Origin of the sequence: Erythrobacter sp. WG (assembly GCF_026586795.1) — a bacterium.
In the GTDB taxonomy this organism is placed as follows: domain Bacteria; phylum Pseudomonadota; class Alphaproteobacteria; order Sphingomonadales; family Sphingomonadaceae; genus Erythrobacter.
The window spans coordinates 1-55434 of record NZ_JAPFGY010000004.1; the positions used below are offsets into that span (position 1 = coordinate 1).

Annotated in this window: 54 protein-coding genes and 1 other RNA gene (1 of these 55 only partly in view); 23 read left to right on the plus strand and 32 right to left on the minus strand. The window is 68.4% G+C overall.

Going from position 1 to position 55434, the window contains the following annotated elements; translation table 11 throughout:
• A partial coding sequence (locus OPU67_RS02890; protein WP_267617441.1) for a TPM domain-containing protein occupies positions 1-754 on the minus strand: 754 nt, incomplete at its 3' end.
• Position 755: 1 nt separating this feature from the next.
• A complete protein-coding gene (locus OPU67_RS02895; protein WP_267617442.1) occupies positions 756-1382 on the minus strand; it encodes a LemA family protein in 627 nt (208 codons plus the stop codon).
• A 176-nt stretch (positions 1383-1558) separates the two neighbouring features.
• On the opposite strand from OPU67_RS02895, the gene mscL reads away from it, so the two are divergent.
• The 3 genes from mscL (at position 1559) to OPU67_RS02910 (ending at position 3067) form a co-directional block, all read left to right on the plus strand.
• On the plus strand, positions 1559-1981 hold the full coding sequence (gene mscL / locus OPU67_RS02900; protein ID WP_267617443.1) for a large conductance mechanosensitive channel protein MscL: 423 nt from the start codon (positions 1559-1561) through the stop codon (positions 1979-1981).
• A 171-nt stretch (positions 1982-2152) separates the two neighbouring features.
• Positions 2153-2511, plus strand: a transfer-messenger RNA (tmRNA) gene (ssrA, locus tag OPU67_RS02905).
• A 91-nt stretch (positions 2512-2602) separates the two neighbouring features.
• A complete protein-coding gene (locus tag OPU67_RS02910; protein ID WP_267617444.1) occupies positions 2603-3067 on the plus strand; it encodes a GNAT family N-acetyltransferase in 465 nt (154 codons plus the stop codon).
• A gap of 4 nt (positions 3068-3071) precedes the next feature.
• Here OPU67_RS02910 and OPU67_RS02915 read toward each other — a convergent pair whose 3' ends face one another.
• The 4 genes from OPU67_RS02915 to OPU67_RS02930 all read right to left on the minus strand — a co-directional run bounded on the left by OPU67_RS02915 (position 3072) and on the right by OPU67_RS02930 (position 6952).
• Positions 3072-3320, minus strand: a complete 249-nt coding sequence (locus tag OPU67_RS02915) for a hypothetical protein (RefSeq protein ID WP_267617445.1) — start codon at positions 3318-3320, stop codon at positions 3072-3074.
• Positions 3321-3409: 89 nt separating this feature from the next.
• The gene (locus OPU67_RS02920; protein WP_267617447.1) at positions 3410-4657 is read right to left on the minus strand and encodes an N-succinylarginine dihydrolase; all 1248 of its coding nucleotides are present in this window, start codon (positions 4655-4657) and stop codon (positions 3410-3412) included.
• A gap of 85 nt (positions 4658-4742) precedes the next feature.
• Positions 4743-5759: an arginine N-succinyltransferase gene (locus OPU67_RS02925; RefSeq protein WP_267617449.1), complete on the minus strand. Its 1017-nt coding sequence runs from the start codon at positions 5757-5759 to the stop codon at positions 4743-4745.
• Positions 5756-6952, minus strand: coding sequence for a hydrolase (locus OPU67_RS02930; protein ID WP_267617450.1), 1197 nt, complete (start codon positions 6950-6952; stop codon positions 5756-5758). The genes OPU67_RS02925 and OPU67_RS02930 overlap by 4 nt, the downstream gene beginning before the upstream one ends.
• 116 nt (positions 6953-7068) lie before the next feature.
• Between OPU67_RS02930 and OPU67_RS02935 the strand changes: the two genes are divergently transcribed.
• Positions 7069-9168 carry a malate synthase G gene (locus OPU67_RS02935; RefSeq protein ID WP_267617451.1) on the plus strand — a complete coding sequence of 700 codons (2100 nt, stop codon included), beginning with the start codon at positions 7069-7071 and terminating at the stop codon, positions 9166-9168.
• Here OPU67_RS02935 and OPU67_RS02940 read toward each other — a convergent pair.
• From OPU67_RS02940 to OPU67_RS02960, 5 genes are all read right to left on the minus strand, one after another.
• On the minus strand, positions 9165-9662 hold the full coding sequence (locus tag OPU67_RS02940) for a YdeI/OmpD-associated family protein (RefSeq protein ID WP_267617452.1): 498 nt from the start codon (positions 9660-9662) through the stop codon (positions 9165-9167). The two genes, OPU67_RS02935 and OPU67_RS02940, sit on opposite strands and share 4 nt — an antisense overlap.
• A gap of 2 nt (positions 9663-9664) precedes the next feature.
• Positions 9665-10492: a 16S rRNA (adenine(1518)-N(6)/adenine(1519)-N(6))-dimethyltransferase RsmA gene (rsmA, locus tag OPU67_RS02945; RefSeq protein WP_267617453.1), complete on the minus strand. Its 828-nt coding sequence runs from the start codon at positions 10490-10492 to the stop codon at positions 9665-9667.
• An 80-nt stretch (positions 10493-10572) separates the two neighbouring features.
• Positions 10573-11577 (minus strand): 4-hydroxythreonine-4-phosphate dehydrogenase PdxA, encoded by a 1005-nt coding sequence (gene pdxA, locus OPU67_RS02950; protein WP_267617647.1) that lies wholly within the window; start codon positions 11575-11577, stop codon positions 10573-10575.
• 5 nt (positions 11578-11582) lie between these two features.
• Positions 11583-12950 (minus strand): peptidylprolyl isomerase, encoded by a 1368-nt coding sequence (locus OPU67_RS02955; protein WP_267617454.1) that lies wholly within the window; start codon positions 12948-12950, stop codon positions 11583-11585.
• 219 nt (positions 12951-13169) lie between these two features.
• Complete coding sequence (locus tag OPU67_RS02960; RefSeq protein ID WP_420708946.1) at positions 13170-15446, minus strand: LPS-assembly protein LptD; 2277 nt, start codon at positions 15444-15446, stop codon at positions 13170-13172.
• A gap of 124 nt (positions 15447-15570) precedes the next feature.
• On the opposite strand from OPU67_RS02960, the gene OPU67_RS02965 reads away from it, so the two are divergent.
• The 5 genes from OPU67_RS02965 (at position 15571) to ndk (ending at position 18737) form a co-directional block, all read left to right on the plus strand.
• Positions 15571-17034, plus strand: a complete 1464-nt coding sequence (locus OPU67_RS02965; protein ID WP_267617457.1) for a leucyl aminopeptidase — start codon at positions 15571-15573, stop codon at positions 17032-17034.
• Between the two features lie 41 nt (positions 17035-17075).
• Complete coding sequence (locus OPU67_RS02970; RefSeq protein WP_267617459.1) at positions 17076-17216, plus strand: DUF2256 domain-containing protein; 141 nt, start codon at positions 17076-17078, stop codon at positions 17214-17216.
• 5 nt (positions 17217-17221) lie between these two features.
• Positions 17222-17656 (plus strand): DNA polymerase III subunit chi, encoded by a 435-nt coding sequence (locus OPU67_RS02975; protein ID WP_267617461.1) that lies wholly within the window; start codon positions 17222-17224, stop codon positions 17654-17656.
• Positions 17657-17721: 65 nt separating this feature from the next.
• Positions 17722-18216 carry a hypothetical protein gene (locus OPU67_RS02980; RefSeq protein WP_267617462.1) on the plus strand — a complete coding sequence of 165 codons (495 nt, stop codon included), beginning with the start codon at positions 17722-17724 and terminating at the stop codon, positions 18214-18216.
• Positions 18217-18314: 98 nt separating this feature from the next.
• Positions 18315-18737 (plus strand): nucleoside-diphosphate kinase, encoded by a 423-nt coding sequence (gene ndk, locus OPU67_RS02985; protein WP_267617464.1) that lies wholly within the window; start codon positions 18315-18317, stop codon positions 18735-18737.
• A 145-nt stretch (positions 18738-18882) separates the two neighbouring features.
• Here ndk and OPU67_RS02990 read toward each other — a convergent pair whose 3' ends face one another.
• The 3 genes from OPU67_RS02990 to purM all read right to left on the minus strand — a co-directional run bounded on the left by OPU67_RS02990 (position 18883) and on the right by purM (position 22262).
• A complete protein-coding gene (locus OPU67_RS02990; protein ID WP_267617465.1) occupies positions 18883-20088 on the minus strand; it encodes a sulfotransferase family protein in 1206 nt (401 codons plus the stop codon).
• Positions 20088-21053: a phosphoribosylglycinamide formyltransferase gene (gene purN / locus OPU67_RS02995; RefSeq protein ID WP_267617466.1), complete on the minus strand. Its 966-nt coding sequence runs from the start codon at positions 21051-21053 to the stop codon at positions 20088-20090. The genes OPU67_RS02990 and purN overlap by 1 nt, the downstream gene beginning before the upstream one ends.
• 87 nt (positions 21054-21140) lie before the next feature.
• Complete coding sequence (gene purM / locus OPU67_RS03000; protein WP_267617467.1) at positions 21141-22262, minus strand: phosphoribosylformylglycinamidine cyclo-ligase; 1122 nt, start codon at positions 22260-22262, stop codon at positions 21141-21143.
• 68 nt (positions 22263-22330) lie between these two features.
• Between purM and OPU67_RS03005 the strand changes: the two genes are divergently transcribed.
• The 4 genes from OPU67_RS03005 to OPU67_RS03020 are packed head-to-tail and all read left to right on the plus strand — an operon-like array spanning position 22331 to position 25464.
• Positions 22331-23620 (plus strand): heavy-metal-associated domain-containing protein, encoded by a 1290-nt coding sequence (locus tag OPU67_RS03005; protein WP_267617468.1) that lies wholly within the window; start codon positions 22331-22333, stop codon positions 23618-23620.
• Between the two features lie 17 nt (positions 23621-23637).
• Positions 23638-24285, plus strand: a complete 648-nt coding sequence (locus OPU67_RS03010; protein ID WP_267617469.1) for an HdaA/DnaA family protein — start codon at positions 23638-23640, stop codon at positions 24283-24285.
• A gap of 46 nt (positions 24286-24331) precedes the next feature.
• Positions 24332-25090 (plus strand): serine O-acetyltransferase EpsC, encoded by a 759-nt coding sequence (gene epsC, locus OPU67_RS03015; protein WP_267617470.1) that lies wholly within the window; start codon positions 24332-24334, stop codon positions 25088-25090.
• 8 nt (positions 25091-25098) lie between these two features.
• On the plus strand, positions 25099-25464 hold the full coding sequence (locus tag OPU67_RS03020; RefSeq protein ID WP_267617471.1) for a DUF2794 domain-containing protein: 366 nt from the start codon (positions 25099-25101) through the stop codon (positions 25462-25464).
• A gap of 118 nt (positions 25465-25582) precedes the next feature.
• On the opposite strand, the gene OPU67_RS03025 is transcribed toward OPU67_RS03020, so the two are convergent.
• From OPU67_RS03025 to OPU67_RS03035, 3 genes are all read right to left on the minus strand, one after another.
• Positions 25583-26509 (minus strand): hypothetical protein, encoded by a 927-nt coding sequence (locus OPU67_RS03025; protein WP_267617472.1) that lies wholly within the window; start codon positions 26507-26509, stop codon positions 25583-25585.
• Positions 26510-26900: 391 nt separating this feature from the next.
• A complete protein-coding gene (locus tag OPU67_RS03030) occupies positions 26901-27830 on the minus strand; it encodes an SDR family NAD(P)-dependent oxidoreductase (protein WP_267617473.1) in 930 nt (309 codons plus the stop codon).
• A gap of 127 nt (positions 27831-27957) precedes the next feature.
• On the minus strand, positions 27958-28653 hold the full coding sequence (locus OPU67_RS03035; RefSeq protein ID WP_267617474.1) for an HAD-IA family hydrolase: 696 nt from the start codon (positions 28651-28653) through the stop codon (positions 27958-27960).
• A 91-nt stretch (positions 28654-28744) separates the two neighbouring features.
• On the opposite strand from OPU67_RS03035, the gene glmU reads away from it, so the two are divergent.
• Genes glmU through OPU67_RS03055 form a run of 4 tightly spaced genes read left to right on the plus strand, consistent with a single transcriptional unit; the run spans position 28745 to position 31624 of the window.
• On the plus strand, positions 28745-30118 hold the full coding sequence (gene glmU / locus OPU67_RS03040) for a bifunctional UDP-N-acetylglucosamine diphosphorylase/glucosamine-1-phosphate N-acetyltransferase GlmU (RefSeq protein ID WP_267617475.1): 1374 nt from the start codon (positions 28745-28747) through the stop codon (positions 30116-30118).
• Between the two features lie 20 nt (positions 30119-30138).
• Complete coding sequence (locus OPU67_RS03045; protein WP_267617476.1) at positions 30139-30702, plus strand: hypothetical protein; 564 nt, start codon at positions 30139-30141, stop codon at positions 30700-30702.
• Positions 30699-30971, plus strand: a complete 273-nt coding sequence (locus tag OPU67_RS03050) for an HNH endonuclease (RefSeq protein ID WP_267617477.1) — start codon at positions 30699-30701, stop codon at positions 30969-30971. The genes OPU67_RS03045 and OPU67_RS03050 overlap by 4 nt, the downstream gene beginning before the upstream one ends.
• 53 nt (positions 30972-31024) lie before the next feature.
• Positions 31025-31624, plus strand: a complete 600-nt coding sequence (locus OPU67_RS03055) for an SOUL family heme-binding protein (RefSeq protein ID WP_267617478.1) — start codon at positions 31025-31027, stop codon at positions 31622-31624.
• A 1-nt stretch (position 31625) separates the two neighbouring features.
• On the opposite strand, the gene OPU67_RS03060 is transcribed toward OPU67_RS03055, so the two are convergent.
• From OPU67_RS03060 to OPU67_RS03100, 9 genes are all read right to left on the minus strand, one after another.
• Positions 31626-31871 carry a DUF1153 domain-containing protein gene (locus OPU67_RS03060; protein WP_267617479.1) on the minus strand — a complete coding sequence of 82 codons (246 nt, stop codon included), beginning with the start codon at positions 31869-31871 and terminating at the stop codon, positions 31626-31628.
• A gap of 209 nt (positions 31872-32080) precedes the next feature.
• Entirely contained in the window at positions 32081-34183 is a 2103-nt protein-coding gene (locus OPU67_RS03065) for a prolyl oligopeptidase family serine peptidase (RefSeq protein WP_267617480.1), read from the minus strand.
• Positions 34184-34346: 163 nt separating this feature from the next.
• Positions 34347-34604 carry an ATP synthase F1 subunit epsilon gene (locus tag OPU67_RS03070; RefSeq protein WP_267617481.1) on the minus strand — a complete coding sequence of 86 codons (258 nt, stop codon included), beginning with the start codon at positions 34602-34604 and terminating at the stop codon, positions 34347-34349.
• Between the two features lie 143 nt (positions 34605-34747).
• Positions 34748-36202 (minus strand): F0F1 ATP synthase subunit beta, encoded by a 1455-nt coding sequence (gene atpD / locus OPU67_RS03075; protein ID WP_267617482.1) that lies wholly within the window; start codon positions 36200-36202, stop codon positions 34748-34750.
• Positions 36203-36220: 18 nt separating this feature from the next.
• Positions 36221-36541 carry a hypothetical protein gene (locus OPU67_RS03080; protein WP_267617484.1) on the minus strand — a complete coding sequence of 107 codons (321 nt, stop codon included), beginning with the start codon at positions 36539-36541 and terminating at the stop codon, positions 36221-36223.
• Positions 36542-36564: 23 nt separating this feature from the next.
• Positions 36565-37434, minus strand: a complete 870-nt coding sequence (locus OPU67_RS03085; RefSeq protein ID WP_267617485.1) for a F0F1 ATP synthase subunit gamma — start codon at positions 37432-37434, stop codon at positions 36565-36567.
• A 12-nt stretch (positions 37435-37446) separates the two neighbouring features.
• The gene (gene atpA, locus OPU67_RS03090; protein ID WP_267617487.1) at positions 37447-38976 is read right to left on the minus strand and encodes a F0F1 ATP synthase subunit alpha; all 1530 of its coding nucleotides are present in this window, start codon (positions 38974-38976) and stop codon (positions 37447-37449) included.
• Positions 38977-38988: 12 nt separating this feature from the next.
• Entirely contained in the window at positions 38989-39543 is a 555-nt protein-coding gene (locus OPU67_RS03095; protein WP_267617488.1) for a F0F1 ATP synthase subunit delta, read from the minus strand.
• 243 nt (positions 39544-39786) lie between these two features.
• Positions 39787-41337 carry a trypsin-like peptidase domain-containing protein gene (locus tag OPU67_RS03100; RefSeq protein WP_267617490.1) on the minus strand — a complete coding sequence of 517 codons (1551 nt, stop codon included), beginning with the start codon at positions 41335-41337 and terminating at the stop codon, positions 39787-39789.
• 111 nt (positions 41338-41448) lie between these two features.
• On the opposite strand from OPU67_RS03100, the gene OPU67_RS03105 reads away from it, so the two are divergent.
• Both OPU67_RS03105 and OPU67_RS03110 read left to right on the plus strand, forming a co-directional pair.
• Complete coding sequence (locus OPU67_RS03105; protein WP_267617492.1) at positions 41449-41940, plus strand: DUF1203 domain-containing protein; 492 nt, start codon at positions 41449-41451, stop codon at positions 41938-41940.
• Positions 41927-42988 carry a bifunctional transcriptional activator/DNA repair enzyme AdaA gene (locus OPU67_RS03110; protein ID WP_420708947.1) on the plus strand — a complete coding sequence of 354 codons (1062 nt, stop codon included), beginning with the start codon at positions 41927-41929 and terminating at the stop codon, positions 42986-42988. The genes OPU67_RS03105 and OPU67_RS03110 overlap by 14 nt, the downstream gene beginning before the upstream one ends.
• A 129-nt stretch (positions 42989-43117) precedes the next feature.
• On the opposite strand, the gene OPU67_RS03115 is transcribed toward OPU67_RS03110, so the two are convergent.
• On the minus strand, positions 43118-43753 hold the full coding sequence (locus OPU67_RS03115) for a glutathione S-transferase family protein (RefSeq protein ID WP_267617494.1): 636 nt from the start codon (positions 43751-43753) through the stop codon (positions 43118-43120).
• Between the two features lie 98 nt (positions 43754-43851).
• On the opposite strand from OPU67_RS03115, the gene OPU67_RS03120 reads away from it, so the two are divergent.
• On the plus strand, positions 43852-44766 hold the full coding sequence (locus tag OPU67_RS03120; protein ID WP_267617496.1) for a CPBP family intramembrane glutamic endopeptidase: 915 nt from the start codon (positions 43852-43854) through the stop codon (positions 44764-44766).
• Here the strand turns inward: OPU67_RS03120 and OPU67_RS03125 are convergent.
• The 4 genes from OPU67_RS03125 to OPU67_RS03140 form a co-directional block, all read right to left on the minus strand.
• The gene (locus OPU67_RS03125) at positions 44754-46319 is read right to left on the minus strand and encodes a cryptochrome/photolyase family protein (RefSeq protein ID WP_267617497.1); all 1566 of its coding nucleotides are present in this window, start codon (positions 46317-46319) and stop codon (positions 44754-44756) included. The genes OPU67_RS03120 and OPU67_RS03125 overlap by 13 nt on opposite strands.
• A 44-nt stretch (positions 46320-46363) precedes the next feature.
• Complete coding sequence (locus tag OPU67_RS03130) at positions 46364-47881, minus strand: tetratricopeptide repeat protein (protein ID WP_267617498.1); 1518 nt, start codon at positions 47879-47881, stop codon at positions 46364-46366.
• Positions 47882-47958: 77 nt separating this feature from the next.
• Positions 47959-49464, minus strand: a complete 1506-nt coding sequence (locus OPU67_RS03135; protein WP_267617500.1) for a hypothetical protein — start codon at positions 49462-49464, stop codon at positions 47959-47961.
• A gap of 40 nt (positions 49465-49504) precedes the next feature.
• Entirely contained in the window at positions 49505-51673 is a 2169-nt protein-coding gene (locus tag OPU67_RS03140; RefSeq protein WP_267617501.1) for a primosomal protein N', read from the minus strand.
• 55 nt (positions 51674-51728) lie between these two features.
• On the opposite strand from OPU67_RS03140, the gene OPU67_RS03145 reads away from it, so the two are divergent.
• A complete protein-coding gene (locus OPU67_RS03145) occupies positions 51729-52427 on the plus strand; it encodes a DUF4197 domain-containing protein (RefSeq protein WP_267617502.1) in 699 nt (232 codons plus the stop codon).
• A 4-nt stretch (positions 52428-52431) separates the two neighbouring features.
• On the opposite strand, the gene OPU67_RS03150 is transcribed toward OPU67_RS03145, so the two are convergent.
• On the minus strand, positions 52432-53064 hold the full coding sequence (locus OPU67_RS03150) for a DUF2490 domain-containing protein (RefSeq protein WP_267617504.1): 633 nt from the start codon (positions 53062-53064) through the stop codon (positions 52432-52434).
• Positions 53065-53150: 86 nt separating this feature from the next.
• Between OPU67_RS03150 and fsa the strand changes: the two genes are divergently transcribed.
• Both fsa and cobT read left to right on the plus strand, forming a co-directional pair.
• Positions 53151-53804 (plus strand): fructose-6-phosphate aldolase, encoded by a 654-nt coding sequence (gene fsa, locus OPU67_RS03155; protein ID WP_267617505.1) that lies wholly within the window; start codon positions 53151-53153, stop codon positions 53802-53804.
• A gap of 5 nt (positions 53805-53809) precedes the next feature.
• On the plus strand, positions 53810-55434 hold the 5' portion of the coding sequence (cobT, locus tag OPU67_RS03160; protein WP_267617506.1) for a cobaltochelatase subunit CobT. 217 nt of this gene lie beyond the right edge of the window; only the first 1625 of its 1842 coding nucleotides appear in the window; it begins with the start codon at positions 53810-53812; its stop codon lies beyond the right edge, outside the window.

The window sequence follows — 55434 nt, forward strand, 5'->3', positions numbered from 1 at the left end:
CCACCGCGCTGCCGACCTCCCACAGGATGATGTCGCGCGCGGTGTCGCCAAGGTCGCGGTTGCCCCACGGGCCGTTGCCGCGCGATCGGTATTTGCGTCGCCGCCCGCGCCCGGACAGGATCGGCAGGATGAAGAAGACGACGAGGACACCAAGCCAGATCAGCATCCCGACCGGGAAGCCCCCGTCGCTGCGGCTGCGCTGCGCGTCGGCGGCCTGCGCGGCTTCCTCGATCGCGGCGGCATCGGCCGGGCTCTTGGCGAGGTGGGCGAGGATCGCGGTGACCCCGTCGGTCACGCCCGCATCGAAATTGCCTTCCTTGAAGCGCGGGGCGATCACGTCGTTGATGACGCGGCCCGCCATGATCCCGCCGAAATAGCCGTGGAGACCGTAGCCGACCTCGATCCGCATCTTGCGCTCGGAAGGGGCGATCAGCAGCAGCAGGCCCATGTCGCGGTTGGCGCCGCCGATCCCCCACTTGTCGGTGAACAGCGTGGTCGCGTAGCTCTCGATCGAGGCCCCGCCGAGGCTCGGCACGGTGGCGACGATGATCGCGCGGCCGGTTTCCTTGTTGTAGGCGCGCAATTGCTGGTCGAGCTGCGCCTTCGTGCCGGCCGACAGGATGTTCGCCCCGTCATAGACCGGCCCGTCGGGGCGGGGGGGATAGTCCTGCGCCTGCGCAGCGACGGCGAGCCCGAACAGGCCCGCCGCCAGCAGCAGGACAAGATGGCGCAGGAAGCGGAGCGTGCGGATCACCTCAGTTGGCGGCCGGGGTGGCCGCGCCGGTGATCTGGCTCATGTCGACCTTGGGATTGGCCTTGGCCGCCTCGTCCGCCTCGAAATATTCGAGCGCCTTGGCACCGTGGATCACGTTCGCGCCGATGCTCGAAGGGAAGGTGCGGATCTCGGTGTTGTAGTCCCGCGCGAGGTCGTTGTAGCGCACGCGCTCGGTGTTGATCTGGTTGTTGGCCTCGTCGATCGCCACCATCAGGTCGGCAAAGCGCGGCTGGCTGGCGAGCTGCGGATAGTTCTCCACCACGGTGCGCAGCTGCCCGAGCGCCTGGGTGAGCTGGTTCTGCGCCTGGTTGAACTTCTGGAATTCTTCGGGGTTCGACAGGTCATCGGTGGTGATGTTGATCGAGGTGGCGCGGGCGCGCGCGTCGATCACGCCCTGGAGGATGTCCTTCTCGGAAATCGCGGCGCCCTGCACCACGGCGACGAGGTTGGGGATCTTGTCCGAGCGGTTCTGGAGCGCGCTCTCGACATTGCCCCACTGCGCCTTGGCGGCTTCCTCTTTGGTGGGCACGGAGTTGATCCCGCAGGCGGCAAGGCTCAGCGCGGCGACGGCGGCAAAGGCGCCGCGCAGCATGGTGGAAAGGCGCATTCTCTTATCCCTCCTGTGGCCGCGGACAGGGTGCGTCCGGCGGCGAGCGTTCTGTATTGCGCATATAGCACACCCCGAACCCCTTTCAAGCGGTGGACGTGGGGCTTCCGGGGGCTTGGCAAGCTGTGGGCGGCGGTGCCACAACAAGGTAAACGGCACAAGCAAAGGGGATAATCATGCTGTCGGATTTCAGGGCCTTCATCGCGCGCGGCAATGTCATCGATCTCGCGGTCGGGGTGATCATCGGGGCGGCGTTCGGGGCGATCGTCAAGTCGCTGACCGACGAGATCATCATGCCGATCGTCGGCGCGCTGGTCGGCAACATCGATTTCTCGGACCGCTATATCGTGCTGTCGGGCATGGTCGTGGAAGGCACCCCGCTCGCGGCCGCGCGGCAGGCCGGGGCCAACGTGCTGGGGATCGGGGCTTTCGTCTCGGTCGTGATCAACTTCCTGATCCTGTCCTTCATCATCTTCCTGATGGTGCGTTACGTGAGCAAGCTCACCAGCCGCCTCGCGAAGGAGGAGGAGGCGGCGGCGCCCGCCGGGCCGACCGAGATCGAGCTGCTGACCGAGATCCGCGACGCGCTGAAGAAGTAGCAGGGCGGGGGCGGCGGCAGAAGGGCGGGCGCGCCAGCCCCGGTTTGGCTCGGCTTCGACCGCTCTTCGGGGGCGTATAGCCGGGCCCAGACCCCCTCCAGCCCCCCTCTAGGCCCCCTCCAGCCTCCGCTTGCAGGGCGTGTTTCACGTGAAACATCAGGTCGCGGCGCGGCCCTTCACATTCGGGATCGCAAGCCCTATATCGGGCCTCGCCGGTTTCGGCCGGCTATGGCGATAAATTGCTGCGTGCAATAGATGCAACGGACCCGGGGGCAGTACCCGGCGGCTCCACCAGAAGCAGCGGCCTCCCGACGGGGCGCCGCATCTCCTGACGGGGCCGAACCAGGATCGACGTGTGTTGAAAAGCGTGGTTTTCGCCCGGGCTGAGTAACCCGTTAAAGGCTCAAAACCCATAAGTGCCAACGACAACGAAGCACTTGCTCTCGCCGCGTAATGTGACGGCCTAACGGCCTGAATTTACTAAGCTCAGAGCACGGTTCGGACCGAACCGGGTAACAGAATCGGAAACCGGGCGCCCGGGGGAGCGTAGCAACAGAATCCCCCACCCGATTTTCGCGACCGGCCGGTAACCTTGCGCCGTGTCCGTGCGAAAAGCCCTCCATGACCAAGCCTATCATTCGCTCGCTCGACCGGGCCGATCTCGCCCGCGTTGCCCATCTCGTTGACGCCAATGCCATGTTCCCCTCCGCAATGCTGGAGGACATGACCGCCGGATATTTTGCCGGCGATCCCTCGCAGCGCTGGATCGTCGCCGCCGATGGAGCGCCTGAGGGCGTTGCCTACACCGTGCCGGAGCCGCTCACCGAAGGCACCTGGAACACGCTGCTGATCTGCGTCGATCCCGAAGCGCACGGAAGGGGCATCGGCACCGCCCTGATGCGGCACATCGAGGCGGAGCTCGCCGCCGAGGGGGCACGCATCCTGCTGGTCGAGACCTCGGGCACGCCCGACTTCCTGCGCACCCGCGGCTTTTACGATATGCTCGGACACGACCGGGAGGCGCGGATTCGCGACTACTACTCGGTGGGTGACGACAAGGTGATCTTCCGCAAGGCTTTGACCTGATGCGCTAATCCGCGCGGACGCCCGTCCTGAGCAGTTCGACCTCTCGCTCCAGCTTCAGGCAATCGAGGATCTTCGCGCCGGCCAGAAACACAGCGCCGGTCGTGGCAAGAAACAGCAGCTTGCCGCCGAAACCCGGATAGTCGTGCAGGTAGATCATCCCGCGCATCGTCGAGCCCAGCGCAAGGGCGTAGATGATCATGAACGCCTCGATCCGCGTCTTGATCACGAACAGCCTTCCAAGCTTACGCAACATGACCTCTCCGAACGTCTCGCGACCGACCCGCATGAGTCGTTTTACCTGGTAGTAACCTTACGCCCGGCGGCGGCGGCTTGCCAAATGCGTTAACCAAGCTGTGCCAGATCGAGCGCCCCGAGCAGGGCGAGCCGTGCGGCAATCACGCTGGCCGCAAGATTTTCCGATGCAAGATCAGCGGGATCGATCTGCTCGGGCCAGTGTGCCGCGATGACACGCTCGAGAAGGTCGGCCTTGGCCTCGTCGAGGAGAAAGCGCGGATCGACCGTGGCGGGATCGCACACCACGCGCAGGCGCAGGCAAGCGGGACCGCCGCCGTTTGCCATCGACTGGCGCACGTCGACCGGGATGACATGGCGGATCGGGCCGTTCCCGGCGAGCATCGCCTCCACCCAGGCCCATACGCTTGGCGATTCGCGGCATTCCTCGGGCACGATCAGCGCCATCTCGCCCGAGGGCAGAGTAAGAAGCTGCGCGTTGAACAGGTAGGTGCGGATCGCCTCCTCGAGGCTGACCGCCGAGGAGGGCACTTCGACCACCTCGAGCGCGGGAAAGGCGGCGCGGATCGCCTCGTAGGCGCCCTGCTGGTCGGCGAAGGCCATGTCGTGAGTGAACAGCACCCGGCCATTGGCGACCGAGACCACGTCATTGTGGAAAGCCCCCGCCGCGATCGCCTCGGGGTTCTGCTCGATGAACAGGGTCCGCTCCGGAGCGAGGCCGTGGGCACGGGCGACGAGGCGGCTTGCCTGCTCGTGCTGGCGCGCGGGGAAGCGGCCTCCGGTGCGGCCGTAGACGAACACTTCGACGCCGGGTGCGTCATGCGCCTCGCACAGCCGCATGTGGTTGGCCGCGCCCTCGTCGCCGAAGGTGGGGGGCACCGCGTCGTGGACCGCGAAATGGCGCTTGTCCCCGAAGGCGATCTCCAGCTGGCGCTTCGTGTCGGGCCATTCCTGCGCGCGGTGGAGCATGGTGACGAGGTTCGCAGGGGTCAGGTGACAGCGCCCGTCCGCCGTGTCGGGGGCGGGCGAGACCGTGGCGGCATTCGCGGTCCACATCGACGAGGCCGACCACGGCGCGGCGCGCAGCTGCGGCGGTTCGGTGCCGTCGAGCGCCAGAGCCTCGGCCAGCGCAAGGTTGGGGCGGGGCAGCGGCAGGAGGAAGCCCTGCACGTCCAGCCGCGCAAGGTTGCCGCGCATCTTCGCCACGCCCTGCAAGGCCGCCGCGCGCGGATAGGAGGGATCGCCCGCATGGCCCTGGCTGGCGATATTGCCGAGGCTGAGGCCAGCATAGTTGTGCGAGGGGCCGACGATCCCGTCGAAGTTGATCTCGGTGAGCACGCCTTAAGCTCCGTTCGGTTCGAGCGAAGTCGAGAACCCGTGGCTGGCCGTGTCTCGACTTCGCTCGACACGAACGGGTGTGTTTCTACCGCGCCACACTCCACACCGCGTCACCCTCGCACACGTCGAGGAGGTCGGCGCTGGCATTGTCGATCGCGATACCGCCTTCGCCGTCGAGCACCCGCGCGCCGAAGCACGCCCGGAAGTTGCCGAGCCGCCCGGTGGCGAGGATCGCGCGCTCGCCCTCACCGACGTCGAGGCCGGTGACCCGCGCCTTGCAGGCGTCCCTGACGCTCGCGACGTTCTCGGTCCGGGCGATCATGGTCGGGCCGCCGTCGAAGATGTCGACATAGCCTTCGTAGCGGAAACCTTCCCCCTCGAGCATCCGCATCGCCGCGCGGCCCGTGGGGTGGGGGACGCCGATGACGCTGCGCGCATCCTCGTTGAGCATCGCGATGTAGACCGGGTGCTTGGGCATCAGGTCGGCGATGAACTGGTTGCCGTGGATCGCGTTGAAATAATCCGCATCCTGAAAGCTCATCCCGAAGAAGCGCCCCGCAACCCCCTCCCAGAAGGGCGATCCGCCGCGCTCGTCGATGATGCCGCGCAACTCGGCCAGGATCCGCTCGGCAAAGCGCGCACGGTGCATGGCGATGAACACGTAACGCGAGCGGGCGAGCAGAAGGCCGAGGCCCCCGGCGCGTTCGCCCGGATGGAGGAACAGTCCGCCGACCTCGCTCGACCCTTCGAGATCGGTGACGAGGCTGAGGAGCTCGGCCCTGACCGTCCGGTCAAGTTCCTGCGAATACTGGGTCAGCGTGTTGAGGCGGTAGGAATAGAACGGCCAGCGCTGGCCCACCTGGCTCATCAGCTGGCAGGTGCCGCGCACCGCGCCGGTGCGGGCGTTCTCGAGCACCAGCACGAAGAGCTCGTCGCCTACCGCATCCTCCTCGCGCGCGAAGGCGGCCTCGGCGCGTTCCAGCTTGGTGCGCAGCGCCGCGCGGTCGGGCGGCAGGTTGGTGAACCCGCCCCCGGTGAGCTTGGCCATCTCGTAGAGCGCCTCGAGGTCGGCAGGCCGGGCGGCGCGCAGGCGGAAGGTCAATTCAGGGCTCCCTCGGCAAGGCGGGTGATGACGCGGGCCGAGAGCGCAGCGCGCTCGGCGAGGCTGGGGACGATGAGGTATTCGTCCGGCGAGTGGATCGCCCCGCCGCGCACCCCCATGGTGTCGACCACCGGCACGCCGCAGGCCGCGATGTTGTTGCCGTCGCACACGCCGCCGGTCGATTGCCAGCGGATGACTTGCCCGAGCTCCGCGCCGCATTCGCGCACCAGATCGAAGAGGCGCTGCGCCTGCGCGTCGACCGCCTTGGGCGGCCGGGTGAGACCGCCGTGGCGGTGGAGCGCGACGTCGTGGGCGGCTGCGATATCCTCGAGAAGGCCGGCCAGCGCCTGCTCGAAGGCGGCGCCGGCCGCGATGGTCTTGGGCCGGATGTTGAAGCGCAGCAAAGCGTGATCGGGCACGACGTTGTTGGCCGATCCGCCCTCGAGCCTGGCGGGGTTGATGGTGATCTCGGGAGTCTCGAGGGCCTTCAGCCGCAGGATCAGGTCGGCCGCGGCGACCACGGCGTTGCGCCCTTCGTGCGGGTTCCTCCCGGCGTGGGCGCTCTTGCCGGTGAGGGTGATCGAATAGTTGCCCGTGCCGCCGCGCTCGTGCGCCAGCGTGCCGTCGGGCAGGGCGGCGGGCTCGTAGGTGAGGGCGGCGATCTTGCCCTGCGCCAGCTCTGCGATCAGCGCCGCGCTGGCGAGCGAGCCCGTCTCCTCGTCCGAATTGATGAGCACGTCGTAGCCGAGCGCGTCCGCCTTGCCGGTCGTCTCGAAGGCGATCAGCGCGTGGAGCATCACCGCGATGCCGCCCTTCATGTCCGCGACGCCAGGCCCGTTCAGCGTCTCGCCGTCCAGCCACGTCTGGTGCTGGAAGGGGTGATCGGCGGGGAAGACCGTGTCCATGTGGCCGGTCAGCAGGATGCGCCGATTGGCCTGCGGCCGCACCCGGAGCACGAGGTGCTTGCCATGCGGCTTGTCGAAGGCCGATCCGTCGGCAGCGATGGCGGTGACGGGGGCCGGCTCGACCAGTTCGACCTTGCCGGGCAGCACCGCGAAAGCCTCCGCAAGGCGCGCCGCCTGCTCGGCGAGCCCGGCGAGATTGGCGGTGCCGGTGTTGACCCTGCTCCACGCCTGGACCTGCGCCAGCATCGCGCTGGCGTCGATCGCGCCGATGATCCCCTTGCCCGTCATGGTCCCGCTCTAGCCGCCCAATCGCGCCAGTCCAACCCGTTGCAATCGCTCTTCCCCTGCGCCATAGGCGTCGCCGTCCTCTCCTCCCCAGGTTCACGCCCCAAGAGGACCCAAGCATGACTGACATGACGACCCGCACCGGCCTCGCGATTGCGTCCGGCCTCGCGACTTTCCTCGAGACCGAGGTGCTCGCCCCTCTCGGCCGCGACGCGGGCGCCTTCTGGGATGGCTTTGCCGCACTGCTGACCGAATTTGCCCCCCGCAACCGTGCGCTGCTGGCAAAACGCGAGTCGCTCCAGGCGCAGATCGACGCCTGGCATACGGAGCGCGCGGGCAAGCCCCACGATCCGGCAGCCTACAAGGCGTTCCTCACCGAGATCGGCTACCTCGTTCCCGAGCCCGGCGACTTCCAGATCGGCACGCAGAACGTCGATCCCGAGATCGCGACCATGGCCGGCCCGCAGCTGGTGGTGCCGATCCTCAACGCCCGATTCCTCCTCAACGCCGCCAACGCCCGCTGGGGGAGCCTTTACGATGCCTTCTACGGCACCGACGCGCTCGATGCGCCGCCTCCTACGCCCGGCGGCTACGACGAGGCGAGGGGCGCGGCGGTCATCGCCCGGGTGCGGGGTTTTCTTGACGAAACACTCCCGCTGGCAGGCGGGAAGAGCTGGCATCAACTTGCCGCACGCGAGGACATCCAACTTGCCGACCCGGAGCAGCTTGTTGGACATACCGACAAGGGTATTCTGTTCAAGAACAATGGCTTGCACATCGAAGTGGTGTTCGATGCGAGCACCCCGGTGGGCGCGAGCGACACAGCCGGCATTGCCGACGTCGTGATCGAGGCCGCGCTCACCACCATCGCGGACTGCGAGGATTCGGTCGCCGCGGTCGATGCCGAGGACAAGCTCCTTGCCTACACCAACTGGCTCGGCATCATCCGCGGCGATCTTCAGGAGAGCTTCGAGAAGGGCGGCCGGACGCTCACCCGCACGCTGGCGGGCGACAAGACCTACACCGATACCAAGGGCGCGCAGCACACCCTCAAGGGCCGCAGCCTGATGTTCGTGCGCAACGTCGGCCATCTCATGACCAACCCGGCGATCCGCCTGTCCGACGGCGGCGAGATCCCCGAGGGAGTCATGGATGCGGTGTTCACCAGCGCGATCAGCACGCTCGATGTCGAGGGCCACGGGCGCTTCGGCAACTCGCGCTGCGGCTCGATCTACATCGTCAAGCCCAAGATGCACGGGCCGGAAGAATGCGCCTTCACCAACGACCTGTTCGACGCGGTCGAGGACCTGCTCGGCCTGCCCCGCCACACCATCAAGGTCGGCGTGATGGACGAGGAGCGGCGCACCTCGGCGAACCTCGCCGCCTGCATTCACGCGGTGCGTGACCGGATCGTCTTCATCAACACCGGCTTCCTCGATCGGACCGGGGACGAGATCCACACCTCGATGCGCGCAGGCCCCATGCTCAGGAAGGGCGCGATGAAGGGCTCAGCGTGGCTCAAGGCCTACGAGGCGAGGAACGTGGCGATCGGCCTTGCGCACGGCCTGTCGGGCAAGGCGCAGATCGGCAAGGGCATGTGGGCCGCGCCCGACCTGATGGGCCAGATGATGGTCGAGAAGATCGGCCATCTTAAGGCGGGGGCGAACACCGCCTGGGTTCCGTCCCCCACGGCCGCGACGCTCCATGCGCTCCACTACCACCAGATCGACGTGTTCGACGTGCAGAAGCACTTGTCCGAGCCCGCCGGGCTCGACGACCTGCTGGCGATCCCGCTCGCCGAGGGCGCGAACTGGTCGGAGGAGGAAATCAGCGAGGAGCTCGACAACAATTGCCAGGGTCTGCTCGGCTACGTGGTGCGCTGGATCGACCAGGGGGTGGGGTGCTCCAAGGTGCCCGACATCAACGACGTGGGGTTGATGGAGGACCGGGCCACGCTGCGCATTTCCTCGCAGCATATCGCAAACTGGCTGCTGCACGGGGTCATAACTGAGGCGCAGGTGATGGATTCGCTGCGGCGGATGGCCGCCAAGGTCGACGCACAGAACGCGGGCGATCCACTCTACGTGCCGCTCACCGGCAACGAGGATGGTGCGGCGTTCAGCGCGGCGAAGGACCTGATCTTCAAGGGGGTGGAGCAGCCCTCGGGCTACACCGAGCCGCTGCTGCACGCCTGGCGCCTGCGCAGAAAAGCGGCTTAGCGCAGCGGATTGCCCTTGAGGTCGATCTCGCCGCGCAGCACGGCGAAGACCTGCGCGATGCGCTTGTCCTGCGTCTCGGCGCGCTTGGCCGCGGCGACCATGTAGGCGAGCGCGCGCTGCTTTCCGGGGGTGGCGTCCTCCCACAGCGCGCGCATCGCGGCATCGCGGGCAAGGGCGTCCGACAGCCGTTCGGGCACCTCGACCGCATCCTGATCGGCGATCCGGAAGCGCAACTCGACCTCGTCGCCGAGCCGCTTGCCGATCGCGGCGAGAAGCTTTTTCGAGAGCAGGATGTAATGCTCGCCCTTGACCGGGGTCAGCGCCGCCTCGATGGGGTGGTCGTCGACCTCGCCGGTGATGCGCAGCTTGGGATATTCGCCGAGCGGCAGGTCGGCCTTGACCTCGTCCGGCACGAACACGACCGTGTAGCGATAGCGCTCCGAGCCCACGTCGTGGTGGACCACTTGCGCCGTGAAGCTGTGGGGGAAATACATCGTCACGACAGCGCCTTTGCAAGCGCGACGAACTCCGCCACGCTGACCGTCTCGGCGCGGCGGGTCTCGTCGATGCCGAGGCTGCCAAGCGCCTCGAGCGCGCCGGGCACGCCCTTGAGGCTCTGGCGCAGCATCTTGCGGCGTTGACCGAAGGCGGCCTCGGTGAGGCGTTCCAGCATCCGGGCGGAAACCCCCTCGGGCATGGCGGCGGGGGTCACGTGGACGATCGCGCTCATCACCTTGGGCGGCGGGGTGAAGGCGCTGCGGTGGACCTTCATCGCAAGCCTTGCCTGGGCCCGCCACTGGGCCAGCACGGCGAGGCGGCCATAGGCATCATCCCCTGCCGAAGCGACAATCCTTTCAGCCACTTCGCGCTGAAACATGAGAGTGAGTGAGAGCCATGGCGGCGGCCAGCTCTCCCCGCCGAGCCAGCGCACGAAGAGTGCGGTGCCCACGTTGTAGGGCAGGTTCGAGAGGACGTGGAACGGCTCCCCCTGCATCAGATCGGCATGGTCGAGCTTCAGGGCATCGCCTTCGATGACAGTCAGTTGCCCGGGGAAGCTCTCGCCAAGTTCAGCAAGCGCGGGCAGGCAGCGGCGGTCCATCTCGATCGCCGTGACCCTGGCGCCCGCCCGCAGCAGCGCGCGGGTCAGCCCGCCGGGGCCGGGGCCGACCTCCAGCACCTGCTGGCCAGCGAGGCTCCCGGGAAGCGCGGCGATGCGGTCCAGCAATTGCTCGTCGAGGAGAAAATTCTGCCCCAGCGCCTTGGAGGCGGCAAGGTTGTGGCGGGCGATGACCTCGCGGAGGGGGGGGAGGCTGGGTGCGTTCACCGATCCCCCTTATCCGTTCGTGTCGAGCGAAGTCGAGACACCTCGCAGGGCCTCTCGACGTCGCCCGAGGCGAACGGAGGTCAGGATATGCCCCGCGCCTGCGCCATCCCCGCCGCCAGCCGGATCGCCGCGGCCATCGCGCCGGGGTCGGCCAGCCCCTTGCCCGCGATGTCGAAGGCGGTGCCGTGATCGGGCGAGGTGCGGATGATGGGCAGGCCGAGGGTGACGTTGACGCCCTCGTCGAAGTCGAGCGCCTTGATCGGGATGAGCGCCTGATCGTGATACATGCACAGCGCCGCATCGTAACCGTGGCGGGCGCGCGGGGTGAACAGCGCGTCGCCGGGAACGGGGCCGACTGCGGCGATCCCCTCGGCTTGCAAGGCGGCGACGGCGGGGGCGATGATCCGCGCATCCTCGTCGCCGAACTGGCCATTCTCGCCCGCGTGCGGGTTCAGCGCAGCGATCGCAAGTCTCGGCGCCACGATGTTGAAATCGCGCCGTAACCCTTCGGCCACGATGCGCGCCTTGTGGGTGATCAGCTCGGCCGAGATCAGCCCCGGGACCTCCGCCAGCGCGACATGGACCGTCAGCGGCACGGTGCGCAGCGACGGGCCGGCGAGCATCATCACCGCGTCGCGATAGGGCCGCCCGCAGGCGTCGGCGAGGAACTCGGTCTGGCCGGGGTAGTTCCAGCCGATGTCCGCGAGCGCGCTCTTGGCGATCGGCGCGGTCACCAGTCCTGCAGCGAGCCCGGAGAGCGCGAACCTCACCCCCCACTGGAGCGAGGCCAGGGCGAGGCGAGCGCCGGCTTGCGAGGGGCAACCGGGGGTCGGGAGCCCGTCCAGACCGGCGAGGACCGGCAGGCCTGCAGCAGATGCGAAAACCGCTTCGGCGGGCTCCGCGATCGGGACGATCGGACAATCGATCCCGAGCCGCTCGACGCAGGCGCGCAGCAATGCCGGACCGCCGACCACGAAGGCCTGCGGGGCGCGGCCTTCCGCCCGAAGCCGCGCCCATGCGCCGAGGATCGCCTCCGGGCCGATCCCTGCCGGATCGCCAAGCGTGATCGCGAGGGGCGCAGGCAGGCGCGTCAATTGTACTCGATATAGGCGTCGTTGCGCAGGTCGCGCAGCAGGCGCTGGGCGCGCTTGTTGACGCGCTCCTGCTCGATCTGGTCCATCACCGCCGCGAAAGTCGGGGCGCCGGCATCCTGGGGATCGTCACGCCCGCACAGCATCAGCACGCGCACGCCTTCCTGAACGCCGCCGAAGGGCGGGGTCGTCTGCCCGATCTGGAGGCTCAAGAGGATGTTGCGCAGCTGTTCGGGGAGGGTGGCGGCCTTGATCTGGTCGTTCGAGACCACCTCCGCGCCGATCTTCGCCGCACCGGCATCGACATCGCCGCAACCCTTGAGACCATCGACGAAGCGCGCGAACTCTTCGACCTTCGCCTCGGCCTGCGCCTGGGTGACGCCGGCGGGGAAGGTGATCGCGATCTGTTTCAGGCTGAGCATCGCCTCGCCCGGATCAGCCATCAGCACCTGGCGCTTGTTGATGAGGTAGAGGATCGAGAAACCGCCGGGAATCTCGATCGGGCCCTGCAGCATCCCGGGCTGCATGGCGCGCGCCGCGGTGGCGAGCTGCGGGGGGAGCTGGCCCAGGCGCACCCAGCCGAGATCGCCGCCGACCACCGCGGTCGAGGCTTCGGAATATTGCCGCGCATAGGCCACGAAGCTGCCGCCCTGTTGCAGCTGCTCCATGATCTTCTGCGCATTGGCGAGCACCTGCGCGCGGTTCTCGGTGGTGGCGGAGAGGAAGATCTCGCCGAGCCGGTATTCGTCGGTGCCCTTGGCCTCGTTCATGCGCTTCAACACGTCGTTGACCTCTTCGGCCGAGACGTTGACGAAGGGGATGACCTTGCGGCGCAGCACGTTCTCCCAGGCGACCTCGCCCTCGATCTGGCGCTTCAGCGATTCCTTGGAGGAACCGACCGAGGCGAGATAGGCGTCCATCTTCTTGGGATCGCCGCCAAAGTTCTGCGCGGCGAGCTGCTGGTAGGTCTGCTCGACCTCCTCGGGCTTGACCGGCAGCTTTTCGGCTTCGGCGGCCTGGATCTTGAGCGTCTCGTCGATCAGATTGCGCAGCACCTGCACCCGCAGGCGCAGCAGCTCGTCGCCCGAGGGCTTGGCTTCGGAGGCCGCGGTGACCAGCGCCACGCGCTGGTCGATGTCGCTGCCGGTGATGACGAAGCCGTTGACGATCGCGGTCGCGGTGCGCCGGTCAGGGTCGGCCCGGGTGATGAAAGTGGGGTCTTCGGGCAGGCCGAAGGGATTTTCGGCGGTCGGCACGGCCACCGTCTGCGCCTGCGCCGCGATCGGCGCGATCACGAGCCCGGCGGTCCCGGCCACCGCCAGCACGGTCCCGGTGCGGGCGAGGAGCGCCCTCGTCAACAGCTTCACATTCACTCTTCGTGTCCCGCCTTCATGCATTGAGGAAGAGCGCGATACGCCGCGCCTTCCGAGTGGCCGTTGCCGTTTGCCGGCTGAATGGAAGCTGAGTTCCCCGATCCCGCGAGGTTGCCCAGCGCTTCCGCAAGCCGAGCCCTTTAACCCCATTTGCCCGCCCTGCCAATCGAGCGGGCGCATTTGCCGGGTGATCGGCGCGGCCGGAGCCAGGCGTCAGCGGAACCCGAGGTTTCTGAGGGCGAAGAACACCTGGAACGCGTTGCCGCGCCGCGCGTCGCCTGCATCGATGAAGTCGCGCCGCCAGGTCGCGCCGAATTCGATGCAGTCGTCGGCATAGGCCACCCCGAACCGGGTGCGGATCGGCTGGAAGCCGTCGGGCTGGAAGATCGGGTCCTCCTCGGAACTGGTGAGGTTGAACACCCCCGATCCGAACACCGACCAGCGCCGCCCGATCGCGACCCGCCCCGCGGCGCGCAATTCCTCGCGGTCGCGCAGGTCCTCGACCGTGGCAATGTCGCGGTTCAAGCGCAAGTAGCCGAGTTCCAGATAGGTCTGCCGGGTGCCGATCGTCGCGTCGATCTCGTTGCGGCGGACCGCGAGGTTGTCCTTGTCGAGGCGGAAGCGGTGGGTGAGGCTGACGATGTTGCGGTAACGGATTTCGGTGCGGCCGACGAAATCGGTGACCTTCTCGTCGAGCCCGGTGCCTTCGGGGAACAGGCCGGGGCGGGGGCGTTCCAGCCGGAAGGACTGGCCGACGGTGGTCTTGATCCGCCAGCCGGGCCGCTGAAGCTGCCAGTCCACGCCCCAGGTGATGCGGCTGCCGTCCTCCACCCGGTCGTATCCGGGAAAGCGGTTCAGCGCGAAGAGGTTCGAATCCTCCAGATCGATCGCGCGCGCGTCCTCGTTGGGGACGGCGAGGTTGCGGATGCGCGGGGACGCGACGAATTGCAGGCGCGGCTTGAACACCTGCGTGCCGCCGAAGGCCTGGCCGGCGAAAGGCCACTCGACATCGAAGGCCGCGGTCGCGATGCCGCGTGCGGTCCAGCCTTCCGTGCCGCGATAGGTGGGGGTGGCGGTGGCGAGAATGTTCTCGGTGTTGTAGACATCGCCCCTTACCAAAGCGGTCAGCGTGACGAGCTGGCCCATCGGCGTCACCCGCTTGAGGTCCCACTGCGCGCCGGCAAAGGCGCGGCGGGTGTCCTGCCCGTCGCGGCGCAGCAACGCGAGGCTGTTGGCCTGCACCATCAGATCGCCGCCCAGCACCTTGTCGCCGATCTTCTGGCGGTAATCGATCGCGGGCAGGGCGAGCGGCACCTGCCCCTGGTCGGCGGCGAGGCGCAGGGTCTGGGTCGCCCAGCCGGCGAGCGAGAAATAGGATCGGTCGGTGATCCGCTCGAGATTGACGGTCGAGCGCAGCCGGTCGTCGCGGCTGATGTCGTAGCGCCTTAGGAAGGTGCGGTCGCTGGCAAGGCGCACCGATCCGGTGAAGCTCCAGTCGGGCGAGAACTGGAAGCGGCCGTTGGCATCGAGATAGCCGCGCGGATCGCTGCGCACGGTCTGGCCGCCGATGAAATCGGTCGCGCGGTCGGAAAAGGTGACGTAGCCGGTCGCCTGGTAGGCGCCCTTCTCAGTGAGGTGCCGCCACTTCGCGCTCGCCATCGGGGCGGCGTTGGAGAAGACGTAGGCGCCCAGCTGCAGGTCGGCATTGTCGCGCAGGCGCCAGTAATATTCGCCCGACAGCTCGAGCCCGTTGACCTGGGTAAAGCGCACGTCGGGGACCAGGAAGCCGCTCTCGGCGCCGCCGTCGGTGCGGATCGAGAGGCCGGGCAGCGGGATGAGGCGCGCGCCGAATAGCTCGAGCATCCCGCCCTCGAAGCGGACCCGGCTCTCGGCCTTCTCGTAGATCACCCGGCGTGCGGTCACGCGCCAGGTCGGCTCGCGCGGGCAGCCCTCGGCATCGACCACCGGGCAGGCGGAATAGGCGGCCTCGACGAGCACCGCGTTGCCATCGTCGCTGCGCTCGGCCGAGCGGGCGGCGAGCCGACCCCCGGCGCGCAGCGCGATCAGGAGCTCGCTCATCGCCCCGGTGTCGAACGCTTCGGTGAGTTCGACCTGATCGGTGAACAGCTGGTTGCCGACCTCGTCGACCATGCGGATGTTGCCGGTGGCGATGATCTGCCCGGTCTTGCGGTCCCACGTCACCTCGTCGGCGCGCACCGACCGGTCCTCGCTGCGCAGGATCACTTGCCCGCGCGCGGTGACGGTCTGGGTCTCGTCGTTGTAGCCGATCTCGCTCGCCTCGAAATCGATGCGGCGCGGGGCCTCGTCCTGCGCGGCGGGCGGCTGGTCCGGGGCATCCTGCGCGGCGAGCGGCGCGGCGATGCCGAACAGCGCGAGCGCGAGCGCGAGACGCGAGGCAGGGACCGGCGCCGGGAGGCGCAGGCACGGGTCCGCGACGCTGCGCGTGTCCACTGAAGAGCCTCCCGACATGGCCTTGCCTATTGCACCGCTCGGGCCTAATCGCAATCGCCATTGCGCCCCCCGCCGGCGCGGCTTGTCGACGCTGGCGCGCGCCCTGTCAGCCGCACACCCCGGCCGTTCTTTCGGAGTCCCCATGCAGATCCATTTCGCTGCCACCCCGCCGTCCGACGTCCGCCTCCACGCGCGGCCCGTGAACCAGGGGCAGGCGCTGGCCGGTCTCGATCCGGTGATCACCGAGGGTGCGGCGGTCTCGAAGTTTACCGGGCGCACGGCGCAGCTGTTCGAGGGCTTCGCGATAGCCGATGGCGGTGCGGTCAGGCGCATCGCGCTGGTCGGCCTCGGCGAGGCGGGCGCGGCCGAGCGCCGCGCGAATTGCGAGAAGGCCGGCGCGGCGATCACCGCCAAGTATCTCGTTTCCGGCGAAAGCGCGCTGGTGCTCGATCTCGGCCATGCCGCGCTGTCGGCGGACGAGGCGGCGGCGGTGCTGCTCGGCCTCAGGCTGCGCGGCTGGCGGCACGACAAGTACCGCACGCGCCTTGCGGCCGACAAGAAGCCCTCGCTCGCCACCGTCCACGTCATCGGCGCGCCGGCCGGGACCGAGGCGGCCTGGGGGCGCGAGGAAGCGGTCGCGCGCGGCGTGGAGTTCACCCGCGCGCTTGTCGCCGAGCCCGCGAACACGCTGTACCCCGCAACCTTCGTCACCGCCTGCGAGGAGGCTTTCGCGGGCACGGGCGCCGAGGTATCCGTGCTCAGCGAGGCGGAGATGGCAAAGCTCGGCATGGGCGCGCTGCTCGGCGTCGGGCAGGGCTCGGAGCGGGAATCCAAGCTCCTTGCGATCCGCTGGAACGGCGGCGCGCCGGGCGAGGCGCCGACGGTGTTCGTCGGCAAGGGCGTCACCTTCGACACCGGCGGCATCTCGCTGAAGCCGGGGCCGGGCATGGAGGACATGAAGTGGGATATGGGCGGCGCGGGCGCCGTCGCCGGCGCGATGCTCGCGCTGGTGGGCCGCAAGGCCAAGGCGAATATCGTCGGCGTCATGGGCCTCGTCGAGAACATGCCCGACGGCAAGGCGCAGCGCCCCGGCGATGTCGTCACCACCATGAGCGGGCAGACCGTCGAGGTGCTCAACACCGATGCCGAAGGCCGCCTGGTGCTGTGCGATGCGCTGCACTGGGCGCAGGAGCAGTATGCCCCCGCGCGGATCGTCGATCTCGCCACGCTGACCGGCGCGATGATCATCTCGCTCGGCACCGAGCACGGCGGGATGTTCGCCAATGACGACACGCTCGCCGAGCAGCTGACGGCGGCGGGCAAGACTTCGGGCGACCGCCTGTGGCGGATGCCGCTCGGCCCGGAATACGACAAGCTGATCGATTCGCCGATCGCCGACATGAAGAACATCGGCCCGCGCGAAGGCGGCTCGATCACCGCCGCGCAGTTCCTGCAGCGCTTCATCAAGGAGGGCACCCCCTGGGCGCACCTCGACATCGCTGGCATGGTCTGGTCGACCAAGCCCGGCGCGACCTGGGACAAGGGCGCGACCGGCTACGGCGTGCGCCTCATCGATCAGTTCGTGCGCGATGCGCTTGAAGGTTGATCCGCGTTTGCGGCCTCAAGGTGCGAAGGGATAGGCCGGAAATGCCAAAAATGCGCAAAAAGGCGGACCTGCCCACGAAAACCTGCCTTGCCTGCGGGCTGCCCTTCACGTGGCGCAAGAAGTGGGAGCGGGATTGGGACAATGTGAAGTATTGTTCCGACCGCTGCCGCCGGGCTAGGTGAACCTCATGAAGTTGGACTTCTGGCAGGTCACCGACGATCCGGTCGAAAAGGTCGTCACACTGATCGCCAAGCGCGCGTGCGGACAGGGCGAGCGGGTGCTGGTCGTCTCCGCCGACGCGCAGCAGCGCGCCGCCGTCTCCGCCGCGCTGTGGCAGGCGGGGGCGGAAAGCTTCCTCGCCAATGGTGAAGCCGATGCGCCGGGGGCGGAGCGCCAGCCGATCCTCCTCGCCGCCGAACCGCTTGCCGCCAACGGCGCACGCCACCTGATCCTCGCCGACGGAACCTTCCGCGAGGCCGAGGGCTTTGCGCGGGTGTTCCTGCTATTCCCCCCCGATCTCGCCCCGGCCGCACGCGCCGCGTGGCGCGCGCAGGACGGGCGCGAGGGGGTGGAGCGGGCCTATTACGCGCAGGAACAGGGGCGCTGGGTCAAGAAGGGCTGACCGCTTGCCGCACGCGCCGCGATCGGTGATGATGGGCGCGGCATCACGATTGGGGCACACGGGCGATGCGCTGGGGGATTGGGGCAATCGCGGGGCTGATGCTGGCCGGCTGCGGCAGCGGCACCGGCGGCGATGCCGCGGCCGAGCGCCCGCTCGCCGAGCACACCATCGACCCTGAAACCGGCGAGACCCGCATCACCATCCCCCGCGCCGAGGGCACCGCCACCTTGCGCGCCGGGCCGCGGGTGCCGGTGGTCCTGCCGGACGGTCTTGCGCTCCCGGATGGCGCGACAATCCGCGATCACGCCCGGTTCGAGCGTGCGGGGGGCGAAGGCATTCTCGTCACCTTCGAGACCGATGTGCCCGCTGCCGACGTCGTCGCCCGGCTGCGCGATCAGGCGGTCGCGGCCGGCTTTGCGGTCACGCTCGAGAACGCGGCGAGCGGCACCCTGCTGCTGATCGGCGCACGGCCGCGCGACGGCGCGCGTCTGGCGATCAGCGCGACCGAGGGCGCACCGACCAAAGCCCAGCTGGTGTTCACCGCCTTCCCGCCCGGCTGACCCGCCCGCTCGCGCGCGCTTGCCATTTCGCACTGCAGCATCTAGGGGGCGCGCCAAGTTCTCCCCCAACATAAAAAGACGTTCACAGGAGCATTCCCATGGCGGTCACCCGCACCTTCTCGATCATCAAGCCCGATGCCACCCGCCGCAATCTGACCGGTGCGGTCACCAAGATGCTGGAAGAGGCCGGCCTGCGCGTCGTCGCCTCCAAGCGCATCCACATGACCCGCGAGCAGGCCGAAGGCTTCTACGCGGTCCATAAGGAGCGCCCGTTCTTCGGTGAACTGGTCGAATTCATGATGAGCGAGCCGGTGGTGGTGCAGGTTCTGGAAGGCGAAGACGCTGTCGCCCGCAACCGCGACATCATGGGCGCGACCAACCCCGCCGACGCCGCGCCGGGCACGATCCGCAAGGAACTCGCGCTTTCGATCGGCGAGAACACCGTCCACGGTTCGGACTCGGAAGAAAACGCCGCGATCGAGATCGCCTACTTCTTCAAGGACGAAGAGATCGTCGGCTGAGGTTTTCCGACCTGGCGACACGCAAAGGGCCGTCCCGATGGGGCGGCCCTTTTCGTTTGAACCCCGATTTCCGTTCGTGTCGAGCGTAGTCGAGACACCTGCATCGTGGCCTCTCGACTTCGCTCGAGGCGAACGGGGCCAAGGGCTAATCCGCCCCGGCGAACCGCGCGAGCTGCTCGGCGTGGGCGTGGTGGTGCCCGCCCTCGCTTGCGGCCATCACCTTGCGCATCGCCGCCAGCGCTTCGGGGGTGAGAGGGAGGCCGAGCTCGGCATAGACCCGCGCGATGGCGCTCTCCCAATCATCGTTCAGCGCATCGAAGCGCGCGCGCGCCACCGGCCCGTGCCAATCTGCCAGCACCTCGGCCATGCGGCCATCGCGCAGCGCGATCTTGTGCCGCCAGCGCGCCGCGATCGCATCGAGACAGCAGCTGTCAGACTGGATCGCCATCTGGTTCGCCGCGAGGCTGACGGCGCTCTTGAGCACCGCCGCTTGGTCCCGTTCGGCGATGACAAGCCGGGCTTGCGGGAACAGCGCGAGGATCGTCGCGAGGTCCTCGGAAAAGGCAGGCACCTTCATCACCCGCGGCTTGCCTGCGATCCCCCGGTGCGCGGCGTCGGTCTGGAGGATGCGCCGGAACTCGCGGTAGACGGGCGCAGGGTCACGCGCCTCGCTCCACGCCGAATAGGCGGGGATATGCCACTGGCTCTCGTAGATCGAATGGTGGAGCGCGGCGGAAATCCACGCCAGCTCCTCTTCCACCTTGGCGGGGGCCATCGGGTGGATCGATTGCATCCACGGGTTGAGCAGGCCGAGCATCGCCAGCTCCACCGCCGCCTTGACCCGGTTCATCCCGAAGCGCGCCGGGACGGGATGGTAGGCATCGCAATAGCGGGTGTGCGAATGCGCCGGGTCGGCGGCGAGCAGGGTGTGGATGCGGGTGGTGCCGCTGCGCATATGCCCGATGACGATGATCGGCGGGGCGAGCGGTGTGTCGAGCAGCTCGGGCCGCTCCAGCCACAGTGCCCCGAAGGCAAGGCGGTTCTTCACCACCCGCGCCAGCTGTCCCCACGCCATTGCGCGGCCCAGCGGGTTGAGATCGGCCTCGGCCTCGATTGCCGCGATCATCCGGGCGAGCCGCTCGCGGAAATCGGCGACGTCTTGCGCAGAGCGCCCGCCATGCTCTGCCGCCTCGGCGCGCGCGCCATGCGCCTTGGCGGCGAAGGCCCACAGTTCCTCGGGGTCGAGCACGGGCGGGGGGAGCCACCCGCGCTCCCACGCCTTGCCGAGGAAGTCGTTCGCCTTCTCGGCGAGCGGGCCTCGGGCGAGCAGGTGATCGCGGACCGGCGGCATCAGAACGCGTCCGCCGCGTCCATCAGACGCGTGAGGCGCTTGGGCGCGACGTTGCGCCAGCTGCGCTGGAGCCATTGAGCGACCTCGTCCCAGTCCACCCCCGGACGGTTGAGGATTATCCCCACCCACCCGCTCGCCCCGTAATAGGCGGGCTTGTAGTAGATATCGGGCTGGCTCTCGACGAGGTTCAAGAGCTCGTCCATCGATCCCGTGCGCACGAGGCAAGCGATGTGGGGCGTGCCGTGGTGCTGATCGGCGAAGTAGGCGAAGAACTTGCCCGCCTTCTCGCCGCCGACGCGAAAGCCCGGGCTGCCGTGGCTCTCGCGCTCGTCGGTCTCTGGCAACGCCAAGGCGAGGGCGCGCACCCGTTGGAGCAGCGCCGCCGGATCGCGCCAGCGCCCGACATAATCGGCCACCGCGCGCGGGTAGAGCTGGTGCTCGGCAAACTTGACGCGGTTCGCGAGGCTCTCGGGCGTGTCGCCCGGCACGATCGGCACGGCGAGCTGCGCCAGCACCTCGCCCGCGTCGAGTTCGGGCGTGACGAGGTGGACCGAGGTGCCCGCGTGGCTGTCTCCCGCTTCAAGCGCGCGGGCGTGGGTGTCGAGCCCCTTGTAGAGCGGCAGCAGCGAGGGGTGGATGTTGAGCATCCGGCCCGCCCAGCGCTCCACGAAGCCGTCCGAAAGGATGCGCATATAGCCGGCAAGGACGATATATTCGGCGCCCGCTGCTATCACGGCGGCCTCCATCGCGGCATCATGCGCCTCGCGGGTGAGCCCCTTGTGGGACTGCGCGAAGGTGGCAATCCCCTCGGCTGCGGCAAGTGCGAGGCCGGGCGCGTCCGGATCGTTGCTGGCGACGAGCGCCACATCGTAGGGGCATCCCTCAATGCGGCTCGCATAGACAAGCGCGGCCATGTTGGTCCCCGCGCCCGAAATGAAGACGGCGATGCGGGCCTTGTCGGTCACAGACCACCTCCGTTTGCCTCGAGCGAAGTCGAGAGGCCCGCTGCAATGTATCTCGACTGCGCTCGACACGCGCGGGGAGGGCGGAATTCAGCCAAGATGCGTCGCACTCCAGTCCGCCTTGGCCGACCACGTCTCGATCGAGCCGCGCACCGTGCAGCCCTTCTCGCCGCTCGCGATGCGGCCGACGATGACGACGGTCTCGCCCGCCGCTTCGAGCCGCGCGGTGACCTCGGCGACATTCCCCTCGCTCACGGCCAGCACCATGCCGACCCCGCAGTTGAAGGTGCGTGCCATTTCCTCGGGCTCGATGTTCCCCTGCGCCTGAAGGAAGGCCATCAGCCGCGGCTGGGGCCACAGGTCGGCATCGACATGGGCGTGGGCGCCGTCCGGCAGGATCCGCGGGATGTTTTCCAGAAGCCCGCCGCCGGTGATGTGGGCGAGGGCATTGACCAGCCCCGCACGGATCAGCGGCAGGAGGCTCGCGACATAGATGCGGGTCGGCGCGATCAGGGCGTCGATCAGGAGCACGTCCTGATCGAACAGGGCGGGGCGATTGAGCTTCCAGCCCTTGTCCGCCGCCAGACGCCTCACCAGCGAATAGCCGTTGGAATGGACACCGCTCGATGCGAGGCCCAGCAGCACGTCACCGGGCGCAACCTTGTCGCCCGTCAACTGCTCGCCGCGCTCCACCGCGCCGACGCAGAAGCCCGCGAGGTCGTAGTCCCCGGCAGCATACATCCCCGGCATCTCCGCCGTCTCGCCCCCGATCAGCGCGCAGCCTGCCATTGTGCAGCCTTCCGCGATCCCGGCGATGACCCGCTCGGCGACGCCGTTCTCCAGCTTGCCGGTGGCGAAATAATCAAGGAAAAACAGAGGCTCCGCGCCCTGCACGATGAGGTCGTTGACGCACATCGCGACCAGATCGATGCCGACGGTGTCGTGCCGGTCATGCTCGATTGCAAGCTTCAGCTTGGTGCCCACGCCGTCATTGGCGGCGACCAGCAGCGGATCGGTGTAGCCCGCCGCGCGCGGGTCGAAGAACCCGCCGAAGCCGCCCAACTCGCTCGTCGCGCCGGGCCGCGCGGTGGCTTTCGCCAAGGGCGCGATGGCCTTGACCAGCGCATTGCCCGCCGCGATCGACACCCCGGCGTCCGCATAGGTGTAGCCGGTGCCCTTGGCCGGGCCGCTCTCGTTTGTCCCCGAAGTCATGCACGCCGCCATAGCTGTTCGCGCTTGGAATTCCACCTGCCTTTGGGCAAAGGACGAGGCCTGTCCCCATGAGCGCTTCGCTTTCTCCTCCGGGCCCCGCTGCCGCACCCGTCAATCCGCTCCGCCGCTGGATCGGCTCGGCGGCGCTGGCGCTCGCGCTGATGGGCGGCGGCTATGCCGTGCTCGCGCAGATCGCGGGCGACCGCGGCATCGCGCCGACCGCAGCAAGCTCGGACATTGAGGTCAAGGGCGTCAAGGTCGACGTGCAGGGCAAGAGCGCCGAGGACGCGCGCGCCAACGGCTGGCGCGAGGCGCAGAAGCTGGCCTGGGCGAAGCTCGGCGGGCCGCAGTTGTCGGAGGGCCAGCTTGCCGGCATCGTCTTGGCAATGGTGATCGAGCGCGAACAGCTCGGCCCCCGGCGCTACATCGCAAGCCTCGGCGTGGTGTTCGACCGGCAGCGGGCCGGCTCCTACCTCGGCGGGGCGCAGCAGGCGGCCCGCTCGGCGCCGCTGCTGCTCGTCCCGGTGGTGGAGAGCGGCGGGGCCTACATCACCTTCGAACAGCGCAACCCCTGGCAGCGCGCCTGGGCGGAGTTCAACCCGGGCGCCAGTCGCATCGACTACGTGCGCTTGAACGGCGGCGGGGGCGATTCGCTGCTCGTCAATTTCGGGCAGGCGACCCGCCGCAGCCGCGCCTGGTGGCGCACCGCGCTCGACCAGTACGGCGCGACCGACGTGCTGATGGCCTATGCCCGGCTCGACCACCAGTTCCCCGGCGGCCCGGTCACCGGCACCTTCACCGCGCGCTACGGCCCCGACAGCCGCCCGCTCGAGACCTTCACCCTCAAGGCCGACAGCGCCGAGACCCTGCCGGCGATGCTCGCGCAGGCGGTGGAGCGCTTCGACGGGATCTTCACCGCCGCGCTCAATGCCGGCAAGCTGCGGCCCGACCCGACGCTGAGGCTGGGCGGCGGGGGGCAGATCGACCCGGCGATCCAGCGGCTGATCGAGATCGGCCGCGCCTCACAGGCGCGCCGGGCGGCGGAGGCGGCGGCGCTCGCTTCGGGCGCGCCGCGGATCGAGGCGGTGCCGGTCACCGGGATCGAGCCGAGCGAGGCGCAGCTGCGGCTCTTCACCGTCCAGTTCGCGACCCCCGATGCGGCGGCCTTCGATGCCTCGCTTAGCGGCGTGCGTGCGGCGGGCGGCGTGCGCAGCGTGGGCGTGACCAGCACCGCGATCGGCGGCACCTCGGTGATGGCGGTGACCTATGCCGGCACCCTCGAGGAGCTCGCCGGCGCGCTCGAGGCGCGCGGTTTCACGGTGCGGCGAGGGGCGAACGCGCTCGCCATCAGCCGCTGAGGCCGGGGCGAGCGGCGATGCGCGAGCCCTCCCAGATCGCCCTGCCGCTGGCCGCGCATCGGCCTGCGGGGGCGCAGCGCATCGTGGTCGGCGCCGCCAATGCCGCTGTGATCGAGGCGCTGCGCACGCCCGAGCGCTGGCCGTTCCATGTCGCCGTCCTCACCGGTCCGCCGCGGTCGGGCAAGTCGCTGCTTGGCCGCTGGGCGGCGGGGCTGAACGACGCGCTCGAAGTGATCGACGACGCCGAGACGCTCGAGGAGACCGCGCTGTTTCACCGCTGGAATGCCGTCCAGCAGGGCGGCACGCGGGAGGGCGGGGCGCTGCTGCTGATCGCCAACGCCGAGGAGGAGACCGGCGGCTGGCGCATCGCGCTCCCCGACCTTGCCTCGCGCATCGGCGGCTCGCTGCAAATGCGCATCGGCGCGCCCGACGATGCGATGGCGGGCGACATGATCCTCGCCCATGCGGAGGCGCGCGGGCTCAGCCTGCCCGAGGGCGCGGCGGATTACCTCGCGGCGCGGACCACCCGCAGCTTTGCCGCCATCGAGGCGCTGGTCGCGGCCATCGACCGCATCTCCCTTGAACGCCAGCAGCCTGCCACCATGTCTGTGTGGCGCGCGGCGCTCGAGGCTCTTCACGGGCCCGAGCAGCAGCGCCTCTTGTAACCCATGCGATTGCATCGGCGGGACTTTGGTGGGAAGGTGCGGGGCGATGTTCGAGCAACTGGTCAGCTATCTGGACTCGGTCCGCGCCCGTGACCCGGCGCCGCGTTCGCGCTGGGAGATTCTGCTCTACCCCGGGGTCTGGGCGCTCGGTTTTCACCGCGTGGCGCACTGGCTGTTCGAGGCGCAGCTCTATTTCCTCGCGCGGCTGGTCAATCACCTGTCGCGGCTGCTGACCGCAATCGACATCCATCCGGGCGCGCTGATCGGGAAGAACTTTTTCATCGACCACGGCTTCGTGGTGATCGGCGAGACCGCCGAGATCGGCGACAACGTGACGATCTACCAATGCGTGACGCTGGGCGGCACCAACCCCGCCAACGGCAAGGGCGGCAAGCGCCATCCAACCTTGCGCGACAATGTCATCATCGGCTCGGGCGCGCAGATCATCGGTCCGATCGTGGTCGGCGAGCGCGCCCGTGTCGGCGCCAATGCGGTCGTCACCGACGATGTGCCCGCAGGTGCGACGATGGTCGGCATCAAGGCCCGCTCGACGCTGGTTCCGGCTGAGGCGTGGATGCGCGAATTCGTGCCTTACGGCACCCCCTGCGACGATCCGCCCTGCGACGACCAGGGCCGCCCGCGCCGCGACTGCATCGAGAAGCTCGAGGGCGAGGTCGCGCAGATGCGCGAGGAGATGGCGGCACTGCGGGCGCTGCTGGCCGAGCGCGAGGCCCCCGCGCCCCCGCCGCCGCTCGAACCCGCGCCCGAGCCGGTGCGGCTGCGCAAGCGCGCGGTGAAGGAATAGGGTAGCGCATGGCCGCCACGCACACCCCGGGGCTCCCCGGTCAGGTGGTTCCCTTCCCGGCGCGCGGCGCGGACCAGGTCGGGTTCGAACGCGCCGAGCTGATGCGCATCCTCGACCTCTACGGCCGGATGGTCGCCGCCGGCGAGTGGCGCGACTACGCGATGGACTTCACCCGCCAGGCCGCGACCTTCGCCGCCTTCCGCCGCACCGCCGAACGCCCCCAGGCTCGCGTGGAAAAGCGCCCCGCACTGCGCGGCAAGCAGGGGATGTGGACCTTGTTCGGCGAGCACGGGCAGGTGCTGAAGCGAGGGCATGATCTGGCGAACGTCCTAGCGCCGATGGAGCGGCGGTTGCTGAAGGCGGTGGAGGAGTAGGCTCGTCTCATTGCGCAATATGGTGGCGAAAGTGGCAGCTTTCAGGCATCTCGGCTGCCTCCTTGAATGGCTGAAGCTGGGTGGTTTGCGGAAGGTCGACTATCGCTGCCCCGACAACCTACTGGTCCAGCGTATCATTCTGCGATTTCGTGGCACGCTCGGCTTCGGCTTCGGCTGCCGAGCGAGCGATGTCATTGTAGGCGCGCCGTGCAGAGGAGTTGCGGGACGCGTTGTACAGCTCCGCGACCAGCGCCCGATCGAATGATGTCATTTCGGCAGGCGGTTCCGCATCGTCGAACAAGGACAAAATCGTGGAAGCTGGGACAGACCCATCCCGGGAAGGCGCAGATGTGCCGACGAGCGTTCGCACAGTCGCATAGTCGGCCAGTTGCGCCAGCGTGAAACCATGCGCTGCTTCGCGCGAGATCAGGAGCGCTGCCCCGGTGATTTCGGTGGTAACGATCGGGTCGGACGAATTGAACGCCTCTACCTCCGCATATTCCGGGAAACGAAGCTGGTCTCCCAGACGGACGCGGAACGCTCTTCCGTTGACATCGCGAACCGCTACCCGGTTCCATCCCCGCACCGGCCCTGCCTCGCTCAACACCTGCTCGCGCTGGTATCCGGCGAGGTGCGCGATCGAGGGCGAGTCCGCAGAGAGCCAGCGCTCCGGCGGACCGGCCTCGGGCGCCATGAAGGCAACCCTCACTGTCGCAATGCAATCGGGGTTGTCGTCAGAACCGATGCCGAAGTCACGGGCGTGGGCACGAATGCGTTGCGCGATAGCCTCGGCGTCGGGCGCTGCAAGGCCAAGCACCTTGACGCACACCGGGTGGAGAAACTTCGCCACCGGCTGCCTCAGGCGAGGAGAGCGGATGATCTGCTTGGTGAAATCGCGCAATTTTCCGCGTCGTTCGCGTTCGGTCGGTGGCGGCGTCACGATGATGGTGGGGCCCTGCGGTGCCGGCGGCTCAGCGGATTGCGTAACTTCATGCGTCGCGGGCGACACGGCTGCCAAGGCAAGCGCGAAGGTGATGATGTCCAACGACATGGGGAGCATCATAACCGTTGAATGATAAAGCGGAAATCGTTTCGCCGTTGCGCGAACGGCCACTTCTGGGTCGCTTCCTTAACGGCTGCTTTTGACGGACGATGAGCGTTCCCGCCGTTTCCTACAGCTCTACCCAGCACTACAATTCGCGGTGGTTCTTTCCCATCGTTGTGCCCGGCCTGCGACGGCGTTTGGTCGCCGGGGCGCGAAACAAGGCCCCGCTACCCTGTCCGTCCGCTTCGCGAAAGCGGGTGCAGGCGATTGAAAAAATTGGATTATCCGCGAACGAGCAAAGCGGACGGGGTGTCCGCTTTGTCCCCCTGAAAGCGAAAGGCCCGCCCCCTCGCGGGGACGGGCCTCCAGCGTTCGGTTACGAGAAGCCGGATCAGCCGCGCGCGCTGGTCGGCCCGGTGCCCGTCACCTTCTGCATCGCGCGCAGGATGTTGCCCGATTGCTCGCTGCCCGATTGCGGCGCGATGAGGTTGGTGAACGAATTGATCTCCTCCCAGTGCGCCGCGAAGCCTTCGACCGTGCGCTCGCCCTCAGGCAGCCACACCGCGTCGTTCATCACCGTCCACGAGGAGTGGAAGCCGCCCGCGCCCGCGCCGACGATCGCGTTGGTCGGCGCGTCTTCGGAGACGAGGAACAGCGCGGCCGGGACCACGTTCTCGGGTGCGAAGAGCTTGAAGGCCTCCTCCGGGAAGAGGTCCTCGGTCATGCGGGTGCCCGCGACCGGCGAGAGGGTGTTGACGCGCACATTGTACTTCGCGCCTTCCAGCGCGAGCGTCTTGGTGAGGCCGGCGAGGCCGAGCTTGGCCGCACCGTAATTCGCCTGGCCGAAATTGCCGAACAGGCCGGTCGACGAGGCGGTCATCAGGATGCGGCCGTAGCCCTGCTCGCGCATCAGCTCCCAGCACGCCTTGGTGGCGAAGGCGCTGCCGGTGAGGTGGACCTTGACGACGAATTCGAAGTCGGCGGGCTCCATCTTGACGAAGGTCTTGTCGCGAAGGACGCCCGCGTTGTTGATGAGGACGTGGACGCCGCCCCACTTCTCCTTGGCCTGGGCGACCATGGCTTCCATCTGCTCGAATTCGGTCACCGAGTGCCCGTTGGCGATCGCCTCGCCGCCCGCCGCCTCGATTTCCGCCACGACCTGCGCGGCGGCGTCCGAGGTGCCGGTGCCGTCGCGCGCGCCGCCCAGGTCGTTGACGACGACCTTCGCGCCGCGCCGGGCGAGTTCCAATGCATAGGCCTTGCCGAGCCCGCCGCCGGCGCCGGTGACGATGGCGACCTTGTCCTTGAAGCTGATGGTCATGTGTCTCTCTCCTTGCGCGTGTGAGAGGGCGTGCTTTACGCCCGCGTAAACCGTTGTGCGGCGCGCTGCGTGGCACTTTCGCGGGCCGCTTGCAACAGCCGAACTGACAGGGGGCTGTGCCGTAGGGTCAGGGGGCCGGACGCAGGGCGGCGAGGGCGGGAATCAGCTCGCCGAACGAATCGATCACCGCGTCCGCGCCGAGCTCGTGCGGGGGCCTGTCGCAGTAGCCATAGGCGGCCGCGACGACCGGCACGCCCGCGCTCCGCGCCGCGCGCACGTCGTAGGTGGAATCGCCGATGAACACGAAGCGTCCGCTTCCCGTGACCTCGCGGGCCTTGAGGACCGGGGCGGGGTCGGGCTTGGCGAGGAACTGTCCGTCCTCGCCCCTGCCCATGCTGTCGCCGCCGATCACCGTCTCGAAGGCGCCGACGAGGTCCAGCGCCGTCAGCACCTTGCGCGCGAAGGCCTCGAACTTGTTGGTGACGACCGCCATGCGGACCCCTTGCGCGGCAAGCCTCTCCAGCGTCTCGCGCACGCCGGGGTAGGGGACAGTGTGGACCGCGTTGTTCGCCTCGTAGAAGGCGAGCATCGCCTTGTAGAGCCGCCGGAACTCGTCCTCGGGCAGGCCGCCCTGCGCCTCCACCGCGCGGGCGAGCATGATCTTGGCGCCGCCGCCGATCAGGTCCTTGCTGGTTTCGACCGACACCTCGGCAAGCCCCCCGAGCGTCAGCGCATGGTTCACCGCCGCCCCGAGATCGCGGAAAGTGTCGAGCAGGGTGCCGTCGAGGTCGAAGCCGATCGCGTCGAAGGGGATGCGGGTCATGATGTCTCCCGGATTTGGTGGCGGCGTGGCGGAAGCTTCTTCAATCTGCAAGTATTTGCTGGCAAGCGCAGCTTTCCCTAAGGACAAGCGCATGACCACGACGACGACGACCTCTCCCTTCGCCGCCATCATCCTTGCCGCAGGCAAGGGCACCCGCATGAAGAGCGACACGCACAAGGTGCTGCACAAGATCGCCGGCCTGCCGATGCTCGAGCACCTGATGGCGAGCGTCGCCGAACTGGGCCCGGAGCGCACGGCGGTGGTCGTTGGAGCGGGGCGCGCGCAGATCGAAGCGGCGGTGGGGGAGCGCGCCGTCACCTGCCTCCAGGAGCCGCAGCTCGGCACCGGGCACGCGGTCCAGCAGGCGGAGAGCGCGCTGGAAGGCTTCGAAGGCGACGTGCTGGTGCTCTACGGCGACGTGCCCTTCGTGAAGGCGGCGACGATGCGCGCGATGCTGGAGCGGCTGCACGCGGACGACAGCCCGGCGGCGGTGGTTCTCGGCTTCGAGCCCGAGGACCCGCTCGCCTATGGCCGGGTGATCGCGGACGACGAGGGGCGCATCCTCAAGATGGTCGAATACAAGGACGCCGACGAGGGTGAACGCGCCTGCCGACTGTGCAATTCCGGCCTGCTGGCGGCCCGCGGCGCGGACCTGTTCGCGCTGCTGGCGCGGGTCGGCAATGACAATGCGCAGGGCGAGTATTACCTCCCCGACATCGTCAACATCGCCATCGCCGACGGGCGCACCTGCGCGGTGATCGTCGCGACAAGTGCGGACGAGGTCGCCGGGATCAACAGCCGCGCCGAACTCGCCGCAGCCGAGGCGCGCTGGCAGGCCGCGCGGCGCCTGCGGGCGATGGATGAGGGCGCGACCCTGATCGCGCCCGAGACCGTGTTCTTCAGCCACGACACCGTGCTGGGCCGCGACGTCACCATCGAGCCCAATGTCTTCTTCGGTCCCGGCGTGACCATTGCCGACAACGTCCTGATCCGCGCCAACAGCCATATCGAGGGCGCGCGGCTTGCGAGCGGCGTCAAGGTCGGGCCCTTCGCGCGGCTCAGGCCCGGCACGGTGATGGAGGAGGACAGCTTCGTCGGCAATTTCGTCGAGGTGAAGAACGCGGTGCTGCACCAGGGTGCCAAGGCGAGCCACCTCACCTATCTGGGCGACGCGACCATCGGCGCCTTCGCCAACATCGGCGCGGGGACGATCACCTGCAACTATGACGGCTACTTCAAGTACCGGACGGTGATCGGCGAGCGGGCCTTCATCGGTTCCAATTCGGCGCTGGTCGCGCCGGTCACCATCGGCGCGGATGCGATCGTCGCGGCAGGCTCGACGGTCAGCCGGGATGTCGATGCGGGCGAACTCAGGATGGTGCGCGCCGATCAGCTGGTGAAGCCGGGCTGGGCGGACCGCTTCCACGACACGATGAAGAAGAAGAAAGCGGAGAAGAAGGGATGATGACGAGGGCGCTCGGCCTCATGGCCATTGCGATTCTGGTGGGGTGCCATGGGCAGCCGGGAGACAGCGCAGCTGACGGGGCGGTGGCAGCGGCCACGCCGACCGCAGCTGCGACCGCATCCCCGGCGGCGCCTGCCTGCGCTGCGGGGGAGACGCCGGTCTTCGCCTGCAAGTTCAAGGACGGCAAGCGCGTCGCGGTATGCGGCACCGCGCCGGGCACGGCCGAATACCGCTTCGGCGGCGAGACGAGCGAGCTGGTCCTCAAGGGCGGGGAACGGGCCAACGTCATGTATTCGGGCGGGGGCGAAAGCCAGCTCGCCTTCGCGAACGGCGACACCCGCTACGTCGTCTTCAGCCGCATGGTGCGCACCGGCTTCGGGCCGGAGGGCAACAATCCCGCGATCAGCGACGGCATCGTGATCGAGCGCGCCGGCGCGTTCCAGGCGATCCGGGTGTGCGAGGATTCCGATGTGCTCGCGGTCGACGTCAACGCCGCCGAAACCTTCCTGCCTGCCGCCAAGGCATCGGACGGGATGGAGCTGTTCACCGAGGAGACCATCCGCGCGGACCCGCCGTCCCAGTGAGCGGGGAGCAGGCCCTTATCTGCTGGCTGTGCGACCGGCCGCTGGGCGACATCGTCCAGTGGCACCACCCCGTGCCCAAGTCCAAGAAGGGCAAGATCAAGGTTCCGGTGCACCCGATCTGCCACAAGACGATCCACGCCAACTTCACCAACAACGAGCTCGCCCGGATCGGCGCCGACGCGGACGCGATCCGCGCCAACCCGGCGATCGCCAAGTTCGTCGCCTGGGTGAGCGGCAAACCGCCGGATTTCGACGCCCCGACCCGCTAGGCGGAACCGATCGTGCCATGTGACGCTCTCTTGCCGTAGCCAGGAGAGACGCCATGAAAGCCGCCAGATGGATCGCCGCCGGAGCCGGCATCGCCGCCGCTGGGGCGGTCGCCGCGATCGCCCATGCCCGCCAGACCGAGGAGCCGGACTACCGCGTGCTGCGCGCCGATGGCGACGTCGAGGTGCGCGACTATCCCGCGCTGGTGGTGGCCGAAATCAGCAACACCGGCAGCCGCGAAAGCGCGAGCGGGGCGAGCTTCCGCCGGCTTGCCGCCTACATCTTCGCCCAGGACCGCCCCGCGGGCGGCGAGAAGATCGCCATGACCGCGCCCGTCCTTCAGGACGAGATCGCGCCCGGCGCGTGGCGGATGCGGTTCGTCATGCCGGCCCGGTACACGCTCGCGACCCTGCCGCCCGCGCCCTCGGACATCCGCCTTGCCGAAATGCCCGCGCGGCGCATGGCGGCGGTGCGCTTCTCGGGGAATGCCACCGGCGGCGATCTGGCGCTGATGGAGGCGCGCCTCAGGGACTGGATGCGCGAGGCGGGCCTGATGCCGGCGGGCGAGGCGGAATACGCCTTCTACAATGCGCCCATGGTGCCCGGCCCCCTGCGCCGCAACGAGGTGCTGATCCCGGTGGCCACAGCCGGCTAGGTCACGCGTCCTGCATCCGCTCGGCCGCGTCGCCGCCGCCCGCGAGGTAATCGGCTTCCCACTGCTCGAACTCGCTGCGGCTCAGCAGATAGCGCTCGCGCGCCTCGTGAAAGCTGATCGCGCGGTCGCGCACCGCGCGCACCACCTCGTCTTTGCGAGCCTTCGACCAGTGGACACGGTGGGTCTTGGGCAGCTTGTAGTAGCTCTTGATCGCATCGGCGATCGAGACGTCTCTGGGGTAGGCCATCGGTGATGCTCCTCGTCGGTAATGTCGCCCCCGATGACCCGAATGTTGACGCGGGCGCTTAACAGCTTGCTGCCGGACATGGTTAAGCGCGGCTTGATGAAACGCACCGTGCCACCCCTGCGACGAATGGAGCGCGGCCGTTCAGACGGCGATGAAAAAGGGCGGCTCTCACAGGGAGAGCCGCCGTTCTTCATGCCGGTTGAGGAACCTCAGCGCGGGTCCATCAGGCGCTGCATCAGATAGATGAATTGCAGCGCCTGAAGCTTGGCCCGCTGGTCGTTGTCGACCCCGCCGGAGTGGCCGCCGGTGGTGTCCTCGAAGTAATAGTAGGGCTGGCCCAGTTCCTTGAGCTTCGCCGCGCCCTTGCGCGCGTGCGCCGGGTGCGTGCGGTCATCGGCGGTCGAGGCCCACAGGAAGGGCGCGGGGTAGTTCACGCCGGCGACGATCTTCTGGTAGGGCGAGTAGCCCTCGATCCACTTGCGCTGTTCGGGGATGCGCGGATCGCCGTATTCGCCGATCCACGAGGCGCCGCGGCCGATCAGGTGATAGCGCAGCATATCGAACAGCGGGATCTGCACGATCGCCCCGCCGAACAGATCGGGCCGCTGGGTGAAGGCTGTGCCGACCAGCAGCCCCCCTTGCGAGCCGCCCTGGATGCCGAGATGCTGCGGCTTGGTGAAGCCGCGCTTCACGAGGTCCTCGCCCACCGCGATGAAATCGTCCCAGGTGCGCTGCTTGTTCTCGCGGATCGCGGTCTGGTGCCACTGCGGCCCGAACTCCCCGCCGCCGCGCATGTTCGCGAGCACGTAGGCGCCGCCCTTCTCGACCCACAGCTTGCCGGTCGATCCGAGATAGGCGGGCAGGCGCGGCACCTGGAAGCCGCCGTAGCCGGTGAGCAGCGTGGCCGTGGAGCCGTCCGCCTTCATCCCCTTGGGCTTGACGATGAAGTAGGGGATTTTCGTCCCGTCCTTGCTGGTCGCCTCGTATTGCTCGACCGTCGCGCCGTCAGGGTCGAAATAGGCCGGCGAGGTCTTGAGCACCGCAGGGGGCGCGCTGCCGTCCGAATAGTAGAGCGTGGTCGGCGCGAGGAAGCCAGTCACGGTGTACATGATCTGGTCGGTCTCGTCCGAGGAAGCGGCGATGCCGAGCGTCGCGTTGTCGGGCAGCGGGACCTCACGGCTGCGCCATGCGCCGTCCTCGAAGTTGAACTCGAGCACCTTGCCGACCACGTTGTCGAGCAGCGTCACGTAGAGCGAATTTGCCGTCACCGCGCCGCCCTGCTTTGTCTGGCGCGGGCCGGGCGACCAGACGAGCGTCTTCTTCGCGCCGTTCGGATCGGCCTTCCACTCCGCGAGGTTGACCGCGATCAGGCTGTCGGCGGGGAAGGTCTGACCGTCCACCGTCCAATCCTCGTCTGTCGAGATCATCACGTGACCGTCGAAGATGCCGTAGATCCCGCCCTTACGGGGCAGGTCGAGCTGGAGCCACTTGCCGTCCTTCTCGACGAAGTTGATCGTCTCGTGGAAGCTGATCCCGCGGAAGGCGGTGCGGGCGTGGATCGTGCCCTTGTTGTCGCGCAGCAGGGTCGCGCCCGCCCACACGTCGCTCGCCTCCCCGCGGAAGATCTCCGGCGCGTCCTCGATCCGCGTGCCGCGTTTCCAGACGCGGCTGGTGAAGGGATAGGCGCTCTCGGTGAGCGTGCCTTCGCCGAAGCCGCGGCCGACGAGCAGGGTGTCCTCGTCGATCCACTCGATGCCGCCCTGGCTCTTCTGGTCGAGCACGAAGCCGCCTTCCACGAACTGCTTCGTGCGCATGTCGAACTCGCGCATGATGGTGGCGTCCTCGCCCCCGTCGCTGAGCGCGATCATGCACTTGTTCTGCGCCGGGGGGAGGCAAGTCGAGCCCTGGTAGACCCACTCCTTGCCGTCCGCCTTGGCGAGCGCGTCGATGTCGAGCACCGTCTCCCACTCGGGCTTGGCGCTACGATAGCTCTCGAGCGTCGTGCGGCGCAGCAGGCCCTTGGGGTTCTGCTTGTCCTGCCAGAAATTGTAGAGCCCGTCGGGACGGATCGAGACGAAGGGAATGCGGTCCTCGGAATCGAAGATCGCCAGCGCCTCGGCCTTCAATTGCTGAAAGCGCGGGTCGGCCTCGAAGGCGGCGAGGGTGCGGGCGTTCTCCTTCGCGACCCAGTCGAGCGCCTCGGGGCTGCGCGCCTGTTCGAGCCAGATATAGGGGTCCTGCTCGGGGCCCGGAACGCCGGGAACCGGGGTCTCTTCGGCGGCCGCTGCGCCCGTGGTCGAAGCGATGGTCATTGCGAGTGCCAGTGCGAAAGTGGAGACAAGTTTCAAGCGTCCTCTCCTCAGGGGAAATGCCGACGCGTGTTGTGCCGGGGGCGAGGCGCAAAGTGAAGGGGATAAACGAAAAAGGGCGGACCCTGCGGCCCGCCCCCTTGGGTGTGTACGATATCGGAAGGGCTCAGCCCTCCACGTGCTCGGCGAGCACGGTGAGGCCCTTCTCGTTCACCTCGGCAAAGCCGCCGCGCACCTGGATGATTTCCGGTGCGGCGCCCGCGGCGCGGAAGACCTGCACCGCGCCGTCGCGGATCGTGCTCATGAAGGGCGCGTGGCCCTCGAGCACGCCGAATTCGCCCTCGGTGCCGGGGACGACCACCATGTGGACATCCTCGGACCGGACGAGCTTGGCAGGGGTGACGAGTTCGAAGTGGAGGGGCATTGTCTCTTCCTAACCCCCCTCCCGCTTGCGGGAGGGGCTGGGGGTGGGAATGGGCGAACGAAGGCCCACCCCGCTGCGACTAAGCCCCGGATCAAGTCCGGGGCAAGTCTCGCTCCCCTCCCGCGCGCGGGAGGGGAAACGCATCAGGCTTCCTCGGCCATCTTCTTGGCCTTCTCGACCGCCTGGTCGATCCCGCCGACCATGTAGAAGGCCTGCTCGGGCAGATGATCATATTCGCCGTCGACCACCGCCTTGAAGCTCTTCACGGTGTCCTCGATCTGCACGAACACGCCCGAAATGCCGGTGAAGACTTCCGCGACGTGGAAGGGCTGCGAGAGGAACTTCTGGATTTTCCGCGCACGAGCCACCGTGAGCTTATCTTCCTCGGACAGCTCGTCCATGCCGAGGATCGCGATGATGTCCTGCAGGCTCTTGTACTTCTGCAGGATTTCCTGGACGCGGCGGGCGGTCTCATAGTGCTCGGCACCGACGACGCGGGGCTCGAGCACGCGGCTGGTCGAGTCCAGCGGGTCCACCGCCGGGTAGATGCCGAGCTCCGAGATCGCGCGCGACAGGGTGGTCGTCGCGTCAAGGTGCGCGAAGGAGGTCGCGGGCGCCGGGTCGGTCAAGTCGTCCGCGGGCACGTAGATCGCCTGCACCGAGGTGATCGAGCCCTTGGTGGTCGAGGTGATGCGCTCCTGGAGCTTGCCCATGTCGGTCGCCAGCGTCGGCTGGTAACCCACCGCCGAGGGGATGCGGCCGAGCAGCGCCGACACTTCCGAACCCGCTTGCGTGAAGCGGAAGATGTTGTCGACGAAGAACAGCACGTCCTGGCCTTCGACGTCGCGGAAATACTCCGCCATGGTCAGGCCCGACAGGGCGACGCGCGCGCGGGCGCCCGGGGGCTCGTTCATCTGGCCGAAGACGAGCGCCACCTTGGAGCCTTCCGAGGTCGCATTGCCCTCGGCATCCTTGGCGATAACGCCCGCGTCGAGGAATTCGTGGTAGAGGTCGTTGCCTTCGCGGGTGCGTTCACCCACGCCCGCAAAGACCGACACGCCGCCGTGGCCCTTGGCGATGTTGTTGATGAGTTCCTGAATGAGCACGGTCTTGCCGACGCCCGCGCCGCCGAACAGGCCGATCTTGCCGCCCTTGGCGTAAGGCGCGAGGAGGTCGATCACCTTGATGCCGGTGACGAGGATCGCCGCTTCGGTCGACTGGTCGACGAAGGCCGGGGCATCGGCGTGGATCGGGGCGGTCTGATCGGCACCGATCGGGCCGCGCTCGTCGATCGCCTCGCCGACGACGTTCATGATGCGGCCGAGGACCTTGGGGCCGACGGGAACAGAGATCTGCGCGCCGGTGTTCACCACTTCGCTGCCGCGCACGAGGCCTTCGGTCGCGTCCATCGCGATGGTGCGCACGGTGTTCTCGCCGAGGTGCTGGGCGACTTCGAGCACAAGCGTCTTGTCGCCGTTGCGGGTTTCGAGCGCAGTGAGGATCGGCGGCAGCTCGCCTTCGAACTGCACGTCGACGACGGCGCCGATCACTTGGCTGATCGTGCCGTTGGTGGTCTGGTTGAGAGCGGCGGTGGCCATTTCTAACTTCCTATGGCTTCACTGCACTTGGCAGTTGTTGGGCAGGTCAATCAGGACGAAGGTATCGGCGTCCTTGGCGATGATGGTTTCGGAGGTGGCTCCGGCTTGCTGCGGCTCTTGCGTGTAGCTGCACTTGAACTCGGTCGGATCATCGAGCGCGGTGCAGCTGGCCGATGCGATCCTCGGCTGGCCCGGGCAGGTCTTGTCGAACGCTGCCTGAAGCTCGGCAGCGCCGGGCAGATCGCCCGTTGCTGCCGCCGCGGCCTCCGCTGTCGCCGCTGCCGCAGGGGCTTCCTCGGCAGTATCGGACGCAGCCGGAGCGCAGGCCGTGAGCGACACGGCAAGCAAGGCGATGAGGCTCCTCAAAGCGCTTCGGCCCCCGCGATGATCTCGATCAGTTCGGTGGTGATCGCGGCCTGGCGGCTGCGGTTGTACTGGATGGTGAGCTTCTGGATCAGCTCGCCCGCGTTGCGCGTGGCGTTGTCCATCGCGGTCATCGAGGCGCCCTGTTCGGAAGCCTCGCGCTCGAGCAGCGCGCCGAACAGCTGGGTGCGCACGTAGCGCGGCAGCAGTTCTTCGAGGATTTCCTCCTCGCCCGGCTCGTATTCGACCACGGCGTCGGCAGCCACGGCTTCGGCCGGGGCGGGGACAGGGATCAGCTGGGTGACGGTGGGGTCCTGCGCCAGCGCCGACTTGAACGTCGGGTAGACGAGGTGGGCGACATCGAACTTGCCGGCATCGAACAGCGCGATCAGCTCGTTCGCGATGACCTCGGCTTCCTCGAAACCGGGGGTGCGCACCGTGCTGGTGTCAAAGCCGCCGGTGATCTGGCTCGCATAGTCACGGCGCAACGGCGCGCGGCCCTTCTTGCCGACGAGGTAGAATTCGACGCTCTTGCCCTGTGCTTCCAGCTCCCGCGCCTTGGCCTTGGCGGCCTTGACGAGGTTGGAGTTGAGGCCGCCGCACAGACCCTTGTCGGTGTTGACCACGACGAGGAGGTGCTTCTGATCAGCGCCCGTGCCGGCCAGCAGCTTGGGCGCGGCCGAGCCCGAGACCTTGCTCGCCAGCGAAGCCATCACCGCACTGAGGCGCGTGGCATAGGGCCGCCCGGCCTCGGCCGCAGCCTGGGCACGGCGCAGCTTGGCCGCCGCGACCATCTGCTTGGCCTTGGTGATCTTCTGGGTCGACTTGACCGAGTTGATCCGGCCCTTGAGTTCCTTGAGTGAGGGCACGTCAGGGCGTCCTTACGCGAACTGCTTGCCGAAGGCTTCGAGCGCGGCCTTGGTCTTGTCCGCGACTTCGCCTTCGAACTTCTTCGAGGTGCGGATTTCGGCCAGCACGGCGCCGTGTTCGCGGCGCATGAAGTCGAGCATCTGCGCTTCGTATTCGTTGACGCGGTTCACCGGGATCGAATCGAGGAAGCCGTTGGTGCCAGCGTAGATCGACACGGTCTGCTCTTCGAAGGGCATCGGCGAGAACTGCTTCTGCTTGAGCAGTTCCGTCAGGCGCGCACCGCGGTTCAGCAGCTTCTGCGTCGCGGCATCGAGGTCCGAGCCGAACTGCGCGAAGGCCGCCATTTCGCGGTACTGCGCAAGGTCGAGCTTCATCGAGCCCGAAACCTTCTTCATCGCCTTGGTCTGGGCAGCGCCGCCGACGCGGCTGACCGACAGACCCACGTTAATCGCCGGACGGATCCCTTGGTAGAACAGGCCGGTCTCCAAGAAAATCTGGCCGTCGGTGATCGAGATCACGTTGGTCGGAATGTATGCCGACACGTCGCCGGCTTGCGTTTCGATGATCGGCAGCGCGGTGAGCGAGCCGTGGCCGTTTTCCTCGTTCATCTTCGCAGCGCGCTCGAGCAGGCGGCTGTGGAGGTAGAACACGTCGCCGGGGTAAGCTTCGCGGCCCGGAGGGCGACGCAGCAGCAGCGACATCTGGCGATAGGCCACGGCCTGCTTGGAAAGGTCGTCATAAACGATCACGGCGTGCATGCCGTTGTCGCGGAAGAATTCACCCATCGCGCAGCCGGTGTAGGGCGCGAGGTATTGGAGCGGGGCGGGCTCCGAAGCGGTCGCGGCGACGACGATCGAATATTCCATCGCGCCGTTTTCTTCGAGCTGCTTGACGATCTGGGCGACGGTCGAACGCTTCTGGCCGACAGCGACATAGACGCAGTAAAGCTTCTTGCCTTCATCGTCGCCCTGGTTGGCTTCCTTCTGGTTGATGAAGGTATCGATGGCGACGGCGGTCTTGCCGGTCTGGCGGTCACCGATGATCAGCTCGCGCTGGCCGCGGCCCACGGGGACGAGCGCGTCGATCGCCTTGAGGCCGGTCTGGACGGGCTCCGAGACGGATTCGCGCGGGATGATGCCGGGTGCCTTCACTTCGACGCGGCTGCGCTTTTCAGCGACGATCGGGCCCTTGCCGTCGATCGGGTTGCCGAGCGCGTCGACCACGCGGCCGAGCAGGCCCTTGCCGACCGGCACGTCGACGATGGTGCCGGTGCGCTTGACGACATCGCCTTCCTTGATTTCGGCGTCCGAGCCGAAGATCACGACGCCGACATTGTCGGCTTCGAGGTTCAGAGCCATGCCCTGCACGCCGTTGGCGAATTCCACCATCTCGCCGGCCTGCACCTGATCGAGGCCGTGGATACGGGCGATGCCGTCACCCACCGACAGCACGGTGCCGGTTTCGCTGACTTCGGCTTCGGTGCCGAAATTGGCGATCTGGTCCTTGATGACCTTCGAGATTTCTGCGGCGCGGATTTCCATGGTTCTTATCCTTTAGGCCTGCATGGCCTTGGCGAGCGAGTTGAGACGGGTGCGGATCGAGGCATCGATGCGCTGCGATCCGATGGTGACGACGAGGCCGCCGAGCAGGTCCGGGTCGACCTTGGCGGAGAGCATGACGGTGCGCCCTTCGCGCGCGGTCAGCTTGGTCTTGAGGGCGGCGAGCTGATCGTCGCTCAATGGGTGGGCGCTGGTGACGGTCGCGGTGACTTCGCCGCGCTGGGCGGCGGCAATCGCCTTGAAGGCGGAGATAATCGCAGGCAGCTTGCCGAGGCGGCGATTGGCCGCGAGCACGCCGAGGAAATTGGTGGTGAGGGGCGAGAGCTTCAGCTTCTTGGCCACCGCCGCCATCGCGGCGCCTTGCGCGCTGCGGGCGAGTTCCGGGTTGGTGGTCAGCGCGGCAAGATCGCCCGAATCGGCCAGCGCGGCGCCGAGCGTCTCGAGGTCTTTCTCGACCGCGGTCACCTTGCCATTTTCGGCAGCCAGATCGAACAGGGCCGAGGCATAGCGTCCAGCCAGGCTAGCCTTGATACCGGCGGAAATATCCACGCGCGTCTCGTCCTCTCGGAAAACTCGTAAGGGGTCTTGCTTGAGCCTCGGGCAAGGGCGAGCGCAGGGGCTCCCCTCAAGGCTGGCGCGCGCCTAGCAATTGATTCCGGTTCCTGCAAGCCGTGTGGGCCGCGAATTGTGCAGGTGCGAAGATCGCCGCGCGTCAATCGTCCACGCGCTGTCCGACCGTGGCATCGACCAGATGACGGGCAGGCACAAGGTCGCGCCGGGTGACGTCGAGCCTCACTTCGACGCGGCGCAGGAGTAGACGAGCCGCTCGTTGGGGCGATCGGGCAGGGCGGCGATCAGCGCGGATTGCTGTTCGCCGAGGGTGCGTGCGGCATCGCTCGTCCCACAGGCCGGCGGGGTGTAGCCTGCCCGCGCCTTGCGCGCCGCCGCCAGCGCCTCCTGGCCGAGCAGGTAGCGATCGGTGCGCAGGGTGCGGGCCTCGGGATCGAAGGTGTTGACCGCCACCGACGCATCGTCCTCGGCGGCGAACACGCGCTGCCACGCACCGGCGGGGCCAAGGCCGTATTGCGTGCGGGCGTTGACGCAGCCGTCGGCCGACCAGTCGAAGGCGATGTCGTCGGTGCGGGCCGAGGTCACCCGGCTGCGTTCGGGGACGAGCGTGCAGATCAGCGCGCCCTCGGTCGATCCGGCAGACGCGGTCGCCGGCGGGGCGCGGCCCTCGGCCTTGGCGATGGCGGCGGCGACGCGGTCCTCGATCGCGGCGAGGCCGGGGCGGGTGACCCACAGCAGCACCGCAGCGACGAGCAGGGTGCCGGCCAGCACCGCGGCGATCCGCGCGTGGCGGCGGCGGGCCTCATCGTTTCTCGACGCCCACGCCGCGTAGCCCGCGCCGATGGCCCCGAAGAGCGCGATCAGCGCTAGCGCAAGGCGGTTCTCGCGCGCTGCGATCACCTCCATCTGCGCGGTGAGCCGGGCGGTCTCGCGCACTTCGCGCAGTGCCTCGGCGCGCTCGGCCACCCGGGCGCGGGCCTCGCTCTGCTCGGCCTCGAGCCGCTGGCGCTCCTCGGCGTTCAGCTCGTCGATCGAGCGGCAGGGCAGGGTGTTGGTGACCGGCACCACCCCGTTGGTCTGAAGGAAGGGGACGAGCTCGCGCAGGCTGACCGCGAAAAAGAATTCCGCATCGCCCGCGGTCGAATCCGTGCTGAAGGAATTGACCCCCACCACGCGCCCGCAGGCGTCGAGCAGCGGCCCGCCCGAACTGCCCCGGGCGATCGGCGCGGTGTGGAGAATCGTGTCGAACTGGCGCGAAGGGCGCACGCCGGACAGGAACCCGCGCGACTTGACCGGCGGCTGGGCGCGGAAGATGTCCTGCATCCCCAGGCCCTGAGCGAGGTCTACGTTCATCGGGTAGCCGACGGCCGTGACCTCGCCGAGGTTGGCGATGCTCCCCCCGGCGAGCGCCAGCGGCGGCAGGCGCAGGCTGCCTTTGGCGATCTCGAGCAGGGCGAGGTCGTTGCGCGGCGAGACGGCGACGATCCGCGCGAAGGCGCCGCCTTCGCCCTCGGCGGGGACGATGCCGATCCTCAGGGTGTCGTCCTGCGCCGCCTCGCTCACCACATGGGCGTTGGTGACGATCCGCGTCGCGCTGACCGCAAAGCCGGTGCCGTGGGAGACGGGCACGGGCTGGCCGTCCTCGGTGCCGATGATCACCACCCGCACCACGCCGCGCGCCGCCGCATCGACATCGCCGGGGTCGGCGAAGGCAGGGGCGGCGCTGGCGAGCAAGGCGAGGAGCAGCGCGAGCGCGCCGAGGAGCCGGGTCATGCGCGCCTCTATAGCCGCTTTTGCGCAGCGCGCGACATTGAACGCAAGCTGGCGGGGTGCGGGCGCACGGGGATCGGCCTATCCCGGGGATCGACCATGCGGAGAACGCCGATGAACTACGTGATCGAGGGGATCGACCCTGCACCTTTCGCAAGCCTCTTCAGCCTCGGGGATGCCGAGCTGGCAAACCGCGGCGCGGTGCGGATGTTTGCCGATGCCGCACCCGGCTATCCATGCCGGGTGACGCTGGAAGATGCGCAGCCCGGCACCCGCGTCCTGCTCGTCAACCACGAGAGCCGCCCGCTGCCCGGGCCCTACCGCACCGCGCACGCGATCCTCGTCACCGAAGGCGCGGCCCGCCCCGCGCGGTTCGTCAACGCCCTCCCGCCGGTGTTCGGCCCGCGCGTGCTGTCCTTGCGCGGCTTCGGTGCGGACGGCATGATGGTGGACGCGCTCATCACCCAGCCGGGCGACGCCGAGGCGGGCCTCGAGCGGCTTTTAGCCGACGCCCGCATCATCGAGGTGGACGTGCACAATGCCGTGCGGGGCTGCTTTGCGGCGCGCGTTCGGCGGGAGGGGAATGTTTCACGTGAAACATTTTGAGAACCTCACCGACGAGGTGCGCTGGGAGGCGATGCTTGCCAAGGACCGGCGCTTCGACGGGGCGTTCGTCACGGGCGTCCATTCGACCGGCATCTACTGCCGCCCATCCTGCCCCGCGCGGGCCCCCTTGCGCAAGAACGTGCGTTTCTACGCCGGGCCTGCCGAGGCCGAGGCGGCGGGGCTAAGGCCCTGCAAACGCTGCTCTCCTGCGAGCCAGAGCGCCGAGGAGGCCTGCGTCCTTGCCGCCGTCGCGGCGATCCGCGCGGCCGTCGGGGCCGGGGAGGCGGCGCCGACCCTCGATGCACTTGCCGCGCTCACCGGCTATGCCCCCACGCACTTCCAGCGCCTGTTCAAGCGCAGCGTCGGCCTGTCGCCCGCCGCCTTTGCCAGGGCCTGCCGCGAGGAGCGCGTCAAGGCCGCCCTTACCGGGGGGCAAGGTGTGGGCGAGGCGGCGCTGAGCGCGGGCTACGGGGGGTCTGAAGCCTTCTACGCGGCCGTGAAGGGGAGGCTGGGAATGACACCGAAGGAATGGGCGAAGGGCGGCGCGGGCAAGGTCATTTACTGGGCCGAGCTTGCCACATCGCTCGGGCCGATGCTCGTCGGCGCGACCGACAAGGGCGTGTGCTGCCTCGCCTTCCTGCCGCAAGGCCGCCCGCCGCTGGCCGAACTGCGCGCCCGTTTCCCCAAGGCCGATCTGCGCGCCGCTGGCGAGGCGTTCCGCGCGCTGTTCGAACGGGTGGTGGAGGCCGTCGAGCAGCCGGGGCCGGGCAATGCCGCGATCCCGCTCGACGTCGCCGGCACCGCCTTCCAGCAGCGCGTCTGGGAGGAACTGCGCCGCATCCCGCAAGGCGAGACGCGCTCCTACGGGGAGCTGGCTGCCGCCCTGGGCAATCCGAAAGCCAGCCGCGCCGTGGGCGGCGCCAACGGGGCGAACCATGTCGCGGTGCTGATCCCCTGCCACCGGGTCATCGCCAGCGACGGGTCGCTGGGCGGCTACGCCTGGGGGCTGGGGATCAAGGCGGAGTTGTTGCGGCGGGAGCGGGGGTGAGGACAGATCTTCCTTCGTCATTGCGAGCCGAAGGCGAAGCAATCCATGGCCTGACCTTCCCCGAAGCGGCTCGGTCCGTCCCTGGATTGCTTCGTCGCCTGCGGCTCCTCGCAATGACGAGGTAATGTCTCAATCCAGCTTCGGCGGCATTCCCGGCTCGCACTTTGCCATCGCGCGTTGATAGGCCTCGCGTTGGCCGATGCGCGCAAGGTAGGCCTTGAGGTTCGGCAGGTGGTCGATGCCCATGCCGCTCATCGCTCTGGAGGTGGTGAGCTGGAAGCCCATCATGATGTCCGCCGTCGTCAGCTGCGCGCCGCCGAAATAGTCCGCCTCGCCGAGGCGCTTCTCGACGATCGTCCAGCCTTTCTGCACCCGGTCGGCGACGAAGGGGGGAAGCTCCTGCGCGCCCATGAACTGTGCGACCAGCGCCATCATCCCGTTGGTCATGAAGGTCGCGTTCGCCCAGTGGTAGTAGAACAGGTGATCGGGAAAGTCGGGGTGATCGACTCCTGGCACGAGCGGCGTGCCGGGTGCATACTTCGCCACGATGTAGTCGATGATCGCCCCGCTTTCGCCAAGCACCAGATCGCCGTCGATGATGACCGGCGCGATGCCCATCGGGTGCAGCGCCTTGTATTCGTCGGGCGCAAGGCGGTTGTCGGTGCGGCGGTTGTAGAGCTTGAGATCGTATTCGAGCCCCAGCTCCTCGGCGAGCCAGACGATGCGTTCGGACTGCGACAGGCGCAGGTGGTGGATGGTCAGCATGGTGCGTCTCGCTCCCGTCGGTTGTGTCGCATCAGGCCTAGCCAAGCTGGCGGCGCTGCGCCATCTTTTGCTTTCGACGTGAGGGGGAGTCGCCGATCATGGATACCGCTGCCACGACCACCGACACCATTCCCGCATCCGCGCACGCGCCCCCGCTGTGGAAGCGCATCTGGAACTTTCCGCTAGTTGCCATGCTGGTGGCGCTGGCGGCGGCGGTCGCGGCGATCGCGGCTGCGGGCATCACGAGCGAGGCGCTGGCACCCTTCATCGACCGCCGGCTGCTGGCACCCTTGCAGGTGACGCTCACCATCGGGCTGCTGGTGCTGGTGCAGAAACTGCTGATGCGGCGGCTGGGAGAGCGCAAGCATGACGATCTGCCGCTGGCGGGGGCTGCGCGCGGGCTCGTCACTGGCACGGCCACGGCCTTCGTGCTGTTCAGCACCATCGTCGGGATTGCGGCGGTGCTGGGGGCCTATTTCATCGTCGGCTGGGGCACGCTCAAGGAATGGGTGCCGGTGCTGTTCTTCGCCGGGTTCAACGCCGGTTTCATGGAAGAGCTCTTGTTCCGCGGCATCCTGTTCCGCTGGATCGAGGAGTTCGCCGGCAGCTGGGCGGCGCTGTTCGTCACCTCGGCGCTGTTCGGCCTTGCCCATATCGGCAACGACAATGCGAGCCTGTTCTCCTCCTTCACCATCGCGGTCGAAGCGGGGCTGATGCTCGGCGGGGCCTATATGCTCACCCGCAGCCTGTGGCTGCCGATCGGCATTCACTTCGGGTGGAACGTCACGCAGGGGCTGGTGTGGGACGTGCCGGTTTCGGGCAATGATGTCGACGGGCTGGTCGATGCGCGGCTGACCGGCAACGAGCTGATCTCGGGCGGGGCCTTCGGGCTCGAGGCCTCGGTGATCGCGCTGGTGCTCGCGGGCGGCTTCGGGGTGTGGCTGGTGTGGCGCGCGGCCGCCAAGGGCGAGGTGATGGCGCCCTGGTGGGTGCGGCGGCGTCAGGCGTCGTAGCGCGACCACGCCCGGCTGGCAGGCGCGAGGCTGGCGAGAAAGGCCTCGGCGCTTTCGAGATACTCGGCCTGCTTCGCCTCACCCATCCTGTCCCAGGTCGCATAGATGCGGCCGATGCGGTGGTTGCTTTCCAGCCGCTGCCGGTTCGCCACCATGAAGTGCCAGTAGAGCGGGTTGAAGGGGCAGGCGTCGGGGCCGGTCTTCTCAGCGACCTTGTAGCGGCAGCCCTTGCAGTAGTTCGACATCCTGTTGATGTAATTCCCCGACGCCGCATAGGGCTTGGTCGCGAGCCTGCCGCCGTCGGCGTAGAGGATCATGCCCGCGACGTTGGGCAGCTCCACCCACTCGTAGGCGTCGGCGTAGACGACGAGATACCAGTCGGCGACCTCTTGCGGCGCGATCCCGGCGATCAGGCAGAAATTGCCGAGCACCATCAGCCGCTGGATGTGGTGTGCGTGGGCGTCCTCGCGGGTGGTGCGGATGCAGTCGGCGATGCAGGCCATGTCGGTCGCGCCGGTCCAGAAGAATTCGGGCAGGGGGCGGGTGGCGGCGAGTGCGTTCGCCTCGGCGAGCCCGGGCATGGTGTGCCAGTAGAAGCCGCGCACATATTCGCGCCAGCCGATGATCTGGCGGATGAAGCCCTCTACGGAATTGAGCGGAGCTCTGCCTTCTTTGTAGGCAGCCTCGGCGGCGCGGCACAGTTCGAGGGGGTCCAGCAACCCGCAATTGATGCTGGTCGAGAGCATCGAGTGGTAGAGATCGTCCTCGCCCGCCACCATCGCATCCTGGTAGGGGCCGAAGAGTTCGAGGCGGCGCGCGAAGAAGGCTTCGGCCGCTTCGAGCGCCTGGGTGCGGGTCACCGGCCAGCCGAAGGGCTCGAGGTCGCCGAAGTGATCGGCGAACCGCTCGCCTACCAGCGCGATGACCTCGCGCGTGATCGCGTCGGGCGGGAACTTGGGGGCTGGGGGCGCCTTGAGGCCCTGTTTGGGCGGCTGGCGGTTCTCGGCGTCGAGGTTCCAGATACCGCCCTCCGGCTTGCCGTCGGGGCGCATCAGGAGCCCGGTCTTGCGGCGCATCTCGCGGTAGAAATACTCCATCGTGAGGTGCTGGCGTCCTTCGGCGAAGGCGCGGAAATCGGCATGGGTGGCGATGAAGCGGGTGTCGGGGAGGATCGAGACCGGGCAGGGGAAGCGGCCCGCCCATTCCTCCATCGCTTGGGCGACCCGCCACTCGCCGCCTTCGGTGACGCGGATCTCGGACGGGGCATGGCGCTCCACCGCGCGGGCGACCTCGCCGGTGAAGCTGCCGGTGTTGGCGGGATCGTCCAGCCGGATGTAATCGACCTGCCAGCCATCGGCGCGCAGTTCCTCGGCAAAGTGGCGCATTGCCGAAAAAATGAGCACGATCTTCTGCTTGTGGTGTTTGACGTAGGTCGCCTCGTCCCACACCTCCATGAGTAGGAGCACCGCCTCGTCGGGGGTGAGGCCTTCGAGGCTGGAGAGATTGCGCGACAGCTGGTCGCCGAGGATCGGCACAAGAACGGGGCGGGTCATGCGGGGGGATACGCGGAGCCGCCCCGTTTGGTTTCCCGCACCGCCTATTGCGTCGCCTCCAGCGCGCGCCACGCCACGCCCTGGAAGACGGGATCGTTGAGCATGGAGATCAGCAAACCACGCGCCGTGCCCTTGTCGCCGCGCCGGCTGAGCGCGGTCGCATAGGCATAGCGCAGATCGCCGACGCCCGCATTGGTCAGGAACGCCTGCTCCAACTGCCTGAAGGCGGTCTCCGGCGGGGTGCGCCCCTCTTCGATATAGGACTGGAAATAGAGCGCCGCAGCCAAGGGCTCGCGCTCGGGCTCGCGGGCCAGCGGGGCAAGCAGCGCGCGCACCGCGTCATACTCGTCAGCTTCGGCCAGCTCGCCCGCGCGCACCAGCCGCGACAGCATGATCTCCGCCTTCAGCCGCTGCGCCTGCCGGTGCGCGGGATCGATCGCCAGCGCCCTGTTCACCGCGCGCCATGCCTCGGCATCGGAATAGGGGTTGGCCATCACGATCAATTCGCCGTTGGAAAAACCGAAGCCCCGGAACACCGGCCGCCCGCCGAAATCGCTGTGCTGGACCCGGGCATATTCGGCGGCGGCATATTCGTACCACACCGGCGCGCTGTCGGGAAAGCGGCCGGTCAACCGTCTCAGCGCGGAGGCGGTCGGCTTGAGGCGCGTTTCGAGCATCCGTTCGATGCGCAGTTCGATCAGCGCGACCTCATCGCGGGTCATGGGCCGGACGGCGACCTTGGCCACCACTTCCGGCTCGATTTGCACCCAGCGTGTCGGACCGGTCGAGGCGGGCCGGTCAAGCTGCGCCGCCAAGATCGCCGGATCGCCCAGCTCGCGCGCTGCGTCCTCGACGGTGCGCCCGGTCACATAGGCATTGATATAGCGGTCGAGCACGCCTGCATATTCTTGCTCCAGCAGCAGCGGCGCTGCGATCATGCGGCTGACATCGAGGAACCGGGCATATTCGAGCTCGGACCTGTGGCGGACCGTCACCCGCAGGGCATTTGCAAGAGCGGTCGGCGTGACGCGCACCTTTCGCATCCTCGGGCTTCCCGGCGCACCGATCACGAACATCTTCTTCTCGTTGCGATAGGCGGTGGCGAAGAACTGCGATAACCCGCCCCTCAACCACATGGGCTTGGGCCGGAAGAAGGCGTTGCCGAGATGGTATTGGGTCATGCAGTAGAAGATGTCGGCTTCCCGCATTCTTTGCGGTGCGAACGGGTCGAACCACGCCTTGGTGACCGGCAGTTCGGCATGATCCTGACACACCGCCGTCGCCCCGAAGTCGATCACGTGCGCGATGCGCGATGCATCGCTCGAAAGATAGAACTCCGGCTTGCGACCGTGCCGCGTCTCGCCCGGCATCAGGCCATGCAGGACCCGATCGAACTCCTCGATGGTCTGCATCAGCTCGCGCAGATCGCGCTCGGAGAGCGCGGCGTGAACGACATAGTGCTCACTCTCGGCGCGCAGCCATCCGGTGGCACGGGCCGGGACCGCAAGGCTGACCGCGATCAACAGCAATGCGACGAGGCGCGACACCATGCTGTGCACCATATCACCGCGCAATCGCCTGTAAACGGATCGGTTTCGCGACTTCGCTGGAGGTGCGCAGGGCCATGGCCCTTCGCGCCTCAGGGCGCCGCCTCCAGCGCGCGCCGGGCGGCGGCTTCGAACTTCGGATCGTTCAGCATCGAGGTCAGCAGGCTGCGCGCTTCCCCGACCCTCCCCAGCCGGCTGAGCGCCACGGCATAGGCATAGCGGAAGTCGGTCACACTGGCGTTGGCTCTGAACGCCTCCTCAAGCTGCTCGAAGGCTTCCGGCGGCGGCGCGATGCCCTGTTCGACATAGGACTGGTGGTAGAGCGCCGCCGCGAGCGGATTGCGCCGCGGATCGCGCGCCAGCGGCGCAAGGGCCGCGCGCACCTCGCCATAACCCGCCGCATCGTCGGGATCGCCCGCGCGCACCAGCCGGTTGAGCAGGATCTCGGCACGCAGCCGCCGGGCTTCGGGCATGGCGGGGTCGATCGCCAGGGCCCGGTTCACCGCCCGCCACGCCTCGGCATCGGGATAGCGGTTGGCGGTCACGATCAGCTCGCCGTTCGCGAAGCCGAAGCCGCGGAACAGCGGATCGCCGGCGAATTCGCTGTTCTGCACGAGGCCGAACTCGGCGGCGGCATATTCGTACCACACGAGCGCGCTGTCGGGCATCCGGCCGGTCAGCGCGCGAAGCCGCTGCGCCGCCTGCTTGCGACTCTTCTCGCGCAAGCGCTCGAAGCGCAGGTCGATCAGCGCGATCTCGTCACGGCGCATCGGCCGCAAGGCAATGGCGGCAGGAGGCCCCGGCGCCAGCTCGAATCGGCGCAGCTTGGGTCTCTTCCGTTTGGCGCGCTTGTCGATCCTGTCCAGCAGGGTCTCGAAATCGCCGAGCTCGGCTGCCGCCTGCTCCATGGTCATGCCCGAGGCGTAGGCGCGGACGTAGCGCTCGAGGACACCCGCGTAGGCGGGTTCCGCGAGGAGTGGGGCGGTCACCGCGCCCGCCACGCTGTAGAACCGTGCGAACTGCTGCTGATTCCTGGGCGAGGTCTTGTCGGTCAGGGCCGTCCTGACCTCCTCGGCCGCCACCGGATGGATCAGGGGCCTGCGGTAGTCGGGCGCTCCGAGGATGAAGTGCCCTTCCTCGTCCCTGTATGCGGTCGCGAAGAACTGCGGGAACCCGCTGCCCAGCCAGGGCGGCATTGGCTGGAAGTAAGCCTGTTCGAGATGCCGGTCCGCCGCGTAGAAGAAGGCCGCTTCGTATCGGATGCCGGCCGGTTCGGCGAAGCTGAACCTGGCGAAGGCCATCATGCTTTCGGGCGAATAGGCGGGGAAGCCGGATACGCGCATGCCGACGATGCCGGAGATGCGATCGTATCCGGGCGTGAGGTAGAGTTGCAGCTTCTGGCCGGGCTCGATCCTCGGCGGCATCAGCGCGCGCAGCACCCGGTCGAGATCCTCCAGCGTCTGCACGATCTCGCGCAGGTCGGCTTCGCGCATGTCGGCGTGGACGATGTAGTGCTCGCTCTCGGCGCGATGCCATTCCGCGAGGGCCGGCGCCGCAAGGCAGAGCGTCCACAAGAACAGGCAGAGGCGGGCAATCACCGGCCGAGCTTATCAGGAGCCAACTGCCAGTAAAGGCTCGTCAAACGAAGCTATAAGGGTCGATGTCGACGCCCACGCGCACCCCCGGGGCGAAACTCACCGCGCCGATCCATTCGCGCAGCACGCCCTGCACGTTGGCGCTGCGGCGCGCGTTGACGAGGAAGCGGTAGCGGTAGCGGCCGCGCAGCAGCGCCATGGGCGCGGGGGCGGGGCCGAGGATCTGGACATCCGTGAGGCGCGGGCGCACGTCGCCGAGGCGCACCGCGGCCTCGCGCGCTTCCTTCTCGTCCTCGCTGGAGAGGATGATCGCAGCCCAGCGCCCAAACGGGGGCGCGCCGGCATCGCGGCGCCCCTGCGTCTCGGCGGCGTAGAAGGCATCGCGGTCGCCGTTCGCCAGCGCGGCGATGACCGGCGCATCGGGGTGGCGGGTCTGGATCAGCACCTCGCCGGGCTTGGCCCCGCGCCCCGCGCGCCCGGCGACCTGCGCGATCTGCGAGAAGATCCGCTCGCCTGCGCGCAGGTCCCCGCCCTCGAGGCCGAGATCGGCGTCGACCACGCCCACCAGGGTCAGCTCGGGGAAGTGGAAGCCCTTGGTCACCAGCTGGGTGCCGATGATGATGTCGATCGCGCGCCCCTCGGCCATGGCGATGAACTCCGCCGCGCGCTCGGGGGTGCCGAGCGTGTCCGAGGTGGCGACCGCGGTGCGCGCTTCGGGGAACAGCTCGGCCACTTCGGCGGCGATGCGCTCGACTCCGGGGCCGCAGGCGACGAGGCAGTCACTCTCGCCGCATTCGGGGCAGGCCTCGGGCACGCGCGTCTCGAAGCCGCAGTGGTGGCAGGCGAGACGGGCCGACAGCCGGTGCTCGACCAGCCACGCGCTGCAACTCGGGCACTTGAAGCGGTGCCCGCAATTGCGACACAGCGTCAGCGGCGCGTAGCCGCGGCGGTTCAAGAACAGCAGCGATTGCTCGCCCTTGCCCAGCCGGTCGCGCAGGGCCTCGACCAGCGGCCCCGCCAGCCACCGCTGGCTGCCCGGCTTCTCCTCGGTGAGGTCGACCAGCCGGACCGTGGGCAGCGTCGCGCCGCCATAGCGGGCCGGGAGGTCGAGCTTCTCGTAGACCCCGATCTCGGCCATGTGCAGGCTCTCCAGCGCGGGGGTGGCGCTGGCGAGGATCACCGGCAGGCCCTCGAACCGCGCGCGCATCACCGCCACGTCGCGGGCGTTGTAGCGCACCCCGTCGTCCTGCTTGAAGCTGATCTCGTGCGCCTCGTCGACCACGATCAGGCCGAGCTTCGCGTAAGGCAGGAACAGCGCCGAGCGCGCGCCGACCACCACCTGCGCGCTTCCGTCCGCGATGGCGCGCCACGCGCGCCGGCGCTCGGTCGATTTGAGCGAGGAATGCCACAGCACCGGCGGCGCCCCGAAGCGGGCGGCGAAGCGCGCGAGGAAGTTCTCGGTGAGCGCGATTTCCGGCAGCAGCACCAGCACCTGCCGCCCCTGCCGGATCGCGGCGGCGACGGGTTCGAAATAGGTCTCGGTCTTGCCCGATCCGGTCACCCCGTCGAGGAGAAAGGGGGCGAAGGCGCGGGCCTCCACTGCCGCGACCAGCCGCTCGGCGACCGCGCGCTGGGCGGGCGAGAGGTCGGGCTGATGGTGGCCGGGATCGGCGGCGGGGTAGGGGCGGTCGATCTTCACCGTGACCGGCGCGATGAGGCCGGCCCCCGCCATGCCGCGCAGCACGCCTTCCGAGACACCCGCCTTCGCCGCCAGTTCGCGCATCGTGCCCTGTTCGCCGGCGAGCTTCTCCAGCGCGGTGCGGCGCTGCGCGGTCAGCCGCCCGCTGCCTTGCGCCCCCGTCAGCCGGTATTCGGTCATCGTCGCCGGGCCTCCCAGCGCGCCGCCGCTCGCCAGCGCCATGCGCGCGACGCTCGCCAGCGGGGCGCAGTAGTAGTCGGCGGTCCACTCGATCAGCCGCCGCAGCGGTTCGGGAAGCGGCGGGACCGGCACCACCTCGAGGATCGGCCGCAGCCGCTCGAAGGCGATGGCATCGCCCGGCAGGCGGCCTTCGTCCCAGACGATTCCCATGACCTTCCGAGGCCCGAGCGGGGCGACCACCACGCTCCCCGGCGGTGCGTCCACGCCGTCCGGCAGGCGGTAGTCGAGCGCACCCAAAGCTGCGTTAAGGACGAGGAGGCGCACACGGTTCATCGCAGGGTTATATGGAGAGGCCCATGGTGGAAGGGCAAGCTTGGAGACACGACCAATGACCGCAATCGTCACCCATCGCCCGACCCGCCGCGCGCTGCTTGCGGGCGCGGCCGGCGCGGGCACGCTGCTGCTGCTGCCCGCTTGCGCGACCTATGGCCCCGCCTTCACGCTCGAGGAGGCGGTGCGGCGGATGCTGCTGCTCGCGTCCGAAAACGCCTTCGCGCGTCTCACCCAGCCGGGCGGCTACTGGGACGAGCAGGTCGCGCGCGTGGGCCTCGGCACCATGCTCGGCACGCGCGGCGACGTGCTCTCGCGCATCCTCACCTCGGCGCTGTTCAAGCAGCGGCTGGAGGAGCGGTTCGCCACCCTCGCGATCGACGCCAGCTACCGCGCCGCGCCGGTCGTCACCGATGCGGTGCGGGTGATTGGGGTGCGCAATGCCATCGATCTGGTGCGCGGCGGCCCGACCGCGGCGAGCGCCTACCTGCGCGCCGAGGTGGGATCGCGGCTGATCGATGCGGTGGTGCCCGAGCTCGGCCAGGCGATCCGGGTGAGCCGCGACCCGCTGCTCGGCGAGGCGCTGAACGCCGTCACCGGGGTCGATGTCGCGGCGGTCGCGGAGCGGGTCGGGCGGGTGGTCGACGATGCCGTGTGGGGCGAGATCGCCCGTGAGGAAGCCGCGATCCGCGCCAACCCGCGCGCCACCCGCGATCCAGCGATCATTGCCGTGTTCGGCGCGGCGGGCGCGGTGTGAGGCGTCAGAAGCGGTAGGTGAGTGCGAGCTGGGGTATGTGACTGGTCTGCGCTGGCCTGGGTCCGCGCGGGAATATCACGTGCCAGTAGATCGCGCCCACATCGAAGTACTTGCTGAGGCGGTGGGTCACGCTCGCCTGAAGGCGCCACTGCTCGGTGGAGGCCCCCTGGTCGGCCCTGCGCGACTGCATGATGCCGAGCCACTCCACGCCCGCAGACGCGCGCCATTCGGTGGCGATCGGCTGGTTGTAGGTGACGCGTTGGCGTAACCGGAGCTCCATCCGGTCTGCGCCGTCGAAGAAACGCTCCTCGAGACGGGTGCGCGCCTCGATTCTGCCGATCGTGAAGATCGCCTGCTGGTGCAAGCGGATCTCGGTCAGCCCGGCGGTGTCGAACAGCATGACGCCGCCGCCGATCCGGGTGCGCTCGGCGACCTGTTGCTCGGCCATGACGCGGATCGTCTGCTGGTCTGCGCCCGTCTCCTGATCGCTGCGCCAGCGCTGGGTCGCGTCGATCGTCAGGGTCGTCTTCTCGGCGATCTTGCCGGTGGCAAAGGCGTTCAGCCAGAATTGCGTATCTTCTTCCGCTGCCCACGCTTTGGACGGTTGCCAAGCCGCCGCGAGGGCGGCAAGCAGCATCGCGCATCGGATTGCCCCGCGTGTCATGCTCGCCCTCTAGGCGCCGCGCGCATGACATGGCTATCGCAAAAGTTTGGAGTGAACACATGAAATTCTTCGTCGACACCGCCGATATCGAGGCAATCCGCGAACTGGCGGCGACGGGCCTCCTTGACGGGGTGACCACCAACCCCTCGTTGATCGCCAAGTCGGGCCGTGATTTCAAGGAAGTGACGGCCGAGATCTGCAAGCTGGTCGACGGTCCGGTGAGTGCCGAGGTGGTCGCGCTCGATCATGCGACCATGATGAAGGAGGCCGAGGTTCTCAGGAAGATCGCCGACAATGTGTGCATCAAGGTGCCGCTGACGGTCGATGGCCTCAAGACCTGCAAGGCACTGACCGGCGAGGGCACGATGGTCAACGTCACGCTGTGCTTCTCGGCCAACCAGGCGCTGCTGGCGGCCAAGGCGGGGGCGAGCTTCATCTCGCCCTTCGTCGGCCGGCATGATGACAACGGCTTCGACGGCATGGACCTCATCGAGGACATCCGCCTGATCTACGACAACTACAGCTTCGCGACCGAAATCCTCGTCGCCTCCGTGCGCCACACCACCCACGTGCTTCAGGCGGCGAAGATCGGCGCCGACGTGATGACGGCACCGCCCAAGGTGATCCACGACCTCTTCAAGCACGTCCTCACCGAAAAGGGGATCGAGGGCTTCATGAAGGACTGGGCCGGGACCGGCCAGAGCATCCTGTAACGCCGATGGCCGACCAGTCCCCCCTCGACCGTTTCAAGCAGGCGCTGACCGGCGCCAGCCGCGCGATCGCGGGCGATCCGGAGGTCGAGGTCGCGTGGAGCGCCGACGTGCCGGGCTCTGCGGGCAACCGCTTCCGCGTGCCGCTGCCGGGGCGGGACTTGCCGGCCGATCAGGTGACCGAGGCGCGCGGCTTTGCCGACAGCTTCGCGTTGAAGCTGCGCCACCACAACGCCGCGCTCCACGCCCGCTCCGCGCCGCCCGAGCCGATCGCACGGGCCTGCTACGACGCGATCGAGCAGGTGCGCTACGAGGCGCTGGGCGCCAACCGCTTCGGCGGCATCCGGGCGAACCTCGACGCCGCGACCGAACTGCGCACCGCGGGCGACAAGATCGTGCGCGCGCAGAATTCCGCCGAGGTCCCCTTGCAGACCGCGCTCGCGCTGCTGGTGCGCGAGGCGCTGACCGGCGAGGCGGTGCCCGAGCGCGCGCGGGGCGGGATCGAGCTGGTGCGCGATTTCCTCGAGGAGAAGGTCGGCGGCGACTTCGCGGGCCTCGCCGAGACAATCGCCGATCAGGAGGCTTTCCAGAAGCTCGCGCTCGACATGCTGCGCGAGCTCGATCTCACCCGCCCCACCGAGGCGCCGGACGAGACCGACAGCGACGAGCCCGACGACGAGGACGGCCCCGACGACGAGAACGAGGGCGAGGACGAGAACCAGGGCGAGGGCGATCCGCAATCGGCCGAAATGGCCGGCGACATGGCCGAGGGCGAGGGCGAGGGGGAGCAATCCTCCGACACCGAAACCGACAGCGAGATGTCCGAGGGCGACGCGAGCGACGATGCCGACGCCGCCAACGCCCCCGTCCGCCCCAACCGCCCGCAGGCCGAGGTGCCCGCGAGCGTCGACTACAAGGCGTTCACCACCCGCTTCGACGAGGAAGTCGCCGCGCCCGACCTGTGCGACGCGGAGGAACTGGACCGGCTGCGCGCCTATCTCGACAGCCAGCTGACGGGCCTTCAGGGCGTGGTGACGCGCCTCGCCAACCGCTTGCAGCGTCGGTTGATGGCGCAGCAGAACCGCAGCTGGGACTTCGACCAGGAGGAAGGCGTGCTCGATGCCGCGCGGCTTTCCCGCGTGATCGTCTCGCCCGGCACGGCGCTCTCCTACAAGGTCGAGCGCGATGTCGAGTTCAAGGACACGATCGTCACCCTGCTGATCGACAATTCGGGCTCGATGCGCGGGCGGCCCATCTCCATCGCGGCGATCAGCGCCGACATCCTTGCGCGCACGCTGGAGCGCTGCGGGGTCAAGACCGAGATTTTGGGCTTCACCACCCGCGCGTGGAAGGGCGGGCAGAGCCGCGAGGCGTGGCTCGCCGACGGCAAGCCGCAGAACCCCGGGCGCCTCAACGACTTGCGCCACATCATCTACAAGCAGGCCGACGAGCCGTGGCGCCGCGCGCGCCGCAATCTCGGGCTGATGATGCGCGAGGGGCTACTGAAGGAGAACATCGACGGCGAGGCGCTGATCTGGGCGCACTCGCGCCTCCTCTACCGCCCCGAGGAGCGCCGCATCCTGATGGTCATCTCCGACGGCGCGCCGGTGGACGATTCGACCCTGTCGGTGAA

What these genes read in the sequence shown, in the direction of transcription:
- OPU67_RS02895 (WP_267617442.1), bottom strand. Translation starts at nt 1,382, where the DNA reads ATGCGCCTTTCCACCATGCTGCGCGGCGCCTTTGCCGCCGTCGCCGCG.
- mscL (WP_267617443.1), top strand. Translation starts at nt 1,559, where the DNA reads ATGCTGTCGGATTTCAGGGCCTTCATCGCGCGCGGCAATGTCATCGAT.
- OPU67_RS02910 (WP_267617444.1), top strand. Translation starts at nt 2,603, where the DNA reads ATGACCAAGCCTATCATTCGCTCGCTCGACCGGGCCGATCTCGCCCGC.
- OPU67_RS02915 (WP_267617445.1), bottom strand. Translation starts at nt 3,320, where the DNA reads ATGTTGCGTAAGCTTGGAAGGCTGTTCGTGATCAAGACGCGGATCGAG.
- OPU67_RS02930 (WP_267617450.1), bottom strand. Translation starts at nt 6,952, where the DNA reads ATGACGGGCAAGGGGATCATCGGCGCGATCGACGCCAGCGCGATGCTG.
- OPU67_RS02935 (WP_267617451.1), top strand. Translation starts at nt 7,069, where the DNA reads ATGACTGACATGACGACCCGCACCGGCCTCGCGATTGCGTCCGGCCTC.
- OPU67_RS02940 (WP_267617452.1), bottom strand. Translation starts at nt 9,662, where the DNA reads ATGTATTTCCCCCACAGCTTCACGGCGCAAGTGGTCCACCACGACGTG.
- OPU67_RS02960 (WP_420708946.1), bottom strand. Translation starts at nt 15,446, where the DNA reads ATGTCGGGAGGCTCTTCAGTGGACACGCGCAGCGTCGCGGACCCGTGC.
- OPU67_RS02965 (WP_267617457.1), top strand. Translation starts at nt 15,571, where the DNA reads ATGCAGATCCATTTCGCTGCCACCCCGCCGTCCGACGTCCGCCTCCAC.
- OPU67_RS02970 (WP_267617459.1), top strand. Translation starts at nt 17,076, where the DNA reads ATGCCAAAAATGCGCAAAAAGGCGGACCTGCCCACGAAAACCTGCCTT.
- OPU67_RS02975 (WP_267617461.1), top strand. Translation starts at nt 17,222, where the DNA reads ATGAAGTTGGACTTCTGGCAGGTCACCGACGATCCGGTCGAAAAGGTC.
- OPU67_RS02980 (WP_267617462.1), top strand. Translation starts at nt 17,722, where the DNA reads ATGCGCTGGGGGATTGGGGCAATCGCGGGGCTGATGCTGGCCGGCTGC.
- ndk (WP_267617464.1), top strand. Translation starts at nt 18,315, where the DNA reads ATGGCGGTCACCCGCACCTTCTCGATCATCAAGCCCGATGCCACCCGC.
- OPU67_RS02990 (WP_267617465.1), bottom strand. Translation starts at nt 20,088, where the DNA reads ATGCCGCCGGTCCGCGATCACCTGCTCGCCCGAGGCCCGCTCGCCGAG.
- purM (WP_267617467.1), bottom strand. Translation starts at nt 22,262, where the DNA reads ATGACTTCGGGGACAAACGAGAGCGGCCCGGCCAAGGGCACCGGCTAC.
- OPU67_RS03005 (WP_267617468.1), top strand. Translation starts at nt 22,331, where the DNA reads ATGAGCGCTTCGCTTTCTCCTCCGGGCCCCGCTGCCGCACCCGTCAAT.
- OPU67_RS03010 (WP_267617469.1), top strand. Translation starts at nt 23,638, where the DNA reads ATGCGCGAGCCCTCCCAGATCGCCCTGCCGCTGGCCGCGCATCGGCCT.
- epsC (WP_267617470.1), top strand. Translation starts at nt 24,332, where the DNA reads ATGTTCGAGCAACTGGTCAGCTATCTGGACTCGGTCCGCGCCCGTGAC.
- OPU67_RS03020 (WP_267617471.1), top strand. Translation starts at nt 25,099, where the DNA reads ATGGCCGCCACGCACACCCCGGGGCTCCCCGGTCAGGTGGTTCCCTTC.
- OPU67_RS03030 (WP_267617473.1), bottom strand. Translation starts at nt 27,830, where the DNA reads ATGACCATCAGCTTCAAGGACAAGGTCGCCATCGTCACCGGCGCCGGC.
- OPU67_RS03035 (WP_267617474.1), bottom strand. Translation starts at nt 28,653, where the DNA reads ATGACCCGCATCCCCTTCGACGCGATCGGCTTCGACCTCGACGGCACC.
- glmU (WP_267617475.1), top strand. Translation starts at nt 28,745, where the DNA reads ATGACCACGACGACGACGACCTCTCCCTTCGCCGCCATCATCCTTGCC.
- OPU67_RS03045 (WP_267617476.1), top strand. Translation starts at nt 30,139, where the DNA reads ATGGCCATTGCGATTCTGGTGGGGTGCCATGGGCAGCCGGGAGACAGC.
- OPU67_RS03055 (WP_267617478.1), top strand. Translation starts at nt 31,025, where the DNA reads ATGAAAGCCGCCAGATGGATCGCCGCCGGAGCCGGCATCGCCGCCGCT.
- OPU67_RS03060 (WP_267617479.1), bottom strand. Translation starts at nt 31,871, where the DNA reads ATGGCCTACCCCAGAGACGTCTCGATCGCCGATGCGATCAAGAGCTAC.
- OPU67_RS03065 (WP_267617480.1), bottom strand. Translation starts at nt 34,183, where the DNA reads ATGACCATCGCTTCGACCACGGGCGCAGCGGCCGCCGAAGAGACCCCG.
- OPU67_RS03070 (WP_267617481.1), bottom strand. Translation starts at nt 34,604, where the DNA reads ATGCCCCTCCACTTCGAACTCGTCACCCCTGCCAAGCTCGTCCGGTCC.
- atpD (WP_267617482.1), bottom strand. Translation starts at nt 36,202, where the DNA reads ATGGCCACCGCCGCTCTCAACCAGACCACCAACGGCACGATCAGCCAA.
- atpA (WP_267617487.1), bottom strand. Translation starts at nt 38,976, where the DNA reads ATGGAAATCCGCGCCGCAGAAATCTCGAAGGTCATCAAGGACCAGATC.
- OPU67_RS03100 (WP_267617490.1), bottom strand. Translation starts at nt 41,337, where the DNA reads ATGACCCGGCTCCTCGGCGCGCTCGCGCTGCTCCTCGCCTTGCTCGCC.
- OPU67_RS03105 (WP_267617492.1), top strand. Translation starts at nt 41,449, where the DNA reads ATGAACTACGTGATCGAGGGGATCGACCCTGCACCTTTCGCAAGCCTC.
- OPU67_RS03115 (WP_267617494.1), bottom strand. Translation starts at nt 43,753, where the DNA reads ATGCTGACCATCCACCACCTGCGCCTGTCGCAGTCCGAACGCATCGTC.
- OPU67_RS03120 (WP_267617496.1), top strand. Translation starts at nt 43,852, where the DNA reads ATGGATACCGCTGCCACGACCACCGACACCATTCCCGCATCCGCGCAC.
- OPU67_RS03125 (WP_267617497.1), bottom strand. Translation starts at nt 46,319, where the DNA reads ATGACCCGCCCCGTTCTTGTGCCGATCCTCGGCGACCAGCTGTCGCGC.
- OPU67_RS03130 (WP_267617498.1), bottom strand. Translation starts at nt 47,881, where the DNA reads ATGGTGCACAGCATGGTGTCGCGCCTCGTCGCATTGCTGTTGATCGCG.
- OPU67_RS03140 (WP_267617501.1), bottom strand. Translation starts at nt 51,673, where the DNA reads ATGAACCGTGTGCGCCTCCTCGTCCTTAACGCAGCTTTGGGTGCGCTC.
- OPU67_RS03145 (WP_267617502.1), top strand. Translation starts at nt 51,729, where the DNA reads ATGACCGCAATCGTCACCCATCGCCCGACCCGCCGCGCGCTGCTTGCG.
- OPU67_RS03150 (WP_267617504.1), bottom strand. Translation starts at nt 53,064, where the DNA reads ATGCTGCTTGCCGCCCTCGCGGCGGCTTGGCAACCGTCCAAAGCGTGG.
- fsa (WP_267617505.1), top strand. Translation starts at nt 53,151, where the DNA reads ATGAAATTCTTCGTCGACACCGCCGATATCGAGGCAATCCGCGAACTG.